The sequence below is a fragment of the Ramlibacter sp. bp-362 genome (assembly GCF_054956735.1).
Genome location: NZ_JBUDXE010000007.1, coordinates 215,446 through 270,911 on the forward strand (window position 1 = coordinate 215,446; position 55,466 = coordinate 270,911).

The following is a 55,466-nucleotide window of genomic DNA, read 5'->3' on the forward strand; positions in this document are numbered from 1 at the left end:
ACCTGTCGCCCTCGCGCACGCTCAAGGGCCCGCGCGTGGACGCGCCGCCGGAAGCCGGGCGCATCCAGGTGCGGGTGGAGTACCGGATCGACCCGGCGCGCACCAACGCCTTCCTCGCGGTGATGCAGGAGAGCCGGCGCAGCCGCCTGCGCCAGGGCGCGCTGGACTGGCAGCTGCTGCACGACATCTACGACCCGGCGCGCTACGTCGAGCAGATCATCGACGCCTCGTGGACGGAGCACCTGCGCCGCTTCGACCGCATCACGGCCGACGACGCGAAGCTGCGCGACCGGCGCCTGTCCTTCCACACCGGCGAAGCGCCGCCGGTGGTGACGCGCTTCGTGATCGCGGAGGAGTGATCCGGCCTCAGGCCTTCTTCGCCCCCAGCCGCGATTCCTTGCCCTGCAGCAGGCGCTGGATGTTGGCGCGATGGCGCCAGGCGAGCAGCAGGGCCATCACGAACAGCGCCAGGGCGACCGGCTTCTCGGCGTACCACTGCAGGCGGTCGCCCAGCAGGTAGTACACGGGCGCGAACACCGCCGCGACCAGCGACGCCAGCGACGAGTAGCGGAAGAAGAAGGCGATGATCAGCCAGGTGAGGCCGGTGGCGACGCCCAGCACCCAGTGGATGCCGAACACCACGCCGATGAAGGTGGCCACGCCCTTGCCGCCCTGGAAGCGGAAGAACACGGGATAGAGATGGCCCAGGAAGGCGGCCAGGCCCACCATGGCCATGGTGCCCTCCTCCATCCCGTAGGGCCGGCCGAACAGCTTGACCAGCAGCACCGGCACGAAGCCCTTCAGCGCGTCGAGCAGCAGCGTGACGACGGCGGCGGGCTTGCTCCCCGAACGCAGCACGTTGGTCGCGCCCGGGTTCCTGCTGCCGAAGGTGCGCGGGTCCGACAGGCCCATCACCTTGCTCACGATCACCGCGAAGGCCAGCGACCCGAGCAGGTAGGCCGCCAGCGCGGCCAGCAGGGGGTTGATCGCTTCCATCGCCGGGCTCCTCCTCTCGTTGTCTCCGGCGCTATTCTGCCAGCGCGCAGTGCACCGGCTTCGCGTCCAGCAGCTGCACGCAGACCTGCGGGGCTATGCCGACCAGGTAGCCGCGGCGGCCGCCATTGAGCACGATGCGGGGGAGCGCGAGGATGCTCTCCTCGATGTACACCGGCATCGCCTTGCGCGTGCCGAAGGGCGAGGTGCCGCCCACGAGATAGCCGCTGTGGCGGTTGGCGACCTCGGGCTTGCAGGGCTCCACCGACTTCGCGCCGATCTGGCGCGCGAGGTTCTTGGTGGAGACCTTGCGGTTGCCGTGCATCAGCACGATCAGCGGGCGCGCCTTCTCGTCCTCCATCACGAGCGTCTTGACGACGGTGAACGGGTCGAAGCCCAGGACCTGCGCGCTGTGCTGCGCGCCGCCATGCTCCAGGTACTCGTAGGGGTGCTCGGTGAAGGCGACGCCGTGCGCCTTGAGGAAGGCGGTGGCGGGGGTTTCGCTGACGTGGTCTTTCTTCGCCATGGTGTGTGTTGCTGGGGTTCGCTGCGCTCACCACCAGCCTACGAATATTGCGAAACTTGGCGGTGGGGTTCGCTGCGCTCACCACCACCCTACGAATCGTCGGTCGGGGGTACGTAGGCTGGTGGTGAGCGCCAGCGAACCCCAGCACCTCAAGCCGCCGGGTCGCGCAGTTCCCAGCGCACCTTGTCGATCTCCGCCAGCAGCTCCGGCGACAGCTTCGTGCCCCAGGCGTCGAGGTCCTCGTCCAGCTGCGCGAGCGAGGTCACGCCGATGATCGTGCTGGCGACGCGCCAGTTGCCGTAGCACCAGGCGAGCGCCATGCGCGTGGGCGTGAGGCCGTGCTGGCGCGCCAGCGCGTTGTAGCGGCGCGCCGCGGCCAGGGCTTCGGGGCGGCCCCAGCGCTGCGCCCGCACGCTGTCGTACTTCGCGATGCGCCCCTGCTTCGGCGCGGCCGGGCCTTCGGTGCCGCTCTCGTCGTACTTGCCGGTCAGGAGGCCGAAGCCGAGCGGCGAATACGCGAGCAGCGAGACACCGAGGCGGTACATCGTCTCGTCCAGCGCGTTGTCGACCCCGCGGCTCACCAGGCAGTACGGGTTCTGCACGGTGGCGATGCGCGGCAGGCCGTGCTGCTCGGCGAGCCGCACGAATTCGTGGACGCCGTAGGGCGTCTCGTTGGACAGGCCGATGTGGCGGACCTTGCCCTGGCGCACCAGCTTCTGCATCGCCTCCAGCTGTTCGTGGATGCCGGTCTGCGTGCGCTCCTTCGCCGGGTCGTAGTAGATCTGGCCGAAGGCGGGCACGTTGCGCTCGGGCCAGTGGATCTGGTACAGGTCGATCACCTCCGTCCGCAGCCGCCGCAGCGACCCTTCGCACGAAGCGACGATGTCGTCGGCCGTCATGCCCAGGCCGGCGCGCACCCAGGGCATGCCACGGGAAGGCCCCGCGACCTTGGTCGCCAGCACGATCCTGCCGCGCACGCCGGGGCGGGCGGCGAGCCAGCGCCCGATGATGGATTCGGTGGCGCCATAGGTGGCCTCGCGCGCCGGCACCGAGTACATCTCCGCGGTGTCGAGGAAGTTCACGCCGCGCGCGAGGGCGCGGTCCAGGATCGCGTGGGCGTCCGCTTCGTTCACCTGCTCGCCGAAGGTCATGGTGCCGAGGCACACGGGCGTGACGTGCAGGTCGCTCTGGCCGAGCTGGATGGTTTGCATGGAGTTACAGAGAGCTCGTGAATGGATTCCGGTCGCCGATATTAGCGGCATGCCCGAAGGCCCCAGCATCGTCATCCTGAAGGAACAGGCCACTCCCTTCCTCGGGCAGACGATCCGGCGGGTGGCGGGCAACACCACCATCGAGAAGGAGCGGCTGCTGGACCAGCGCATCGAGTCCTTCCGCAGCTGGGGCAAGCACTTCCTCGTGGAGCTGCCGGACTTCAGCCTGCGCGTGCACTTCATGCTGTTCGGGAGCTACCGCATCAACGAGGACAAGCCCTGGGCGGTGCCGCGCCTGCACCTGGGCTTCGACATCGGCGAGATCAACTTCTACGCCTGCTCGGTGCGCTTCATCGAGGAGCCGATCGACCTGGTGTACGACTGGTGGGCCGACGTCATGTCGCCGCACTGGGACGAGAAGCTGGCGCTCGCGCGGCTGCGCGCGCAGCCCGGCACGCTCGTGTGCGACGCGCTGCTGGACCAGGACCTCTTCGCCGGCGTCGGCAACATCATCAAGAACGAGGTGCTGTTCCGCATCCGCGTGCACCCGCTGTCCACGGTGGGAGGATTGCCGGCCAGGAAGCTGCGCGAGCTGGTGCGCGAGGCGCGGCAGTACAGCTTCGACTTCTACGAGTGGAAGAAGCAGTACGTGCTGAAGAAGCACTGGCTGGCGCACACGAAGCGGACCTGCCCGCGCTGCAACCTGCCGCTGAAGAAGGAATACCTGGGGCGGACCCAGCGGCGCAGCTTTTTCTGCGAGAACTGCCAGGTGCTCTACTGAGGTTCGGCGACGCCGGCCGAACCCTCCGCTGTGGGCGCGGCCGTGTCGGCGGGCGCTCCCATGAAGGCGGCGGGCGGCGGCGGCTCGGGCGCCTGCGCCTCGACGGGCGCGGACTCCGGCTCGGGCTCCACTTGCGGACGCGGCCGGCGCTCGCGCTTCTTCTCGGCGGACGCTTCCGCCACGGGCTTCTTCCCGGTGGGCGCTTCGGCAACGGCCTTCTTCTCCGCCGGCGGCTTGGCGGCCTGCTTCTTCTCCGCGGCGGGCTTTGCCGGCGCGGGCTCCGGCGCCTTCGCCTCCTGCACCGGCTCGGCTGCGGGCGTCGACGCCGGCGCCTCCACGACCGGCGCGGCCGGTGCCGGTGAAGGCGCAGGTTCCGGCGCCGCCTTCGCGACCGGGGCTTGCCCGGTGTGGCCGGTCGCCACGCGCACGGTCTCCAGCCCCTGCTGCGCGAACTTCGTCTTCTCGCTGTCCGGGCCGTAGCGGCCGGTGTAGGCGGCCAGGCTCGCCTCGTACAGGCGCTCGGCGCGCTCGTACAGCGCCTGCGGCTTCTTCGCGCCCAGGGCCGCCGCATTGGCGTACAGGCGCGCCAGCTGGTACATCGCGTCGGCCAGCGCGATCGCGTCGTCGCCCTGCAGCTGCACCGCGTTGCGGCAGGCGTTGAGGAAGGACACTTCGGCGTCGCGCTGCCGCCCGGATGCGGCCGCTTCCTTGCCGGTGCGGATCAGCGACGCAACCTCGTCGGCGCTCGCGCCGGCCGGCTTGGCCTGCAGGCGCTCCTGGCCGTCGTCCTCATCCTTGCGGGCGAGCAGCGGGCTTTCCTTGCAGGCCGGGGCCGCCTCGGCCACCGCCGCGGACGCGGGAATCGCGGGTGCGCTGGCAGCCGGGGCCGGCGGCCCGCCCATGCTGCGCGCGATCGGCATCGCCGCGTCGCCCTGCCAGCTGATCACCGCCCAGCCGACCAGCACGGCCGCGAACAACACCGCGATGACCCAGAGCGCGCCTTTTCGCCAGTCCTTCGCCATGGACCGAACTTACCGGGCCGTCCCGGCCCAGCAGGAGGGACGGAGGGGACGCGCGCGGCCAGAGGCGTCCTACGTCGCGCGGCGGGAGCGGGCCCGCTCCTCCTCCTGCAGGCGCAGCACGCGGCGCTGCACCTTGCCGGTGGTGGTCATCGGCAAGGCCTCGATGAACTCGATCTCCTTCGGGTATTCGTACGGCGCCAGCTTGCCCTTCACGTGCAGCTGCAGTTCGGCGATCAGCCCGGCGTCGAAGTCCTGCTGCTCGCGCACCGCGATGCGCTGCTGCGCGACGCCCGGCGCCAGCACGACGTAGGCCTTGACCAGGGCGCCGCGCTCGGCGTCCGGCTTGGGCACCACCGCGGCATTCACCACGGCGGGGTGCTTCACCAGGCAGTTCTCGATCTCGCTCGGGCCGATGCGGTAGCCGGCGGCCTTGAAGACGTCGTCGGCGCGGCCCTGGTACCACAGGTAGCCGTCCTCGTCGCGCGTGGCGAGGTCGCCGGTGCGGCACCAGTCGCCGGTGTACTTGCGAGCCGTCGCGTCCTCGTTGCGCCAGTAGCCGAGGAAGAAGATCGGGTCGGGGTCGCCGTGCACGTCGTAGCGGTTCACCGCCACGTCGCCCGGCACGCCCGGCGGGACCTCGTTGCCGTCGTCGTCGATCAGCGCCACGCGGTGGCCCGGGTAGGGCCGCCCCATGCTGCCCGGCCGCGCGGGCCAGCCGATGCCGCCATCGGTGGCGCCGTTCATGGCGCAGTTGCCCACCACGTAGTTGATCTCGGTCTGGCCGAACATCTCGTTGACGACCACGCCCAGCTGCTCGCGGCAGTAGGCGAACACGGCGTCGCCCACGGCCTCGCCCGCGCTCATGATGGCCTGCAGCCGCAGGCGGAACTGCGCGCGCGGTTGCGGGTAGGCCTTCATCATCGCCTTCAGCGCCGTGGGGAACAGGAAGGTGTGGGTCACGCCGTGCTCCTGCATCAGCGCGAAGGCAGTCTCGGGGCTGAAGCGGCCGTTGTAGGCGACGATGGGACGGCCGAAGTAGAGGCTGGGGAGAAGCGCATCCATGAGGCCACCCGTCCACGCCCAGTCTGCGGGCGACCAGAATACGCTTCGCGATTCTGTTGCCGGCAGACCGGGCTCTTGCCCGTCTATGCCCGCCCCCTCCCCAGCCCTCCCCCTCACGGGGGAGGGAGCAGCCGCGTTCGGTGAAGGTGCGAAGCCGAACCAGTTCTGGCTGCACACGAACCCCGGCAGATTGCCGATCAGCGCGCGGTGCGGGATCAGCGCGCCCTTGGGCGGGCCCGTGGTGCCGCTGGTGTAGATCAGCACGGCGCCTTCGTCGGCGCCCGTCTCCACCGGCGTGAATTCGGGCGCGAGCGCGGCGCGCCGCTCTTCCCACGCGACGTCCGCCCGCGCCGCCGCGCCGCCGACGCCCACCAGCGTGCGCAGCTGCCCGCACTGCGGGCGCACGGCGCACAGGTTGGCGATCGAGCTCTCGTCGCAGATCGCCACCACGGCTTCGCTGTCCTGCAGGCGGTACTCCAGGGCCTCGGGGCCGAACAGCATCGACAGCGGCATCGCCACGGCGCCCAGCTGGAACACCGCCATGTACGCGATGGCCGTCTCGAAGCGCTGCGGCATCACGATGGCGACGCGGTCGCCGCGCCGCACGCCCAGCTCGGCGAGCAGGCGGCTCATGGCGTTCGCCTCGCGCTGCAGCTGCGCGAACGAGAGGCTCGCGGCGCCCGGCGAGGCATGCGCGAGGATCGCCACCCGCTGCGCCGCGCCGGCGCGCTGCGCCCAGCGGCCGCAGCACGCCTGCGCGATGTTGAAGCGCTCCGGCACGCTCCATCCGAAGCCGCGGTGCATCGCCGCCCAGTTGTCCCTGCCTTGACTGCCGCCCATGCCGCGCTCTCCTATCATCGCCCGAATGTACCAACCGAAGCGCGCCTGCCACAGCGAGTTTGTCCCCATACGGAACCTGCGCTACCACGTGCGCACCTGGGGCGCGCCGCGGGCCGGCCAGGCGCCGCTGGTGATGGTCCATGGCTGGATGGACGTCGGCGCCTCGTGGCAGTTCGTCGTCGACGCCTTTTCCGAGGACCGCTTCGTGGTGGCGCCGGACTGGCGGGGCTACGGCCTGACCGAGGTGCCGCACACCGACAACTACTGGTTCCCCGACTACCTGGCGGACCTGGACTTCCTGCTCGATCACTACGCGGCGCAAGGCCCCGTGGACCTCGTGGGCCACAGCATGGGCGGCAACATCGCCATGCTCTATTCCGGCGTGCGCCCCGAGCGCATCCGCCGGCTGGTGAACCTGGAAGGCTTCGGCATGCCGGCCTCGCGCCCCGCGCAGGCGCCCGGCCGCTACGGCAAGTGGATCGATGCCCTCAAGTCCCTGCACCGCGGCGAGCTGGCCCTCAAGCGCTACGACGGCGCCGAGGGCGTGGCGCAGCGCCTGATGAAGACCAACCGCCGCCTCACGCCCGACAAGGCGCAGTGGCTCGCGCAGCACTGGGCGCGGGAGGACGCCGACGGCAAGTGGCGCATCCTCGGCGACCCCGCCCACAAGATCGTCAACGCCAACCTCTACCGCGTGGACGAGGTGCTGGAGATCTACCGCGCGATCCGCGCGCCCGTGCTGTCGGTCGAGGCCAGCGACGACAGCCTCGGCCAGTGGTGGCAGGGCCGCTACACCCTCGCGGAGTACCACGAACGTCTGAAGGCGGTGTCCGACCTGCGGCTGGGCAAGGTGGACGACGCCGGCCACATGCTGCACCACGACCAGCCGCTGCAGGTGGCCCGGCTCATCGAGGACTTCCTGCGAGAAGCAATACCGGCTCCCGCCCCCTGACCCGCCCCGTGGCCCGAAAAACGTGAAATTTTGCGGCTGCCGGGCCACGTGCAAGCAGATGTAGGAAAGTCCCCTTGTCGTAGGAGAGCGCCTACTCCATAGTCGGCTTTCTTCGATAGGGGGTAGCTCATGTGGAAGTCGGGTGTGACCGCCTTGCTGGCGGCTGCAGTCATCAGTCCGGTGCTCGCCCAGGTTGATGAGTTCGACCAGGGCATGGCGACGATGTGGGAAGTTCTGTGGCACCAGAGCGGCACGCCCACGCGCCTGGTCCGCTGGGAGCAGGACATCAAGGTCCGCATCTACGGCATCAACCTCGCCACCCACAAGCAGCACACCCTGCAGGCCCTGACCGAAGTCGCGGGCGAGGCCGGCATCCGCGTCGTCGACGTGAGCGACCGGCCCGATGCCGCGCAGGTCGCCAACGTCAGCATCGAGATCACGCCCGACAACATGCTGGAAGACAACCAGCCCTGCGTGACCTACCTGAATTTCCAGACCGAGACCAAGATCGACTCGGCCGCCATGCAGATGCGCAACCGCGATGCCTGGCGCTGCGCCTACCACGAGTCCATGCACGTCATGGGCGTGCGCGGCCACCCGGCCGGCAAGACGGTCCTGAGCTACTTCCCCACCAAGGTCGACGGCCTGATGCCGCTCGACCGGGTGATGCTGCACGCCTGGTATTCCCCGCGCATCCGCGGCGGCATGACCCCCTTCGAGGTGCTGCCGGTGCTGGCCGACGAACTGGTCGCCACCATGCCCGACAAGGAGAAGGCCATGGCGTCGCGCGACCGCTTCTTCCTGAACACCATCGAGCAGATGCAGGCCTTCGCCGACGGCCGCGGCGACATCCCCATGATCGTCAAGCGCTCCGGCAAGTCCACGGAGGAAGGGATCCGCTTCGGCCGCATGGAAATGAGCTACTTCCTCGGCATCGCCTACCTGGAAGGCGGCATGGTCTCGCAGGACCCGACCCAGGCCGTGCGCTGGCTGCAGCGCGCCGCCAACCTGGGCAGCCGCACGGCGCAGGCGCGCCTGGGCGCGGCCACGGCGCGCTGAGCGCGCGCTGAACGGCCGGGCTGGCGCGGCCGGCCCGGCCGCCCGCCCACGGCAGAGTGGAATGCGGGCACACTCGGCGGTTGCCTTGCCGCCGACGCCATGCCCTCTTCGCTGCCCGATCCCTCCGCCGCTTTCCGCCGCATCCTCAACCGCAACCTCGTCCTGCCGCTGGCGCTGGGCGCGGCGTGCGTGCTGGTGTTCCTGGCACTGCTGTCGTATCTCGCCACGGCGATCGGCGAGATCCAGCGCACCGATGCCGTCACGACGCGCGGCTCGCTCGCGCAGCGGCTGGACCTGGACATGGAGTCGGGCGTGCGCGGCTTCCTGCTCAATGCGGACGAGCGCTACCTCACCCAGTACCGCGAGGCGGCGAGCCAGCTCGCCCCGGAGATGGAGCAGCTGGCGGCCGAGGCCGCCGGCAACCCCGAGCAACGGGACCGCATCCGGCGCATCCGCGACCTGCAGGCGCAGTGGGCCGAATACGCGCGTGACCGCATCGCGCAGAAGCGGCGCGATCCCTACGGCGCCATCAGCGCCGCCACCGGCCGCGAGCTGAAGGACCAGATCCGGCAGCAGTTCGACGCTTTCTTCGCGGCCGAGCGCAGCGCCCGCGCCGACCGCATCGCCAACGTCAGCCGCAACACCATGCTGCTGGCGGTGGCCTTCGTCCTCCTGATGCTGGGAACCGCGATCGCCCTCGCCTGGCGCGGGCGCAGGGACCTCGTGGGCCTGTCCGCCAGCTACGACGCCGCCCTGCAGGAGCAGCAGCACCAGGCGGAGACGCTGCAGGCCCAGGCCTGGCTGCGCGAGGGGCAGTCGCTGCTGTCCGAGCGGCTCGGGCGCGAGCAGGAGCTGTCCGCCGTCGGCCATGCGGCGCTGGAGTTCCTCTCGCAGTACCTGGGCATCGTCGTCGGCGCGGTGCACGTGCCCGATGCGGGCGGTTTCCAGTGCGTCGCCACCTGGGGCTGGGCGACCCAGGAGAAGGGCGCGGGCGAGCGCACGCCGCCCGACCGGACGCTCGTGGCCGAGTGCGCGGCGCAGCGCCGGCAGATCACGCTGGACCCGGTGCCCGAAGGCTACCTGCGGGTCAGTTCCTCGCTGGGCGAAGCGACCGCGCGCGCGGTGGTCATCGCACCCATGGTGCACGAGGGCCGGCTTGCCGCCGTCCTCGAGGTCGGGCTGCTGCGGCCCGTCGAGCCGCGCGACACCGAGCTGCTCTCCTATGCCGGCAGCATCCTCGGCGCCTCGCTGGAAGGCGCGCAGTACCGCCGCCGGCTGCAGGACGCGCTGGAGGAGACGCAGCAGCTGAACGAGGAACTGCAGGTGCAGCAGGAGGAACTGCGCACGGCCAACGAGGAACTGGAGGAGCAGTCGCGCGCGCTCAAGGAGTCGCAGGCCCACCTGGAAAGCCAGCAGGCGGAGCTGGAGCAGACCAACGTGCAGCTGGGCGAACAGGCCGAGCGCCTGGAGCGGCAGCGCGACGAACTGCGCGAGGCGCAGGCGGCGCTGGAGGAACGCGCGGTGGAACTGCAGCGCGCGAGCCAGTACAAGTCCGAGTTCCTCGCCAACATGTCGCACGAGCTGCGCACGCCGCTGAACAGCTCGCTGATCCTCGCGCGGCTGCTGGCCGACAACCCGCAGGGCAACCTGACCGAGGAGCAGGTGCGCTTCGCCGACGCGATCTACAGCGCCGGCAACGACCTGCTCACGCTGATCAACGACATCCTCGACATCGCCAAGGTGGAAGCCGGCAAGCTGGAGATCCGGCCGGAGGTCACGCCCCTCGCCGCGCTCGCCCAGGGCCTGGAGTCCATGTTCGCGCCGCTGGCGCAGCGCAAGGGGCTGGCGCTGGAGGTGCAGGTGGCCGAGGGCGCGCCCGAGTCGCTCTACACCGACCGCCACCGGCTCGAGCAGATCCTGCGCAACCTGCTGGCCAACGCCGTCAAGTTCACCGACCGCGGCAGCGTGGCGCTGCACGTGGCGCCGGGCGCGGACGGCGAGGTGGTCTTCGAGGTGCGCGACAGCGGCATCGGCATCGCGCCCTCGCAGCAGGAACTGATCTTCGAGGCCTTCCGCCAGGCCGACGGCACCAGCAGCCGCAAGTACGCGGGCACGGGCCTGGGCCTGTCGATCTCGCGCGACCTCGCCCGGCTGCTGGGCGGCGACATCTCCGTGCGCAGCGCGCCGGGCCAGGGCAGCACCTTCACGCTGCGCCTGCCGGCGGAGTACCGCGCGGCCCTCGCGCAGGAACCGGTCGCCATGGCGCCGCCCGCCGCCGCACCCGCGCCGCAGGCGATGGCGCCCGCGCCCAGCGCACCGCCCGCCGCCAAGCCGCGGGCCCGCTCCAGCTTCGCCGACGACCGCGAGCAGCCCGCGGACGGCCGCCGCACCGTGCTGGTGGTGGAGGACGACGAGCGCTTCGCCGCCATCCTGTTCGACCTGGCCCACGAGCTGGGCTACCGCTGCCTGGTGGCGCTGGACGCCCAGGAGGCCTGCGAGCTCGCGCCGGCGCAGCGGCCCGACGCCGTGCTGCTGGACATCCTGCTGCCGGACGAGACCGGCCTCGCCGTGCTGCAGCGCCTCAAGGAAGATCCGCGCACGCGCCACATCCCGGTGCACGCGCTTTCCTCGGAGGACCGCTCCGAGCCGGCGCTGCAGATGGGCGCGATCGGCTACGCGCGCAAGCCCGCCTCGCGCGAGGAGCTGCAGGCGGTGTTCCGCCGGCTGGAAGACAAGCTGAGCCAGAAGCTCAAGCGCGTGCTGCTGGTGGAGGACGACGCCCGCCAGCGCGAGAGCGTGCGCGCGCTGATCGGCGACGGCGACGTCGAGATCGTCGCGGTGGCCGAAGGCGGCCAGGCGCTCCAGGCGCTGTCGGAGTCGGTGTTCGACTGCATGATCATCGACCTGGCGCTGCCCGACATGACCGGCCAGGAACTGCTGCGGCGCATGGCCGGCGGCGAGAGCCGCTCCTTCCCACCGGTGATCGTCTACACGGGCCGCAACCTCACCCGCGACGAGGAGGCGGAGCTGCTGCGCTATTCGCGCTCCATCATCATCAAGGGGGCGCGCTCGCCGGAGCGCCTACTGGACGAGGTGACGCTGTTCCTGCACAAGGTGGAGACGCAGCTGTCCTCGGACCGCCAGAAGATGCTGCGCGCCGCCCGCAGCCGCGACAAGGCCTTCGAGGCGCGCCGCATCCTGCTGGTGGACGACGACATGCGCAACATCTTCGCGCTCACGAGCGCCCTGGAGCACAAGGGCGCGCAGGTGGAGGTGGCGCGCAACGGCATCGAGGCGCTCGACAAGCTCAAGCAGAACCCGGCCGGCGTCGACATGGTGCTGATGGACACGATGATGCCGGAGATGGACGGCCTGACCGCCACCCGCGAGATCCGCCGCGACCCGCGCTGGCAGAAGCTGCCCATCATTGCCGTCACCGCCAAGGCCATGAAGGAAGACCAGGAGAAGTCGCTCGCCGCCGGCGCCAACGACTACCTCGCCAAGCCGATCGAGCTGGAGCGGCTGTTCTCGCTGATGCGCGTGTGGATGCCCAAGATGGAGCGGCTGCCTTGAACCCGGGCGTGCACGACATCGAGGTGCGCCTGCTGGTGGAGGCGATCTACCTGCGCTACGGCCACGACTTCCGCGAGTACGCGCTCGCGTCGCTCAAGCGGCGCGTGCTGCAGGCCTGCGAGCGCATGAACGCCGCCTCGATCTCCGCGCTGCAGGAGCGGGTGCTGCACGACGACGCCGCCTTCTCCGAGCTGCTGCAGTACCTCACGGTGCCGGTCAGCGAGATGTTCCGCGACCCGGCCTACTTCCTCGCGCTGCGCCGCCACGTGGTGCCGGTGCTGCGCACGTATCCCTCGCTCAAGGTCTGGGTGGCCGGCTGCAGCACCGGCGAGGAGCCCTATTCGCTGGCCATCCTGCTGCAGGAGGAGGCGCTGCTCGCGCGCACCATCCTCTATGCGACCGACATCAACACGGCCTCGCTGGAGAAGGCGCGCCAGGGCATCTTCCCGCTCGACGCCATGCAGGCCTTCACCCGCAACTACCAGCGCGCCGGCGGCCAGCGCAGCTTCAGCGACTACTACACGGCGGCCTACGGCGGCGCGCTGTTCGACAAGCGCCTGCGCGAGAGCATCACCTTCGCCGACCACAGCCTGGCCACCGACGCCGTGTTCTCGGAAACGCACCTGGTGTCGTGCCGCAACGTGCTGATCTACTTCAAGCGCAGCCTGCAGGACCGCGCGCTCGGGCTGTTCCACGAGTCGCTGGCGCATCGCGGCTTCCTCGGGCTGGGCAGCAAGGAGACGCTGGAGTTCTCCTCCTACGCCGGCCGCTTCGAGGTCGTGAGCCGGCCCGACCGCGTCTACCGCAAGCTGCCGGAGGCCTCATGATGCATGCGCTGCCCGCGGGCTTCCGCTTCGAGGCCGACGCCGTCGCGATCGGCGCGTCGGCCGGCGGCATCGACGCGCTGTTCGCGCTGCTGGACGGCCTGCTGCCGCCGCTGGATGCCGCGGTCGTGATCGTGCTGCACCTGCCCGAGCAGCACGAGAGCCTGCTGCCGCAGCTGTTCGCGCAGCGCACGGAACTCGCCGTGCAGGAGGCCCAGGCGAACGCGCCGGTGCAGGCGGGCACGGTCTACGTCGCGCCGCCGGGCTACCACCTGCTGGTGGAGGCGGAGCGCAGCTTCGCGCTCAGCTGCGACGCGCCCGAACTGTTCTCGCGCCCCTCCATCGACGTGCTGTTCGAGTCCTGCGCCGACGTGTATGGCGAGCGCCTGGCCGGCATCGTGCTCACCGGCGCCAACGAGGACGGCGCCCGCGGCCTGGCCACCATCAAGCGCAGGGGCGGACTGACGGCCGTGCAGGATCCGCAAGAGGCCGCCCATGCGGCCATGCCCCTGGCCGCGATCGAGCGCGCCGCGCCCGATTTCGTCCTTCCGCTGGCCGGGCTGGGCGCCCTGCTGCACACTGTGTGCCATCGATGACCGATCCATCCCCCGACGTCAATGTGCTGCTGGTCGACGACCTGCAGGAGAACCTGGTCGCGCTGGAGGCGCTGATCCGCCAGCCAGGGCGGCGCGTTTTCCAGTGCCGCTCGGGCGAGGAAGCGCTGTCCCTCATGCTGGAGCACACCTTCGCCCTGGCGATCCTCGACGTGCAGATGCCGGAGATGAACGGCTTCGAGCTCGCCGAGCTGATGCGCGGCGCCGAGCGCACGCGCTCCATTCCCATCGTGTTCGTCACGGCCGCCGGCCGCGAGCTGAACTACGCCTTCCGCGGCTACGAGTCGGGCGCCGTGGACTTCCTCTACAAGCCCCTCGACCCCCATGCGGTGCGCGGCAAGGTCAACGTCTTCGTGGAGCTGTTCCGGCAGCGCCAGCAGCTGCAGCTGGCGCAGGCGGAGCTGCAGCGCGCCGTGGCGGTGCGCGACGACTTCATGTCGATGATCGCGCACGAGCTGCGCAACCCGCTGAATTCCGTCTACCTGCAGGCGCAGCTGCGCCGCAAGATGCTGGCCGAAGGCCGCACGCCCGACGCGAAGGCCTTCCTCAAGATGGTGGAGCGCGACGAGCGCCAGATCCGCAGCATGGTGCGCCTGCTGGACGACATGCTCGACGTCTCGCGCGCCCGCACCGGCCGGCTGACCATCGTCCCCGCCCCGTTCGACCTGGCGGATTCGGTGCGCTCCGTCGTCGAGGCCATCGCCGACCAGGCCAGCGCCGCCGGCGTGGCGCTGGAGCTGGCGGCGCCGGACACGCTGCCCTGCGTGGGCGACGAGTTCCGCATCGAGCAGGTGGTGACCAACCTGCTGACGAACGCGCTGCGCTATGGCCAGGGCCGGCCGGTCACCGTCACCGTCGGGACGAGCGGCACCGAGGCGCTGGTGTCCGTGCGCGACCAGGGCATGGGCATCTCGCCGGAGGACCAGGAGCGCATCTTCCGGCAGTTCGAGCGCGCGGCGGGCGTGACGCAGGTGCCGGGCCTCGGCCTGGGCCTGTACATCGCCCGCGAGATCGCGCAGGCGCACAGCGGCCAGCTGGCCGTGCGCAGCGAGCCGGGCGCCGGCGCCGAGTTCATCCTCTCGCTGCCCCTGCCCGCCGCGCCGGGCTGATGCGCCCGGAGGGGCGCCGGACTTTGCGACAATCGCAGGTCGTTGAAGGAAGCAAGCAAAATGGAAGCAGAACGCATCAACCTGATCGGTACCACCCTGGAAGACCTGCAGGCCCGCACCCTCGAACTCCGGGGGTATCTTTGACTTCGATGCCAAGTCGGAGCGCCTGAGGACGGTCAACGCCGCCCTGGAAGATCCCGCGGTCTGGAACGACCCGAAGAAGGCCCAGGAGCTGGGCAAGGAAAAGAAGCAGCTCGACGACGTCGTGCTGACGCTGCAGACGCTGGAACGCGAGCTGTCGGACAACCTCGAGCTCTACGAGATGAGCAAGGAGGAAGGCGACGAGGCCGGGCTGGCGACCATCGAGGCCGAAGCCGCCAAGCTGGAGCAGACCGTCAAGGACCTCGAGTTCCGCCGCATGTTCAACCAGCCGGCCGACCCGAGCAACTGCTTCCTGGACCTGCAGGCCGGCGCCGGCGGCACGGAGGCCTGCGACTGGGCCGGGATGCTGATGCGCCAGTACATCAAGTACGCCGAGCGCAAGGGCTTCAAGTACACGGTGGAAGACGAGACGCCCGGCGACGTGGCGGGCATCAAGGGCGCGACGCTCAAGATCGAGGGCGACTACGCCTTCGGCCTGCTGCGCACCGAGACCGGCGTGCACCGCCTGGTGCGCAAGTCGCCGTTCGATTCCTCGGGCGGCCGGCACACGAGCTTCGCCAGCGTGTTCGTCTATCCCGAGATCGACGATTCGATCGAGATCGACATCAACCCGGCGGACGTGCGCGTGGACACCTTCCGCGCCTCGGGTGCGGGCGGCCAGCACATCAACAAGACCGATTCGGCGGTGCGCCTGACGCACATCCCCACGGGCATCGTGGTGCAATGCCAGGACAGCCGCTCGCAGCACAGCAACCGCGACGTCGCCTGGCGGCGCCTGCGCTCGCGCCTGTACGACTTCGAGATGCGCAAGCGCATGGAGGCACAGCAGAAGCTGGAGGACTCCAAGACCGACGTCGGCTGGGGCCACCAGATCCGCAGCTACGTGCTGGACAACAGCCGCATCAAGGACCTGCGCACGGGCGTGGAGATCTCCAACACGCAGAAGGTTCTGGACGGCGACCTGGACGCCTTCATCGAGGCGTCCCTCAAGCAGGGCGTATGACGGCGGTAGCGACGCTGGTGTTCGACATGGACGGCACCCTGGTCGACTCCATGCCGGCGCATGCCAGGGCCTGGGAGGTCTTCACGCGCCGCCACGGCATCGACCTCCCGGTCGATGAAGTCCTGCGCCGCACCACCGGCCGCACCGGCGTCGAATGCATCCGCGTGCTGATGGGCGACGACGTCCCCGACGCGCGCGCGCTGGAACTCATAGGCGAAAAGGAAGCGCTCTACCGTGACTTCTTCGCGCGGGACTTCCGGCCCGTCGCCGGCATCCGCGAGTTCGTCGCGCAGGCGCACGCGCGCGGCCTCAAGTTCGCCGTGGCCACGGCCGGCGACCGCGAGAACTTCGAGTTCGCCCTCGGCCGCCTGCAGCTCGCCCACGCGCCCGACGCCGTGGTGCGCGGCGACGAAGGCATCGCCGGCAAGCCGCAGCCCGACCTGTTCCTGGAAGCGGCGCGCCGCACCGGCACGCCGCCGGCGCAGTGCATCGTCTTCGAGGACGCGCCCTTCGGCATCGAGGCAGCGGGGCGCGCCGGCATGCGCGCGGTCGCGCTCTGCACCACCCACACGGAAGAAGAACTCGCCGGCGCGCACGTCGTCGCCCACGCGCGCGACTTCCGAGAACTCATGAACCAACACTTCCTGGAGAGCCTGCATGCGTGAAGGAACATCCAAGGTGATCCACCGGGCGGACTACCAGCCGCCGGCCTTCTGGATCGACACGGTCGAACTGGTGTTCGACCTCGACCCGGCCAAGACCCGCGTGCTCAACCGCATGCGCCTGCGCCGCAATCCGGAGGTGGTGCCGCAGCCCCTGCGCCTGGACGGCGAGGAGCTGAACCTGGCCCGCGTGCTCGTGGGCGGCCAGGGCACCTCGTTCAAGATGGAGGAAGGCCAGCTGGTGCTGGAGAACCTGCCGGAGGGCAACGAGCCCTTCGACCTGGAGATCTTCACCACCTGCGCGCCGGCGAAGAACACCAAGCTGATGGGCCTGTACGTCAGCAACGATTCCTTCTTCACCCAGTGCGAGGCCGAGGGCTTCCGCCGCATCACCTACTTCCTGGACCGGCCCGACGTGATGGCCAGCTACACGGTCACGCTGCGCGCGGACAAGCGCAAGTACCCCGTGCTGCTGTCCAACGGCAACCTGGTCGAACAGGGCGAGCTGGACGACGGGCGCCACTACGCGAAGTGGGTGGACCCGCACCGCAAGCCCAGCTACCTGTTCGCGCTGGTCGCCGGCGAGCTGGTGTGCCGCGAGCAGCGCATCGCGTCGCGCCTGGGCAAGGACCACCTGCTGCAGGTCTACGTGCGCCCCGGCGACCTGGACAAGACCGAACACGCGATGAATTCGCTGATGGCCTCGGTGGCCTGGGACGAGGCGCGCTTCGGCCTGTCGCTGGACCTCGAGCGCTTCATGATCGTCGCCACCAGCGACTTCAACATGGGCGCGATGGAGAACAAGGGCCTGAACGTCTTCAACACGAAGTACGTGCTGGCCAGCCAGGCGACGGCCACCGACACCGACTTCGCCAACATCGAGTCGGTGGTCGGCCACGAGTACTTCCACAACTGGACCGGCAACCGCGTGACCTGCCGCGACTGGTTCCAGCTGTCGCTGAAGGAAGGCCTCACGGTCTTCCGCGACCAGGAGTTCAGCCAGGATCTCGCGGGCGACGCCTCGGCGCGCGCCGTCAAGCGCATCGAGGACGTGCGCGTGCTGCGCACGGCGCAGTTCCCCGAGGACGCCGGCCCGATGGCGCACCCGGTGCGGCCCGACCAGTACCTGGAGATCAACAACTTCTACACCGTGACGGTGTACGAGAAGGGCGCCGAGGTCGTGCGCATGATGCAGACCCTGGTGGGCCGTGAAGGCTTCGCCCGCGGGCTGACCCTGTACTTCCAGCGGCACGACGGTCATGCCGTCACCTGCGACGATTTCGCCCAGGCGATCGCCGACGCCAACCCCGGCTCGCCGCTGGCGCAGCGCCTGGAGCAGTTCAAGCGCTGGTACAGCCAGGCCGGCACGCCGCGCGTGCGGGTGCAGACGAACTTCGACGCCGTCTCCGGCATCTACACCGTGGCGCTCTCGCAGTCCTGCCCGCCGACGCCGGGACAGGAGCAGAAGGAGCCCTTCGTGATCCCGATCGCGCTGGGCATGCTGGACGCCGAGGGCCGCGAGCTCACGAGCGGCATGCACGTGCTGACGCAGGAAAGCGAGACGCTCACCTTCCCCGGCTACGCCGCCGAGCCCGTGCCTTCGCTGCTGCGCGGCTTCAGCGCGCCGGTGATCCTGGAATACGACTACACGGACACCCAGCTGCTCACGCTGCTGGCGCACGACAGCGACCCGTTCAACCGCTGGGAGGCGGCGCAGCGGCTCGCGACGGCGCGCGCCCTCGCCTGCATCCGCGGCGAGACCGAGGTGCAGCTGGACGCGCCCTACGTCGAGGCCATGCGCACCGTGCTGCGCCACCCGGCGCTGGACGCCGCCTTCAAGGACCTGGTGCTGACGCTCCCGGCCGAGACCTACATCGCCGAGCAGCTGGACGTGGTGGATCCGCAGCGCGTGCACGCGGTGCGCGAGGCGATGCGCGCGCAGCTGGCGCAGGCGCTGTTCGCCGACTGGGAATGGGCCTACGAGGCGCACCGCGAGAACGGCGCCTACCGCCCCGACCCGGTGTCGAGCGGCCGCCGCGCCCTGGCCGGCCTGGCGCTCACGCACCTGTGCCTGGCCGCGCGCACCTCGGGCGACGCCGTCTGGCCCGGCAAGGCCTACCAGCGGTTCAAGGACGCCGGCAACATGACGGACCGCTTCAACGCGCTGGCGGCCCTGGTCACCAGCGGCCACGAGCTGGCGGCCCCGGCCCTGCAGCGCTTCCACGCGCTGTTCAAGAACGAGGCGCTGGTGCTGGACAAGTGGTTCGCGCTGCAGGCGGGCGCGCCCGACCGCGGCGGCAACATCCTGCCCCTCGTGAAGCAGCTGATGCGGCACCCGGACTTCAACATCCGCAACCCGAACCGGGCGCGCAGCGTGATCTTCAGCTACTGCAGCGGCAACCCGGGCGGCTTCCACCGCGCCGACGCGGCCGGCTACCAGTTCTGGAGCGAGCGCGTCATGGAGCTCGACGGCATCAACCCGCAGGTGGCGGCCCGCCTGGCGCGCGCCCTGGACCGCTGGAAGAAGCTGGCGGAGCCCCAGCGCAGCGCCGCGCGCGAGGCGATCGCCCGGGTGGCCGCCAAGCCGGATTTGAGCAATGATGTCAGGGAGGTGGTCTCCCGCGCGCTCGCGGACTGAGGCCGCCGCCCAAGGAGGCGTGCGATGGCGGGGAAGAAGAACGCGTTCTATGCCCAGTCCGGCGGGGTCACCGCGGTCATCAACGCCTCGGCCTGCGGCGTCATCGAGGCCGCGCGCGCCCACGCCGACCGCATCGGCACGGTCTACGCGGGGCGCAACGGCATCATCGGCGCGCTCACCGAGGACCTGATCGACACGGGCCGCGAGAGCGCGTCGGCCATCGCGCTGCTGCGCACGACGCCCGCGGGCGCCTTCGGCTCCTGCCGCTACAAGCTCAAGTCGCTGGAGGCCAACCGGCGCGAGTACGAGCGGCTGATCGAGGTCTTCAAGGCCCACGACATCGGCTACTTCTTCTACAACGGTGGCGGCGACTCCGCGGACACCTGCTTCAAGGTGAGCCAGCTGTCCGAGGCCATGGGCTATCCGATCCAGGCGATCCACGTCCCCAAGACCGTCGACAACGACCTGCCGGTCACCGACTGCTGCCCCGGCTTCGGCTCGGTGGCCAAGTACGTGGCGGTCTCCACGCTCGAGGCATCCTTCGACGTGCGCTCGATGGCCAAGACCTCCACCAAGGTCTTCGTGCTGGAGGTGATGGGCCGGCACGCCGGCTGGATCGCCGCGGCCGGCGGGCTGGTGGAGGACCAGGGCATCCCGGTGGTCGTGCTGTTCCCCGAAGTCCCGTTCGACCAGCAGAAGTTCCTCGCGCGCGTCGATGCGCTGGTGAAGAAGCACGGCTTCTGCACGATCGTGGTGTCCGAGGGCGCCCACCACCCGGACGGCACCTTCCTCGCCGAACAGGGCACGCGCGACGCCTTCGGCCACGCGCAGCTCGGTGGCGCCGCGCCCGTGGTGGCCGGCATGGTGAAGCAGGCCCTGGGCACCAAGTTCCACTGGGCCGTCGCGGACTACCTGCAGCGCGCCGCCCGCCACATCGCGTCGAAGACGGACGCGCAGCAGGCCTACGAGGTGGGCGCGGCCGCCGTGCAGCTGGCGCTGGATGGGCGCAACGCCGTGATGCCCACGATCGAGCGGCTGGCCGACGCGCCCTACCGCTACCGCATCGGCACGGCGCCGCTGGCGGAAGTGGCCAACCGCGAGAAGTTCATGCCCCGCGACTTCATCAGCGACGACGGCTTCGGCATCACCGAGGCCTGCAAGCGCTACCTGCGCCCGCTGATCGAGGGCGAGGACTACCCGCGCTTCGAGGGCGGCCTGCCGGTGTACGCGACGCTGGAGAACGTGGCGGTGGCGAAGAAGCTGCCGGCCTTCGATCTGCACGGGGCCGCATGACACAATGGCGGCAATGACCGCCAAGATCTCCCTCACCCGCTACCTGGTCGAAAAGCAGCACGCCGGCGACCGCGTCCCCGCCCAATTGCGCCTCCTGATCGAAGTGGTGGCGCGCGCCTGCAAGGGCATCAGCCACGCCGTGAACAAGGGTGCCCTGGGCGGCGTCCTGGGCACCGCCGGCAGCGAGAACGTGCAGGGCGAGGTGCAGAAGAAGCTGGACATCATCGCCAACGAGGTGCTGATCGAGGCCAACGAATGGGGCGGCCACCTGGCCGCCATGGCGAGCGAGGAGATGGAAGGCATCTTCGTCGTGCCGCACCGCTATCCGCAGGGCGAATACCTGCTGCTGTTCGACCCGCTGGACGGCTCGTCCAACATCGACGTCAACGTGAGCATCGGCACGATCTTCAGCGTGCTGAAGAAACCCGAGAACGGCCACGGCCAGGCCGTGACCGAGCAGGACTTCCTGCAGCCCGGAACGCAGCAGGTGGCGGCCGGCTACTGCATCTATGGCCCGCAGACCACGCTGGTGCTGACGCTGGGCGACGGCGTCGCCATGTTCACGCTGGACCGCGAGCAGGGCAGCTTCGTGCTGACGCAGGAAGGCGTGAAGATCCCCGAGGACACGAAGGAATTCGCGATCAACATGTCGAACATGCGCCACTGGGACGCCCCGGTGCGCCGCTACATCGACGAATGCCTGGCCGGCAAGGAAGGCCCCCGCGGCAAGGACTTCAACATGCGCTGGATCGCCTCCATGGTCGCCGACGTCCACCGCATCCTCACCCGCGGCGGCATCTTCATGTACCCCTGGGACAAGCGCGAGCCCGGCAAGCCGGGCAAGCTGCGCCTGATGTACGAGGCCAACCCGATGAGCTGGCTGGTCGAACAGGCCGGCGGCTCCGCCACCAACGGGCGGGAGCGGATCCTGGGGATCCAGCCGAAGCAGCTGCACGAGCGGGTGTCGGTGATCCTGGGGTCGAAGAACGAAGTGGAGCGGGTGACGGCCTACCATGCCAGCTGAGCCGCTATAATTGCGGGCTTCGCCGGAGTAGCTCAGTCGGTAGAGCAGCTCATTCGTAATGAGAAGGTCGGGGGTTCGATTCCTCTCTCCGGCACCACAATGAAAAACGGGGGTGGCTGTCACGGTCACCCCCGTTTCCACGTAGCCGTTTCGTAACCGCTACCCATTATCTCCAGGTCGAGCAGGCCCAGGCAAGCCCTGCACTCGCCCGCCCTGCCCTGCGACCCGTCCCCGCTGCATCGGTCGCGCCAGTCGGCCTTACGGCCTTGCCGCTTCGCTCTGGCACGCCCGCTGCCCGTCGCGGGGACTCCCTCCGGAAAAAGCCGGCTCGCCGCCAGACCTCGAAGACTCCCCCGTTGACCCCGCACGCGAGTGAGGGGCGCAACGGGGGAGTCTTTTTTTCGAGGTCCGGCAGCAAGCCGGCTTTTTCTTGACGCGCCACCAACCCACTCCCCCCCGCCCCTCGCCCTGCGAGGGGAGCGAGGAAGCGGCTGCTGAAGGAGCCGTCTGATGATCGCCAAGAACTTCCTGCGCTTCCCCTCTGCCATGGCACTCCAGCTGCCGCTGCCGTTCGGGACCACGCTCAAATGGGCCACCAAACGGCCCGGCTCGCGCGTGCTTCGTGCCATCCGTGCAGCCCGTGCGCGCGCCTTCAAGGCGGCCGGTCGCATCCGCCCCATCACCAAGCCCGTGACCCCGCAGTGGTGGCAGGACAGCGGCCGACGCGCCCGAGAACTCGCGGACCACGTGAAAGCGAATCTCATGGAGTTCGCTCACGTTGCGGGATTTGCGCATGCGAAACGACCGGGGTAGCGCGTGCGCCCAACAGCGCATCCAAGCGCGCCGCCGCAAGCTGCAATCCTTCCGGCGCAACATGCGCATAGCGCTCCACCATTGATTGCGTCTTCCAGCCTCCGAGCCGCTGAAGCTCATGGGTCGGCGTGCCCGCCTCCCGGTGCCAAGTGGCGAAGGTATGCCGCAGGTCATGCCAGCGGAAATCCTCGATGCCCGCGCGCTTGAGCGCATTGCGCCAAGCCTTCGTGTTCACCTGGACAATCGGCTTGCCTTCGTAGCTGAACACGTGGGTCGGGTGATCGCCCGCCCGCCGTAGCAGCACCTCCATGGCCATGTCGTTCAGCGGCACGCCGTGCGGCTGCCCGTTCTTGTGCTGGTCCGCTGAAATCCAAAGGTGCCGGCGCTCCAGGCTGACTTGCTTCCATTGCAGCTTCGTCACATTGCCCTGCCGCAGGCCGGTCGCCACCGAGAACACCGCCATGTCGCGCAAGTGCTCCGGCAGCTCTCCCACCAGCCGCGCGAACTCGTCCCGATTCAGCGCCCGAATCCGCCCGCCGCGATCGCGCATCATGCCGACTTTAGGCACATGGTCCAGCCATTCCCACTCGTAGCAAGCCCGGCGCAGGATCGCTCGCACCAGGGCCATGTAGCGGTTCACCGTTCCAGGCGTTACGCCCTTTGCGCGCTTCCCCCTGACTTCATCGAGCAGGGCCCGGTTAATGTCTGCCAGGGCTTTCCCCCCTAGGTGCGGGTGGAACCACCGCAGCATGGACTTGTCCCAGGCTTGCGTGCGCTTGTGCGAAGTCTCGGCCAGAAAGCGCTCGGCCGCCTCGTCCCAGGTCTTGCGAGGCTTCGCGCCAAGGTGGTTCTGCTCCCAGCGCTCCCTCTGCATCTTGTCGTGCAGCTGCTGCGCCTGCCGCTTGTTACCCGTTCCAGTGCTGAAAACCAGAGGTTTCAGCTCTCCCTTGATCGCCGGCAGCTTCGCCCACCAGTAGGGCGAGTCCTTCCGCTTGTAGAGGCTCATGCCGGCGCTCCCCGCTGCTGCCAGTCCAGCATTCCCGGATTGCGCTGCACGTGGTAGCTGTAGGGGTCGATACGAGCCGGAATGCCAGGGCGCTTCAACCGGTTGACGACCTCGGCATAGTCGCCGCCGACAACCTCCAGCAGCAGGTTCACCAGCTTGCCTGCGTGCTGCTTGGCGGTCTCCACCGCCTTATCGAATGCCACCTGAGCACTCTTCGTCACGGTCTTGATGACCGACTGGACCTCGCTCACGAACGCCAGACACGGATAGGCTCCGGCCAGGTAGTGCCCTGGGCGCGTGAGGATGTCATAGGGAATGTGGCGGTCCTGAGCGCGCCATTCGACCTCGACGCGCGTCCACTTGCTCACCGCGTCGCCGAGCTGCTTGCCCTTTTCGTAGATGCGCGCGTACTTGCCGCTGGCGCGATTGCCAATGGCCAGTGTGCGGCCCTTCGTTGACTGGTCACCATCCAACCAGTCGCCATAGAGCGAGTGCGACGGTTTGCGCCCGCCAGCGTTGAACCCGCCTTGCCTGTACTGCTGCTCTGCCCAGGCGATGCTGACAGCCCTGCCCTCAAAGTCGTCATACGCGGCATCGGCGCGCTTCAACACGGCCCGATGCTTCTCCAGCCACGCCTGAAGGCCGGCCCAATCGCTGACCAGGGCACACCCTTTGCCCATCAGGCTGAAATACACCCGGCCGCGCTGCGAGTCTCCACCCCATGCGACCAATCCTGCACCATCACCGAAGCCCGCAGACGAAGCGAAGCCAAAGAGGCCGCGCCGCATCTCCAGGCGCTCGATGGGCAAGAACCGCTGCATCTGCTGGAGCAACCACGTATAGGAAAGCTCCGCAGGTGGGATGACCGAAAAGGCAACGGCGTCAATGAACGCGCCTTCACGCGGCGCAGCTTCGACAGTGGAAAGATGCCGCACGGCAGTCACCCGCCGCCCCGCTGCGACGATCTGCACATCCTCGCCGGTGTCCTGGTCGACTCCCCACCACGCAGCCCCTGCGGCTTTGGCGTTCTTTCTCCCCGTGGTTACTACACGGGGTTCGTGCGGCGCGGCGCGTGCGGCGCTGCGCTGGCCCGGCCGCGCCGCGCCACCCTCGGCAAGTCCAAATGAAAGCATGCGAACTCCAATCGAATGGGGTTCGCTGTCGGAAGTGGTGAGACACGCCGCAGCGAACCCGGGTTAAGGGAGGTTCGCAACAGCATTCGGTTCTGATGCCGCGCCTCAGCCCACTTGGAGGCTCGCGAGGATTCACGGCGGGCGTTTTCGTGACCGGGACGCCATACCCGTGAGTTGCAGGCCGAATGCTACCGCGACCTACTCACTCAGCGCAAGCAAATCCAGCCGGCATCCACGCCATCTGGCGAAACATCGTCCACTGCCCGGAATGAGAAAACGATTTTTCGCATCGGCGCATCGAAGCGCACCAACACCCGGAAGCCCTCGCCCAACAGTCGGTCGAGGCCCTGCTCGCGCGCCATGCGCTCGCCTTCGCGCAACAGCTCCATACGAACGCGCGCCGGAAGTCGAGGCGGCTTCATTGCGCGCCCTCAGACCGCCGCATCCCACGGAACTCGGTTCCCACCGCCTCAACGGCGCGTGCCAGGCGCTTGGATGCCTCCAACCATACGAGAGCGTCACCGCGCCCTGCATCACACGACAACGACGCCAAGGCCTGAATTTCTTCGGCCAGCGCCTCCAGCTCAATCAACGATTCCATACGTAGCTCCGACGTAGCTTCTGACAGCTCATCGGCTACGAAACGGGGCATCGCCTTCGAGAGAGAGGTCTTCCCGGTGGCCTTCGTAATGAGAAGGTCGGGGGTTCGATTCCTCTCTCCGGCACCAGGACCACAAGGAAAGCCCGCCACGACGCTCGTGGCGGGCTTTTTGTTTCCCGAGCCCGGGCCAGAATGGGGCCATGCACCGACGGCTCCTGACCTTCGCGATCGCCGCCTGGCCCGCCGTGCGCTCGTTCGCCCAGCCGCAGGCGCCGCGACCGCATCGCAAGATCCCGGCTTCGCAGCTGTTCGAGGCGCTGTCTGCCCGCTTTCCCCTGCGCCTCACCGCGCCTGGCCTGCTGCAGCTCGAACTCAGCGCCCCGGCCCTTCTGCTGGCCCCGACGCGCAACAAGATCGGCGCCGCCTTGCAACTGGAGCTCGCGGGCCCTGCCCTGCGCGACCGGGTGCGCGGGCAGGCGGACCTGCTCTTCGCCTTGCGCTACGAAGCGTCGGATCGCACGCTGCGGGGAACGGACCCGGAGGTGGACAGCGTGCGGCTGCCGGGACTTGCGCCGGACGTCGCCGATGCCATCGAGAGCATGGCGCGGCCCCTGCTCGCCGGCATCCCCGGCGAGGTAGTCCTGCACCGCTTCACGCAACGCGAACTCGCATTGCCCGACACGATGGGACTGGAGCCCGGCACGCTGACCGTGCTCGAGGACGGCGTCGAGATCGAATTCCGCCAGAAGCTACGGCCCTGAGGCCGCGCGCCTCAGCCGGCCTTCGCCGCCAGCCGGATCAGCGGCTTCTCTTCGTCCGCCATGGCCAGCGGCCGCAGCTGGCCGAGGATGGTGGCCCCCTGCTGCATCTCCAGGGCCGCGTACTGGACGTCGCCCTCGATCCTGGCGCGGGACTGCAGTTCCAGCACTTCGCGCGCCTCCACGGGGCCGTTGACCGTGCCGTTGATGATGACGTGGTCGGCCTTGAGGCCGCCCTGCACCACGGCGCCCTCGGAGATCACCAGCAGGCTGCCGCCGCCGCCCTTGCCGTGGATGGCGCCGAGCACCTCGCCGTCGACCCGCAGGCCGTCTTCGAAGCTCATGTCGCCTTCCACGCGCGTGCCTTGCGCGATCAGGCTCTTGATGGCGGTATGGTCTTTCTTGCCGAACATTGCGGATGACTCCTTCAGGTGGGGTCCGCCGAGGCGGAGCAATGAAGAGCATCCTGCGCCGCCGGCAAGCGGCATGGAGTCAGCCATGGCGGAACCTGGCGTCGGACAGCGGCTGAACGTGCTCTGCCGCGGGGCCTGGCAGGGCCCAGCCCTGCTTCACGCCTGCTCGACGGGCAGGAGGTCGCTGGCCCACCAGCCGTCCGTGGCCGGGACCACGAAGAGCCGGGCGTTCCGGCCGGCGGCGGCCACGGCCTCCTTCGCTCGCGCGCCCACTTCGGCGGACCGGAGCTCGGCATCCAGGATGTACGTCCCTTCGGGCAGCCACCGCTCGCCCGAAGAGGTCCACGGGCACGAGCGCGCGAAACCCCGATCCTGCATCTGCCTGTGCAGCTCTTCGTCGATGGGACGGGCGTCTGCGCTCGGGGGGTCGATGAGTTCGACCCGGACGACGAACTTGGTCACGGTAGCTCCAGCGAATGGCGGCCGGCCAGCTTAGGGCCTGCGTGCCGTGCGGTCCCGTCGATCCCGCGATGTCCGGACGCCAGGGGACAAATCCGCGCATCTCGGACGCCAGGCACCCCGCAACTAGGTCGCCGCCGGCCCAGGCACGAACACGTCGCTGAAGAAGTGATGCGGGTCCAGGCCCCGTTCCTCCACGCACACCTTGCGCACGGCCGCCACCATCACGGGCGAGCCGCAGCAATAGACCTCGTGCCCGGCCAGCGAGTCCGGGGCCTGCGCACGCAGCGCGGCGTCGACCCGTCCATGAAATCCGCCCAGCGCCTGCGCATCCGCGGCGTCCTCCACCACGGGCACGAAGCTGAACTGCGGCCACAGCTTCTTCCAGCGCTCCACCGCCGCCGGCAGGTAGATGCCGTCGCGGTTGCGGCCACCCCAGAGCAGCGTCACCGGCCGGCGGACGCCCTTCTTCACCATGTCGTCCAGCAGCGACTTCACCGGGGCGAAGCCCGTGCCGCCCACCACGCACAGCATGGGTGCCGTGGACTCCTCGCGCAGCTCGAAATTGCCGAAGGGCAGCTCGAGCTGGAGCGTGTCGCCGCTCTTCAGGCGGGGAACGATCTGCGTGAACTGCCCGCCGGGCACGTGGCGGATGTGCAGCTGGATCGTGTCGCTCTCGTGCGGCGGGTTCGCCATCGAGTAGGAGCGGCGGCTGCCGTCAGGCAGCGCCACCTGCAGGTACTGGCCCGCCTTGAACTTGGCGCGCTGCCCCGCGGGCAGGCGCAGCTGCAGCACGCTCACGTCGGGCGCCGCCAGCGTGTTGCGGAACACCTTGGCGGTGAAGGTCTTGCGTGCCGCGGGGTCGAAGCGGTGCCAGGCCTCGGGCACGATCTCCAGGTCGCCTTGCGGCACGCACTGGCAGTAAAGGACCTGGCCGGCCGGCGTCGCCTCGCTGGGCGGGCACTGCACCTCGCCCGCGCGCACGCCGCCGGCGCAGTTGCCGCAGACGCCCTTGCGGCAGGAGTACGGCATCTCGATGCCCGCCTTCAGGGCGGCGTCGAGGATGTTCTGCCCGGGGTCGCAGGCAAAGCGGACGTCGCTGTCCGCGATGTGGATGTCGAAAGCCATCGTGTTCTCAGGAGATGCCGCCGACGAGGCGCAGGCTGCGCAGCAGCGCGTCGGGGCGCGCCGTGCCGGTGCCGGCGATGTCCATCGCGCTGCCGTGGCCCGTGCTGGCCAGCAGCACGTCGGCGCCGATCGACATCGCGCTGGCCGCCTGCGGCGCCAGCAGTTTCACGGGGATGTGGCCCTGATCGTGCAGCATGGCCACGTACAGGTCGTGCCCGCGGTCGGCCAGCAGCACGTCGGCGCCCTGCGGGCCGGTGACGTCGAGGCCGGCTTCGTGCAGCACGCGCACGGCCGGAACCACGCGTTCGGCGTCCTCCGGTCCGAACAGCGTACCCTCGGACGCGTGGGGATTGATGCCGAACAGCGCCACGCGCGGCTGCGCCAGGCCCATCATGCGGCAGCCGCGCACGCCCGCCTGCGTCGCCGCGGCGACCAGCTCGGGGGTGATGCGCGCCAGTGCGGTGGCCACGCTCTCGTGCAGCGTCACGTGCACGATGCGCAGGCCTCCGCCGACCAGCAGCAGGAAGACGCTGTGTTCCGGCTGGCCGCAGACGCGCGCCACCAGCGAGGGGTAGCCGCTGAAGGGAATGCCGGCCCGGTGGATGGCCGTCTCGTGGTGCGGGCCCGCGACCACCGCGTCGAATTCGCCGGCGCGGCAGGCTTCTATCGCCGCCGTCGCCGCCGCCACCGCGCTCGCGCCCGCCTCGGCGTTCACTTCGCCGAAGCGCCTGGCGCCCGCCGGCAAGGCACCGGCCGGACGCAGGTCGATCGCACGCAGCACGTCCTGCGTGCCGGTCGCGGCGGCCGCCGCCTCCAGCACCTCCGGCGGACCGAAGACGGAGATGCGCAGGCTGTCCTCGCCGCGCAGTTCGCGCAGCGCCTTCAGCACGATCTCCGGCCCGATGCCGTTCGGATCGCCGGTGGACAGCGCGATGCGGCGGACGGGCGGGGTCACAGCGGAAGGGCCAGCAGCGTGTCGGTGACGTTGCTGTCGCAGATCGCGACGCGTTCGGCCAGCAGCAGCTTGCCGCCCTCCTTCACGAAGCGGTCGCTGTATTCGCCCGTCGCGAACAGCATGGTCTCGCCGGTGGCCATGATGCGCGCCACCATGAAGGGCGTGCGCGCGGTCGCCCCCTTGTCATCGGCGGACTCCACCAGCGGGATGCCCAGCAGGTGGCGGTAGCGGTGGCGCTCGTAGATGTTCGCCTCGCGCAGCGCGGCGACGCGGTCTTCCAGCATGGCGCGGGAGTCCGCGTAGACGATGCCCGCGGGCAGGCCTTCGCGTTCGTTCTCCACGTTGGTGATGCGGTAGCGGCAGTCCGCGGCGAAGAAGGCCGGCCATTGCTCCAGCGCATCGGTGTCGATCGCGCGCGCATAGGCGGCGTTGAAGGCGCACAGCGCCAGGGTGTCGATCATGCTCAGGCTCCCATGTGCGCGCGGTAGGCCTTCCAGAAGCCGCGCACCGAAGTCTCGGTGGCACGCCCTTCGCTGGACTCCACGCCGTCGCCGCCCATCTCGATCACCGCCTCCAGCCCCTGCGCGCCGGCGATGCCGCGCTGCACGAAGCCGCCGACGGCGCCGTCCTCCATGGAGATGAAGCCGGCCGGCCCCACCAGGTTCAGCTGCTTCAGGCGGATGGCACGCTGCTCGGGCGTGTCGTCGGCATAGCCGATGTAGGTCCAGTTCAGCTCGGTGCGGTCCAGGTCCTTGGGCAGCACCTGGCGCACGGCCAGGCAGTTCTGGATCTGCTGCAGCACGAAGCCGGGGAAGACCGAGAGGATCTGCAGCGTGACGCCGTCACCGAACTCCTCGAAGCCAGCCAGCAGGCTCGGATCCTTCAGCCGGTAGTTCTCGGTGTCGGTGCGCAGGCCCTGTTCCTTGTACGAGGCGTCGGCCGCGGCCGGATCGATCATCGAGAAGCTGACGTGGTGGCCGCCGCTCTCGTCGACGATCACGCCGCCCTTCTGGGAGAGCCGGTTGAGCTCGAAGGTCGTGAAGAACAGGTGCAGCAGGCTCGCGTGGTAGCTGTCCCTGACGTTCTCCACGTACAGCTTCCAGTTGTTCGGCAGCGCCTGCGTGAAGCGGCCGATCACCTGCACCGGCTTGTGCAGCACGCGCTCGATGCGGGTGCAGATCTCGTCGCCGAGGTATTCCTCGATCGAGGGCACGTCGTCGCTGAAGCTGCCGAACACCAGGCCGCAATACACCGCCACGCGCAGCTTGCGCGGGCCGTGTTCTTCCTTGCAGAAGCTGGCGGGCATGCCGCCCTTGCCCTTGACGCCCTTCTCGAAGGCCACGCCGGTCAGGTCGCCCTGCAGGTTGTAGCTCCAGGCGTGGTAGACGCACTGGAAGTTGTCCGCCCTGCCCGACTTCTCCAGCGCGATCAGCGCGCCGCGGTGGGCGCAACGGTTCTCGAAGGCGTAGATCTCGCCGTCGACGTCCTTGACCACCACCACCGGGGTCTCGCCGACGAAGGTCGTGCGGTAGCTGCCCGCCTCGGGCAGTTCCGCGTCGAGGCACAGGTAGTTCCAGGTCGCGCCGCGGAAAACGCGCTCCTGCTCCTGGCGCGCGACGTCGCCGTCCGTGTACAAATCGAAGGGAACGCGGGTGAGTTCCGGCCCGCGCCAATGGATCGTCTGTTCCTGCATGCTCATCCCACAGTCACGTTCGCCGTCTTGATGACGCGGGCCCACTTGGCCGATTCGCCGCGGATGAACTCCGCCGTCTTCTCGGGCGCCCAGCCGCCGGGCGTGGCCCCCTGCTCCGCGAACTTCTGCCGCACGTCCGGCGCCTGCAGGGCGGCGGCGAAATTCCTGTACGCGTAGTCCACGGCTTCCTTCGGCGTGCCGGGCGGCGCGACGATGGAGAAGAAGGTCACGGCGACCATGCCGGGGATCTTCGATTCGACGAAGGTCGGCACGTCCGGCAGCAGGTGCGAACGCTGCTCGTCGGCCACGGCGAGGATCTTCACCTTGCCGCCCAGGTGGAACTGCGCCGACGAGGCGATGTTGTCGAAGAAGACGTCGACGTTGCCGCCCACCAGGTCCACCAGCGCCGGCGCGGTGCCCTTGTACGGCACGTGGAGCATCTGCGTGCCCGTCAGCTGCATGAACATCGAAGCCGTCAGGTGCGACGTCGAACCGTTGCCCTGCGAGGCATAGCTCACCTTGCCCGGATTGGCCTTGAGGTAGGCGACGAACTCCGTGACGTTGCTGACCGGCAGCCCCTTGCGCACGGCCAGCACGTTCGGCACGGTGGCGATGACGGTCACCGGGACCCACTTGACCGGGTCGAAGCTGAGCGACTTGTAGAGGTGCTGGTTGATGGCGATCGGGCCGGGCGGCGACGCGAGCAGCGTGGTGCCATCGGGGTCCGCGTGGGCGACGAACTCCGCGCCGATGTTGCCGCCGGCGCCGGACTTGTTCTCCACCACGATGCCCGCGGGATAGGCGCTGCGGATCTTCTCCACCAGCACGCGGGGCAGGATGTCGGCGGTGCCGCCGGCGGGATACGGCACGACGATCCTCACGAGCTTGGCCGGTTGCTGCGCGAAGGAAGCCGTGGTGGCGGCGCCGCCCGCCATGGCGGCGGCGTAGGCGAGCACGGTGCGGCGCGAAACGGAATGGGTCATGGAATATCTCCTGGGCAGGTCGATTTCTGCGGGACACCCCAGTGTGCGTGCGCTGGGCCCGCGAGACCAGCGAGAATTGCGCGATGCGCAAAAATGGAATCCAGCAGACGGACGGGCCGGCGGCGGCCGGGGACAAGGATTTCGTCACGGCGCTGCACAAGGGCCTGCAGGTGCTGACCTGCTTTGGCCACCGCGCGAGCAAGCTGACGCTGTCCGAAGTGGCCCGGCTGACCGGAAGCTCACCCGCATCGGCGCGGCGATCGCTGCACACGCTGCTGGCGATCGGCTACCTCGAGAGCGACGGCAAGCGCTTCTGGGTGGGGCCGCGGGCGCTGCTGGTCGCGCATGCCTACCTGTCCTCCCGGCCGACGCCGCAGATCGCCCAGCCGCTGCTGGACGCCCTGTCCGAGCGCACGCGCGAGTCGGCATCGCTGGGCAAGCTGCTGGACGACGACGCGATCATCATCGCCCGCTCCACGGCGCGCAGGAGCCTCTCGACCGGGATGGGGATCGGCACGCGGCTACCCGCCTACTGCTCGGCGATCGGGCGCGTGCTGCTGGCGAGCCTGCCGCCCGAGGAAGCGGCGCGCCGGGTGCGCGCGATGCGTCGGGTCCCGCTGACCCCGCGCACCGTCTACGCGGCCGATGAGGTGCTGGCCCGCGTGCGCCAGTGCCGCGAATCGGGCTGGGCGGGCAACGACGGCGAGCTGGAGATGGGCGTGCGCTCCATGGCCGTGCCGGTCATCGACCGCGACGGCAAGACGGTCGCGGGGCTCAGCATCTCGGTGCGCGCGGAGCGCATGAGCTTCAGCGAGTTCCGCACGGCGATGCTGCCCACGCTGATGAACGCGCGGGACAACCTGGCATCACGCCTCGTGCGGGAGTAGCCCTGCTGGCTATTCCGCCTTGATGTTCGCCGCCTTGACGATGCTCGCGTTCGCGGCGTACTCCTTCGCGATGGTCGCGGCGAACTGCTGCGGCGTGCCCGTGCTCACGACGTTGTCGAGCTTGCGCAGCTGCTCGCGCACGTCCTTGTCCGCGAGGACCTGGTTGACGGCCGCATTGAAGCGCTGCACGTGCTCCGCCGGCATCGAGGACGGCGCGTAGAAGCCGAAGTGGGAGGTGAGGTTCGCCTCCGGATAGCCCAGCTCCGCGAGCGTGGGCACCTTCGGCATCGCGGGCAGGCGGCGCGGGCCGGTGACGGCCAGGACGCGCAGCTTGCCTTCGGCGATCAGGTTGTTGATGGGCGCGAAGGGGTTGGCGACGAACAGGTCGAACTGGCCGCCCGCCGCATCGGTGATCAGCTGGCTGCCGCCGTTGTACGGCACGTGCGTCAGGTCGGCCCCCGACTTGCGCCGGATCTGCTCGATCATCACGTGGCCCAGGGTGCCGTAGCCGGAGCTCGCGATGCTCACCTTGCCCGGCGCGGCCTTGGCCATCGCGATGGCGTCGCGGAAGCTCGCGCCCTTGAACCGGGGCGTCGCCATCACGTACACGGGCGAGTACATCACCGACGCCACCGCCACGAAGTCCTTCAGCGGGTCGTACTGCACCTTCATCACGTGCGGGTTCAGCGTGAGCGGGCTGACCGCCGCGAAGGCGAGCGTGTGGCCGTCGTCCGCCTTCGCCACCGCATCCATGCCGATGGTTCCGCCGGCGCCGGCGCGGTTGTCCACCACGATGGCTTGCCCGAGCAGCGGGCGCAGGTGTTCGCCCAGCATGCGCGTCACCACGTCGTTCACGCCGCCGGCCGGATAGGGCACGATGATCTTCAACGGCCGCGTCGGCCACGGTGCCTGCGCACGGGCCGCCTGCGGCAGCACCATGGCCGCGATGGAACCCAGGCCCAGCTGCAGGGCCGCTCGGCGGGATGTCATGGGGGATCCTCCCTTCGGATGTTGTCGTCGCTCTCGAACCAGCGCCGCACGAGCAGCTGCCAGAAAGCCGCGCCGGGCGCGAGGATGTCGTCGTTGAAGTCGTAGGCCGGGCTGTGGAGATGGACGACGGGCTGGCCGGCCGTGCCGTTGCCGATGAACCCGTAGGCCCCCGGCACCCGCTCCAGCATGAAGCCGAAATCCTCGGCCGTCATCGCGGGCGCCACGTCGGCGTGCGCGTTGGCCGCGCCGACCGCCTCGGCCATGACCCGCGCCATGAACCTTGCCTCGTGGGGATGGTTCACGGTCGCCGGATAACCCGGCTTGATGATCACCTGCGCGGTGGCGCGATGCGCCTGCGCCATGAAGGTGCTGATGCGCTCCAGGCCTTCGACCAGCAACTGCTGCGTCTCCGGGCGCAGCGCGCGGCAGGTCCCGTAGATGACGGCCTCGTCGGGAATGACGTTCTCCACCGAGCCGGACTCGACCTTGGCGACCGTGAGCACCGCGCTGTCCAGCGGATCGACGGCGCGCGAGACCAGCGTCTGCAGTTCGCCGACCAGGGCGCAGGCGACGGGAATCGGATCGACGGTGGTATGCGGCTGCGCGGCATGTCCGCCCCGGCCGCGGACGCGGATCTCGAAGCGGAAGGTCGCGGCCATGATGGGGCCGACCCGCACGCCCATCTGCCCGGCGGGCAGCATCGGCCAGTTGTGCAGGGCGAACACGGCGCGCATGGGGAAGCGCTCGAGAAGCCCGTCCTCCATCATCCTGCGCGCCCCGGCGCCGCCCTCCTCGCCGGGCTGGAAGATGAAGTGCACGGTGCCGTTGAAGTCCGGCTGGCTGGCCAGCAGCGTTGCCGCGCCGAGCAGCATCGCGGTGTGGCCGTCATGGCCGCAGGCGTGCATGCGGCCGGGATGCGCGCTGGCGTGCCCGAAGGTGTTCGCTTCCTGCATCGGCAGCGCATCCATGTCGGCGCGCAGCCCGATGGCGCGCGCGGGGTCGTCCGCATCGGGTCCGTCCCCGCGCAGCGTCGCGACCAGCCCGGTGCCGCCGAGGCCGCGCTCCACGGGGAGGCCGAGCGCCTGCAGCCAGGCCGCCACCTCCCTGGCCGTGCGGTTCTCCTCGAACTTCAGCTCGGGATGCGCGTGGAGGTCACGACGCAGGCGAACGAGCTGGCCGATGGTGGGCGAGAGCGGGGAGATCATCCTGCGGGACGCCGGCTCATGCCATGTGCTTCGTGGCGCGGCCCTGGCTGTGCACCGACAGGATATCAAACACGGCGCGATTGCATGGCGTGGCGATGCCCAGTTCGCGGCCGCGGCGCACCACGTCGCCGCTCAGCCATTCGACTTCCAGCGGATTGTGCCGCTCGAGGTCGCCATGCATCGACGAGCTCATGCTCGCAGGCAAGGTGTCCACGAATGCGAGCCGCTTGTCGGCGAAATCCGGTGCCAGGTCCACGCCCTGGGCCCGTCCGACCTGCACGACTTCGTGCATGAGGTCGTGCAGGAACGCGCGTGCGCGGGGATGGTCGCGAACGGGACCGATGGGCGTGCGCGCCAGGCTGGTGGCGCCGGAAAGGCCCACCAGGAACACGTACTTCTCCCAGATGGTGCGCCGGATGGAGGCGTCCACGGCCGCATCGATCTTCGCGGCCAGGCAGGCTTCCAGGAAGGCGCTCGTGCGCGTGCTCGGCCTGCCGTCGTATTCGCCGAAGATGAGCTTCTGCATGGTGCCCGTGTGGCGGATCAGGCCGGGCTCGGCGATGGTCGCCGCGATGTAGCAGACGCCCCCGATCACGTGCCCGGGACCCAGGATGTCCGTGAGGATGTCGTCCTTCACCACGCCGTTCTGGAAGGAGACGACGGCCGTGTCCTCGCGCAGCACCGGGCGCAGCATGCGCCCGGCCTCCTGCGTGTCCCAGAGCTTCACGCCGAACAGCACGAGGTCGACGGGACCGAAGTCGGCCGGGTCGCTGGAGACCTGGACATGCGGAAGATGGATCTCTCCGAGGAGGCTCTCGACCCGCAGGCCCGTCGAGCGCATGGCTTCCAGGTGGCGGCCGCGTGCCACGAAGGAGACGTCGCAACCCGAGCGCGCCAGGCGCGCCCCGAAATAGCCGCCGACGCCGCCACTGCCCATCACCAGAATCCGCATCGTCATCTCCTTCGCGGACGACTGTACGGCGGCCCCTGTGTCCGGGCGTCCGGATCAAGTGTCCGGTTGTCGCGCCATGGTCGACGAGCGCCGCGGGCCTGGCGCAGGAGCGAAGCCGCGCGCTACATTGGGCCGATGCGAAAGACACCGGGGCCACGGCATGCAGCCTGAAAAGTGGGACGCGATCGTCATCGGGGCCGGCCAGGCCGGGCCCGCCCTCGCGGCGCGCCTGGCGAAGGCCGGCCAGCGCGTGGCCCTGGTCGAACGCCACCGGCTGGGCGGCACCTGCGTCAACACCGGTTGCACGCCGAGCAAGACGCTCATCGCCAGTGCCTCGGTGGCGCACCTGGTCGCGCGGGCGCGCGAGTTCGGAATCGGTGCCCCGACGGTTGCCACGGCGGATTTCCGGGCGGTGCAGGAACGGGTCCACGCCATCGCGGACGAATCGCGCGCGAGCCTGTCCGCGTGGCTGGCCGGCATCGATGGCCTTTCCGTCATCCACGGGCATGCACGTTTCGTGGACGCGCGGACCGTTGCGGTGGGTGAGCGCCAGTTGCGCGCGCCGCGCATCTTCCTGAACGTGGGCTGCCGGCCGGTGGAGCCATCCTGGGCGCGCGAAGCGGGCGTGCCCTTCCTCACCACCGACTCCTTCTTCGACCTGCGGGAACTGCCGTCCGACCTGCTGGTCGTGGGCGGTGGCCCGGTCGGGCTGGAACTCGGACAGGCGCTGCAGAGGCTGGGCAGCCAGGTCACCATCGTCGAGCGCGCGGCGCGGCTTCTTCCGCGCGAGGACGAGGACGTCGCCCAGGTCATCCAGGATGCCCTGGTGGACGACGGCGTGCGCTTCTTCCTTTCCGCCGATTGCTTCCGTCTCGAACAGGGTTCGTCCGGCCCTCGCCTGACATTCGAGCGGGACGGAGAACGTGTCGCGGTCGACGGAAGCCACGTGCTCGTGGCGGTCGGCCGCCAGCCGAACACGGAGGACCTCGGCCTGGAGCATGCGGGCGTGGCGGTCGACGAGCGCGGCTTCATCCGCACGGATGGCCAGTTGCGGACGACGCAAGCCGGCATCTGGGCGCTGGGCGACGTGAACGGCCGGGGCGCGTTCACGCACACCTCGTGGAACGACTACGAGATCGTCGCCGGCACGTTGCTGGACGGCGAAGAGCGCAGCGTGGAAGGCCGGTCCGTGCGCTACGCGGTGTTCACCGATCCGCCGCTCGCGCGCATCGGCGCATCGATGCAGGACGTCTCGGGCAAGCGCGAGGGCGTCCTCGTCGGGACCATGCCCATGACCCGCGTGCGGCGCGCCGTGGAACGCGGCGAGACCCGCGGCTTCATGCGCGTCCTCGCCGATGCGTCGACCGACCAGGTCCTGGGCGCCAGCTTCGTCTGCGCCTCGGCCGACGAAGTGATCCATCCCCTGGTCCATGCGATGGGCGCGGGCGCGACGGTGAAGCAGCTCGCGGCCACGCCGGCCATCCACCCGACCATCAGCGAACTCGTGCCGACGCTGCTGCAACAGCTCGAACCCCTTGCACCCCCACCCTCTCCCGCCTGAGCCGGCCGCCGCGCCCGGCAACTTCCTTCGCCAGGCAGTCGAACGCGATATCGCGGCCGGCACCTGGTCGTCGCGCCACTGGGGTGGCGGTCCCGGCGACGCGCGCCATCATGCGGACGGCGCGCCGGACTGGGCACGCATCCGCACCCGCTTCCCGCCGGAGCCCAATGGCTACCTGCACATCGGCCACGCCAAGAGCATCGTCCTGAATTTCGGGCTGGCGCGCGACTACGGCGGCGCCTGCCACCTGCGCTTCGACGACACGAATCCCGAGAAGGAAGATCCCGAGTACGTCGAGAGCATCAAGGATGCGGTGCGGTGGCTGGGATTCGACTGGAAGGCAGGCGGCACCAGCCATCTGTACCAGGCCAGCGACTACTTCGATTTCATGTATCGCGCCGCCGAATACCTCATCGAGGCCGGCCTCGCGTACGTGGACGAACAAAGCGCGGAGCAGTTGCGCATCCAGCGCGGGGATTTCGCGCGCCCGGGCATCGCCAGCCCCTTCCGCGACCGCAGCCCGGCGGAGAACCTGCAGCGCTTCCGGGACATGCGCGACGGCAAGCTGCCGGAGGGCGCCGCCATCCTGCGGGCCCGGATCGACATGGCGAGCCCCAACATCAACCTGCGCGATCCGGCCCTCTACCGCATCCGGTACGCCATCCACCACAACACCGGCGACCGGTGGTGCATCTACCCGATGTACGCCTTCGCGCATCCGATCGAGGACGCGCTGGAGAACATCACCCACAGCATCGCCACGCTGGAGTTCGAGGACCAGCGGCCGTTCTACGACTGGGTCCTCTCGCACCTGGCCCAAGGCGGCCTCGTCAACACGCCGCCCCCGCGGCAGTACGAGTTCGCCCGGCTGAACCTCACGCACGTGGTGACCAGCAAGCGCAAGCTCCGACAGCTGGTCGACGAAGGTCACGTCGCGGGCTGGGACGACCCCCGGATGCCGACGATCGTGGGTTTGCGGCGCCGCGGCTACACGCCGGGCGCGCTGCGGCTGTTCGCCGAACGCATCGGGGTCAGCAAGGCGGACAGCTGGATAGCCCATGCCGTCCTCGAAGGCGCCTTGCGCGATGACCTGGAACCGGCGGCCGCGCGCGCCATGGCCGTCATCGATCCCGTTCGCCTGACCATCACGAACTGGGACGCGCTGATGGGCGCGGGCCACCTGGAGCCGTGCACGGCACCGCTCCACCCCCACGCGCCGGAGCGGGGGGAGCGCAGCTTTTCCTTCGGGCGGGACCTGTGGGTCGAACGCGCGGACTACGCCGAGACGCCCGGGCCGGGTTTCTTCCGCCTCTTTCCCGGCAATGTGGTGCGGCTGAAGTACGGGTACGTGGTGCGGTGCACCGGCGCGGTCAGGAGCAGCACCGGCGAGTTGGCCGAGATCCACGCGGAAGTCCTGCCCGAAACGAAGAGCGGCACGCCCGGTGCGGCGGCCGTCAAGGTCAAGGGGACCATCACGTGGGTGGGCGCCGCCGATGCTGCGCAGGCCGAAGTGCGCCTCTATGACCGGCTGTTCACCGTTGCGCAGCCCGGCGCGGGCGACACGTCTTTCCTGAGCGAGCTCAACCCCGCGAGCGTGCAGGTGGTGAAGGCCTTTGTGGAGCGTTCGGTTCGCGATGCGCAGCCCGACACCCGCTTCCAGTTCGAGCGCCTGGGCTACTTCGTGGCCGACCGGGAAGACCATCGCCCGCAGGATGGCAGGCTCGTCTTCAACCGGATCACCTCCCTGAAGGAGACGTCCACCCGCCGCTGACCGGCGCCAGGCCGTCCGGCACCCCGCCCGGCTGCGGGTCGCGCGCGCCCGCCAGGGTGAACAGGGTGGCGAGGAGGGCGAATCCGCCGTAGCCGAAAGCGATCTGCGGCAACGAGAAGCTCTCGGACAGCCGGCCCGAAATGAGACTGGGAAACGCGGCGCCGCTGTAGCAAAGCAGGTAGATCGCGCTGAAGATCGGCGCGCGCTCGGCGAGTGCGCCGCCGTGCAGCAGGCCACGGGTCGCGGCGCTGATGGCGATGCCCTGGCCCGCGCCCGCGGCGATGGTTCCGATGATGAACAGCGCGAGCGTGCCGGCTTCGATCGCCGTGATGATGCCGACCATTCCCGCCAGGAAGACGATCATCCCGATGCGTTGCGCCGCCGCGGACGTGAACCGGCCGCCGATGGGAGCGCCCAGAACGCTCGGGGTCATGTAGGCGGCGAACACGAGCCCGAGGACGAGCGGGCTGCGCGTGTGGAGCTGCTCTTCCACCAGCGCGGGGACGAACGCCTGGTAGAAGGCTCCCGTCGCCCAGGTGGCGAGGAACACCGCCGCCGCGACGGGAAGCAAGGGCTTCACGCGGGCCGGCACGCGGAACCGGGGCACGAGCGATCGCCAGACGCCCGGCATCGGCGGGGCGGTTTCCGGGCTGAAGACGATGAGCGCGGCGGACAGCAACAGCAAGCCGACGCAAACCAGGTAGATGAGTTCGCGCGGCCACGGACCGAACTGGACCAGCGCGCCGGACGCGATGGCGCCGACGGTGAGGCCGAGCATCGGTCCCTGGCTGGAGGCGACGGTGGCCAGCCATTCCGGCTTGCCGGGCGCCGCGTCGACGATGTAGGCGCTCAGGCTGCTGCTGGCCAATCCCGTCCCGACACCCACGAAAACGCGCCCGGCCAGCAACATCCCGATGGCGTGCACGTCCAGCAGCAGCAGCAGGCAACCCACGAGCACCAGGGCGAGGCTCGCGATCGCCGTGCGCCGGCGGCCCAGGTGATTGGACAGGCGACCCAGCACCAGCAGCGCGGCGATCGTGCCTGCGGCGTACGCGACGACGGCCAGCGAGATGCCTGCGTTGGTGAAGCCGTCCTCCGCCCGGTAGACGTTGTACAGCGGGATCGGCGCGGCCGCCGCGGCGAACGCGACCACCAGGGAAACGACCGCGGACAGGAAGGCCCGCCGAAGCGGCGTCACGAACGCACGCGGATGATCGTCTTGCCCGAGCGCCGCTCCTTCGAATTGAAGGCGGCGACGGCCTCGGCGAGGGGCGCCACGATGCCGATGTTCGTCCGCAGCCTTCCGTCGCGCACGCGCTGGACGATTTCGCCCAGTTGGGCGCGGTCGGCCTCGACGACGAAGTCGACGGCCAGGCCTTCGGCCGGCCGCACCTCCACGGGTCCGACGATGGAAACCAGCGTCCCTCCGGGTCGAACGAGGCGTGCCGAGCGTCTTCCGACTTCGCCGCCGATGAGGTCGAACACCAGGTCGACGCGGCCGACGTCCTCCAGCGACTCGTTGTCGAGATCGACGAACTCGTGCGCGCCGAAGTCGAGGGCCTTCTCGCGGTCGGCGGCGCGTCCGGTGCCGATGACGTGAGCGCCGGCCAGGCGCGCGAGCTGCGCCACCATGGACCCGACCGCGCCGGCCGCGCCGTGCGCGATGACGCTCTGGCCCGCGCGCAGCCGGCCGTGATCGAACAGTCCCTGCCACGCCGTCAGCCCCGAGATCGGCAGGCTGGCGCCCACCGTGAAGTCCACGTCGCCCGGCAGCGGCGCGAGGTTGCGCGCCTCGACGGCGGCGACCTCGGCGAGGCTGCCGTCACGGTACCAGTCCGTGATGCCGAACACGCGCTGCCCGATCGACAAACCGGTCGTGCCGTAGCCGAGGGCCGTGACCACGCCGGCCACCTCGTGCCCGGGGATCGTCGGCGTCCGCGCACCGCCCGCGCGGTTGGCCCAGGTCGAAGGCCAGCCCAGTTCGGTGCCCACGAAGCCCGATGCATGCACGCGGACGACCACGTCGTTGATGGCCGCTTTCGGCTCCGGCCGTTCCACCAGCTTCATGCCGGCCGTTCCCGCGGCCTCGTCGGTCACAACGATGGCTTTCATCGCGCGCTCTCCTTCTTCGGCAGCACCCAGTCCGGGCGGATGTAGTGGCAGGTGTAGCCATCGGGCAGCCGCTCCAGGTAGTCCTGGTGCTCGGGCTCCGCCTCCCAGAAGTCCCCCGCCGGCACGACCTCGGTCACGACCTTGCCCGGCCACAGGCCGCTGGCGTCGACATCCGCGATGGTCTCTTCCGCGATGCGCTTCTGCTCTTCGCTCGTGTAGAAGATCGCCGAGCGATAGCTCGTGCCGACGTCGTTGCCCTGCCGGTTCTTCGTCGATGGATCGTGGAGCTGGAAGAAGAATTCCAGCAGCTCGCGGAATCGGAGGCGATCGGAATCGAAGATGACTTCGATGGCTTCGGCGTGGGTGCCATGGTTGCGGTACGTCGCGTTCGGGACGTCGCCGCCCGAATAGCCCACGCGCGTGGAGATCACGCCATCACGGCGGCGGAACAGTTGCTGCATTCCCCAGAAGCAGCCACCGGCAAGAATCACGCGTTCCTTTGTCATCGTCGGAATGCTACGCGCCGCCGGAGGCTTCGGCGATGCGCGGAATGAATTTCAACCAGGCAGATCCTGAATCAATGCCGGGGTCTCCAGCGGGTCCCTCGCGAGTCGGTCGAGCAGGAATTCGGTCAGCGCGCGCGCGGCAGGCTTGGCCTGGCGGCCGAGCGCATAGACGGCGTGGAGGTCCACGTCACCCAGGTCCCAATCCTCGAGCAGGCGCACCAGGCTGCCGTCCGCCAGCTCCCGCGCGCAATTCACCGAAGGGGACATCACGATGCCCATGCCCGCCACCGCCGCGGCGATGCGGCCCTCGTCCGTCGACGCGCCCATGCGGCTGTCGACCTTCACCGAAACGACCTGGCCGTCCTTGCGAAGCGTAACCCCGCCCGCGCTGTTCGCGGGGCCGGCGAAGACCTCGAAGCTGGCGAGATCAGCCGGACAGCGGGGGACGCCCGCGCTGGCCACGTAGGAGGGCGCCGCGGCGGCGATCCTCGGCCAGGTGTGCAGCCTGCGCGCCACCGCGCAGGAGTCCTCCAGCGCGCCGAAGCGCAGGGCCACGTCGATGCCCTGTGTCACGAGATCCTGCCGATGGTCGTCGAGCAGCAGGCTGACGCGCAGCCGGGGATGCGCGGCCATGAAGGCCGGCAGGGCGGGAATCAGCACACGCTGGCCAAAACTCGAGCAGGTCGCGATGCGCAGGGTCCCGCTCAGCACCCCTGATCCGCGCACCACTTCCGTTGCTTCGTCCAGGGCGTTGAGCACGCTCTCGACACGGGCGAAGTAGTCGGCACCGGCTTCGGTCAGCACGACGGCCCGGGGATTGCGCGCGAACAGCGCGACGCCCAGTTCCTTCTCGAGCCCGGCGATCGCGCGGGAGACCGTGGGTTGGGAAATGCCGCGCTCCCTTGCGGCGACCGAGAAGCTGCGCGTGCGGGCCACCCGGATGAACAGGCTGATCGCTTCGATGCGGTCGGTCATCTACAACACGGGCGCGACGGCGTCGCGCGCCAGGCGCAGCCCGCTGAACTGCCACCGGCTCGCGGGAGGAAAGAAGTTGCGATAGGTGATGCGCGTGTGGCCCCGCGGGGTGGCCAGGCTGCCTCCGCGCAGGACCATCTGCCCCACCATGAACTTCCCGTTGTATTCGCTGACGGCTCCCGGCCAGGGCCGGAAACCGGGATACGGATCGAACGACGACCGGGTCCATTGCCAGGCCTGTCCCGTCAGCTGCCGGATGCCGGGAAGGCCTGCGGCCGACTCCCACTCGGCTTCCGTGGGCAGCCGCGCGCCGGCCCATAGCGCGAAGGCGGCCGCTTCGTAGAAGCTCAGGTGGCTCACCGGCGCCCCCGGATCCATGGCCTGGACGCCGTCCAGGCCGAACACCTGCCGCCGTTCGGCGGGTGCCCGGGCATCACCCGGCGCGATCCAGTAGGCCGGCGCCCGCCAGCCCTGTGACTGGACGAGAGCCCACCCTTCGGACAGCCACAGCGACGGCGTCTCGTAGCCGCCGTCCGCGATGAAGTCCGCGTACTCTCCACAGGTGACCAGGCGGTCCGCGACCTGGAAGGGCGCCAGCCAGCGGCGATGCCTCGGGCCTTCGTTGTCGAACGCGAAGCTTCCGCCCGCATGGCCGATCTCGACCAGGCCGCTGGGGCCGTCCAGCCAACGGACCGGTGGCGGCGGCTGGACGCGCAGCGGCCCTTCTCCGGCGTTGCGGTAGGCGGGGAGCAGCGGATTGCACGACAGCAGGTGCAGCGCATCCGTGACGATGAGCTCCTGGTGCTGCTGCTCGTGCTGCAGGCCCAGGACGACCAAGGATCCCGCGGACTGCAGCGTGTCCCTGTCGGCCTCCGCGATGAGCCGCAGCACGGCGGCATCGACGTGCTCGCGATACCGGCGCACTTCCGCCAGCGCCGGGCGGGTGAGCAAGCCCCTTTGCGCCCGCGGATGGCGGCTGCCCAGGGACTCGTAGTACGAGTTGAACAGGTGCGACCAGGAGGCAGCGAAGGGTTCGCAGGCCGTGTGGGGCCTCAGAACGACGGCCTCGAAGAACCAGGTCGTATGCGCCAGGTGCCACTTGGTCGGGCTTGCATCCGCCATGGACTGCACGCACTGGTCCTCGGCGCTCAGGGGACGGGCCAGCGCCACGCTGGCGGCGCGCACCTGCGCGTACTGCGCCGCGAGCGCCTCGCGGTCCCGCGGATCCGGAGCGAAAAGCTCCGCGGGCGGCTGCGTACAGGAGGTGTTCAACGATTTCAGTAGTCGGGTCCCGCCCGGGTGGGGCGTTCTCCAACTCTAAGAGGGGGCCGGTGTTCCGGCGTCCCGAAAAAGTCGCAGAGCGTCGCGCGGCCCGCGCCGGCGGGCACTTGCTGCTTACGATCCGGATCCGGCACTCTCTCCCCAACCGAAACAGGAGCTCGCTCATGGCCACCAGAGGCTTCATCGGCCGCCGCGTCGATCCCGCAACCGCGGCACGCCTGCCGCCCGGCCAGCATGTGACGCAGGACTTTCCGGTGCTGTCGGCGACACCCACGCCGCGCATCGCTGCGGCCGACTGGAAGTTCACGCTGAGGCAGGGTTCGCGGCCGATCGCCAGCTGGTCGTGGCTGGAGTTCAACCAGCTGCCGCGGACGACGTGGAAGGGCGACATCCACTGCGTGACCTCCTGGTCCAAGTTCGACACCGCGTGGGAGGGCGTTTCCATCGACGACCTGCTGGCCGCCGCCGGCGTGGGCGAACTGACGCCCTTCGTCCTGGCCGAGTGCCATGGCGGCTACACCACCAATGTTCCAACCGCGGACCTGCTGGGAGGCAAGGCGATGGTGGCAACCATGTACGGAGGGCAGCCCTTGTTACCGGAGCACGGCGGTCCCGCACGGCTGCTGGTTCCGCACCTGTACTTCTGGAAGAGCGCGAAGTGGTGCAAGGGCCTGAAGTTCACCGAACGCGACGAAGCAGGCTTCTGGGAACTGCGCGGCTACCACATGCGCGGCGACCCCTGGGGCGAGCAACGCTATTCCGGCGACCGTTGAAGCGATGAAGCGGATCGAGTGGTCGTCGGCGAAGGTGCGGTCCAAGCGCCTGCTCACGCCGAATGCGACCAGCCTGCTGCTGGAGAACACCATCGGCGACTACGTGGCCGGCCAGCACGTCGACGTGCGCCTGGTCGCCGAGGACGGGTACGAAGCGCGGCGCAGCTATTCGATCGCGTCGGCCCCGGGCAGCGCCGAACTGGAGCTCCTGGTCGAGCGCCTCCCGGATGGGGAAGTGTCGCCCTTCATCGCGGACGAACTCCAGCCTGGGGACACCCTGGAGATCCGCGGCCCGATCGGCGGCCATTTCACGTGGGCGCCTTCGGAGCGGCGCCCGGTCGTCCTGGTCGCCGGCGGCTCCGGCATCGCGCCGCTGATGTCCATGATCAGGCATCGCTCGCTCACCTCGGAGCGCGCGGGTCCTGCCCTGCTTCTCTACAGCGCCCGGACCTGGCTGCACATGGCTTTCGCCGGCGAACTGGAGAGCCTGGCCGCGCGGGACGCGCGTTTCTCCTTCGTCGCGACCACGACGAGGGAGCCGGCGCGCCGCATCGGCGACTTCGACCGGCGCCTCGATCCGGAAATGCTGCGCGAGGTGCTCGCGCCACTGGGCCCGCCAAGCGAGATCGCGTGCTTCGTTTGCGGGGCGACCGACTTCGTGGAAACGGCGGCCACGGCGCTGGTCGACCTGGGCGTGCCGGCCGATTCGGTGAAGACGGAGCGGTACGGAGGTGCGTAGGTCCTCTTCCTGCGCGGACCGCGGCTCAGGCGACGGCTTGGATCTTCCAGGTCCGTCCGCGGAATTCGACGTCGTCGCCCGCCATGGCGCCTTCCAGCGCGCCGTAGATCGGAGCCTCGGTGGAGATCCCCATGTACGTCTGGCCGTCGCACACGAACGCCTGCGTGGCGACGCCGACCACGTACCAGCGGTCATCCACCTGCACCGCGGCGCCCTCTTCCACGCGCGACTTCGGCCCGAAATCGATGGATTGCAGGCGCTTGAGCGCCGCCTCGTGCGTCCGGGTCGGCCCCTCGAAGTATTCCGCCAGTTCGGCGTTGCCGAATTCCTGGGAGGCCTGGTCCTGGTCGACAGGCTCGCTGCGGTCGCGCCTCGCGCCGGCGAGATAGGAAGCATAAGCCTCGCGCGACTGCCGCAACTGGGCTTCCTGGAGGTGACGGATGGTGTTCTGCAGCGAAGTCTTGCTCAGCATGATCGGCTTTCCTTGGGGAGTTCTGTTTCGAAGTCGGGGAGCGGAAGGTCGCCAGGAACCAGTGCCTGGCTTCGGTAGTCGCGCGGATCCATGCCGTAGGCCTTGCGGAAGGCCCGGACGAAGCCGCTGTTGTTCGCGTAGCCGGCGGCCTGGCCGATCTGCCCGATGGAGACGCCCGTGACGCGCAGCTGCCGTGCGGCCTGCCGCATGCGCAGGTCCCTGAGCACGCTCATGGGAGACCGCCCCACCAGCTCGCAGAAGCGTGCCATGAAGCTCGACCTGCTCAGGCAGGCCGTGCGCGCCAGGCCCTCGACCGTGTGCGCGGCGCCGGGCTTGGCCACCATCGCCGCGAAGGCCCTGGCGATGCGATGGTCCCTCAGGATGGCGAAGCGCTCGACCCAGGGGCTCGGCGAAGTCAGGGAACGGCGCAGCAGCAGCACGATCGCCTGCTTCAGGAGCAGCGAAGTCATCGCCGCGCTGCCGGGCTGCCGCCCCTGGAACTCGGCGAACGCGAGTCTCAACCTGGCCTGGAGGTCATCCCCCTCGGCAAAGCGCTCGACGATGGGCAGGGAGAGGCCGTCGAACATGTCCACGACGCCGCCGAACGCGGCATGGAAGCGGCCGCACAGGATACGCCCGTTCCCGGCCAGCGTCGCGAGGCCTTCGCGCGTCGACGCCGCCACCGGCGGCACGACCACCAGGGTGTGCGGCGCGATGGCCATGGACAGGCCGTCCGCGATCGTGAGCGACGCGGAGCCGCAGATCCCGCAATACAGCCGCGTCATCGCGTCATGGCCACGCTCGAACCGGCGCTCGTTGCGAAGCACGCACTCCTCGAGTTCGGCCCTGCGCACCTCCAAGGCGCCGATGAGGACATCCAGTTCGGCCGCGGGGATCCTCAGGATGGGGCGATCGAGCGGGGCGACGACGCGCGCATCGCCTCTTCGGGAACACATGGATAGGGGACCGTCGAACATCATTCCTGGGTGACCCCGGGGCGGGGGATCCGTCCCGGGGGCCCGGATGCTCCCAGATTCCCGGCCGGCGAACATCCACCGCGGGAACATAGAAGCTATTCAGCGGACGCATGAGTTCCATGGCTAGGATGGCCTGACGCGCCGTCCGATGACAGATTCCGTCACCCTCCACGCCATCGCGCCGATGGTCCTCATCCTGTCGCTCGGCCTGGCAGCGGCCACCGCCAGCAAGCGGCTGGGGCTGAGCCCCATCGTGGGCTACATCGCGCTCGGCATCGCGTTGAAGGCCTTCCATCTCGAGAAGATGTTCGACGCGTCCGTCATCCACCTGCTCTCGGAGCTGGGGGTGATGTTCCTGCTCTTCGACCTGGGCCTGCGGTTCTCGCCGGGGCGGGCGAGGCGCGACGCGGCGAACATCTTCGGCCTCGGCCCGCTGCAGGTGGCCGTGGCGACGGCCGTCTTCTCCGGCATCTCCCTGCTCCTGGGGTTCGCGCCGTCGCAGGCGCTGCTCATCGGCCTGGCGCTGGCGCTGTCGTCGACCGTGGTGGTCGAGCGTCTCATCGCGGAGCGCCAGCAGGTCCATTGCCCGGTGGGCGTGGCGGCGAGCTCGGTCCTGGTCTTCCAGGATCTCGCCGGCATGTTCGTCCTCATCGTGCTGCAGGCGCAGCAGGCGGGCGAGCCGCTGCTGCGCGTCGCGGGACAGACGATCGCCAAGGCGCTGCTGGCCATGGCCCTGGCACTCGTCGCTGCGCGGTGCCTGGTCCGACCGGTCCTCGGCGCCATCGCGCGGCACCACAACGAGGAAGCATTCACCACCACCGCCCTCCTGTTCGCGCTCGCGGCCGGATGGGCGACGGGCCTGGGCGGCCTCTCCCTGAATTTCGGCGCCTTCCTGGGGGGCGTCGCGCTGGCCGACTCGCCGTATCGCCCGTTGATCGCGGCGGAGATCCGGCCTTTCCGCGGACTGCTGCTGGGATTCTTCCTCGTGAGCACCGGCTTGTCCCTCGACGTGCAGACGCTCGGCGACTCGTTCCCGGATATCGTGCTGGTCACGCTGGCCATCCTGGCTGCGAAGACGCTGGCCAACATCGTGGCCAGCCGGCTGTTCGCGTGGTCGGTTGCGGGTTCCACGCAACTGGGATTCCTCCTGGGCCAGGGCTCCGAGTTCGCCCTCGTCATCCTGGCCCTGCCTCCGGTTCGCGAAGGCATCGGCAGCGACAAGGCTTCCCTGCTCATCGTCGCCGTCTCGGTGACCATCGCGGCAGCGCCCAATTTTGCGGAGCTGGGACGTTTCATGGCGGGGCGCTTGCGATTGCGGGCGACGCTGGCGCGACAGGCCGAGCTCCAGCCGCTCGTGCGCGCCGCCCCCGTGGTCATCGTCGGGATGGGGAACGTCGGACGCGGGCTGGCCGACGCCCTGCGGACCTTCCACATACCGTATTTCGCGCTGGAGCGCGACCCGCAGCGCCTTCGTCTCGCGCTGGCGGACGGTTACGAGGTCTCGTACGGGGATGGGTTCGACGTGCGTCTCTGGGAGTCCATCGACCTGCACGAGCGGAAGCTGAGCGTGCTCACGGCACCGAACTTCTGCGCCTTGAGCCAGACGGCAATGCTGATCCGCCAGAAGTACCCTGCCCTCCGGCGATACGCGGTGGTCAACAACGACCGGGAGGCGAACCTCTTCCGTTCGCTCGGAATGTTTCCGCTGCGCGACCAGGACCCCATCCCAGGTCTGGACGTCGCGGTCGTGGTGCTCAAGGAGTTGGGCGTGTCCCGGACGGCGCTGGCGGCATGGGTGGATTCCCACAGGCGCATCGCGCCGAAAGTCCTCGAACCCACCCAGGCCGCCTGAGCCGAACCGCCTCCGCCGGATTCCAGGAAGCCGGGACACATCCGGCGGATTGCCGGGCGCGGGGAACGCCGTACCTTTGGGCGCTTTCCAGGAGGTATTCCATGTCACCCCAACCTGCCGACATCGCCCAACGTCGCCGCGCCTTCCGCGCGCTGCACCAGTCCGGGTGCTTCGTCATGCCGAATCCCTGGGACCGCGGCAGCGCGCGCTACCTGCAAGGCCTGGGGTTCAAGGCCCTGGGAACGACCAGCGCCGGCGCGGCCTGGTCGCGCGCGCGCGCGGACGGGGACCTGTCGCTCCACGACGTGCTGGAGCACCTGCAGGACATCGTCGAAGCGACCGCCATTCCCGTCAATGCGGACTTCGAGTCCGGCTTCGCGCAAAGCGCGGCGGGGATCGCGGACAACGTCCGCCGGGCCGTGGACACCGGCGTCGCCGGCATCTCGCTCGAGGATGCCAGCGGCATCGCTTCGAATCCCGTCAGGGACATCGGCTCCTCCGTCGCGCGGCTGCGAGTGGCGCGGGCCGTGCTCGACGAATACGGCCCCGATGCGCCGCTCCTGGTGGGGCGCGCCGAGAACTACGCGGTCGGCCATCCCGACCTGGAGGACACCATCGCACGCCTGCGGGCCTATGCGGACGCGGGCGCCGACGTCCTCTACGCGCCCGGGGTCGCCACGCGCGAGGAGATCGCCGCGCTGGTGGACGCGGTCCACCCGAAGCCGCTGAACGTGCTCGTCGGGCCGGACACGGTCCTGACCCTGGACGAAATCGCCGCCCTGGGAGTGCGCCGCATCAGCGTGGGCCCGGCGCTCGCCCGCAGTGCCTGGGGCGGCTTCATGCGCGCCGCGCGCTCCATCGTGGAAGGCGGCCGTTTCGATTTCGGCACGCCGGCGAGCGGCAGGGAGCTGGACTCCTTCTTCCGGCTCAGCACCGAGGCGCCCTCCAAGGTGACGGCGAACATCGTCGGGCGTGTCGAATACCGGCTGGGAGAAGGGCCGCTGCTCGAAATCCGGCAGGGCTGGGTCGAGATCACGTTCTCCCCCGGTGACGCCGTGTTCGCCTGGTCGGAGGGCAACTGGCGCGAGGAGGCGGTCATGCCCTTCGCCAACTTCTGCCGCTACGTTTCCGCCGGCGCCATCGTCATGGCGGAGGCCTGACGGAAGAAAGGTACCGGATCACCGCGTCACGGTCGGTGGCCGTCGCCAGGGAGAACGCCATCTTCGTGCCCGGCGCGACGGACTGCGGATCCCGCAGCCATGCCTGCAGGCGGCGCGCATCCCAGCGGCCGCCGACACGCTTGAGGGCATCGGAGTAGTCGTACCCGGCGACGGAAGCGACCTTGCGCCCCACGACGCCGCGCAGCATGGGGCCGACGCGATTCGCGTCGAGGGAGTGACAGGCCGCGCACCTGGACGCGAACAAGCTCGCGCCGCCGCTTGTGCCTGGGACGCCTTGCGCCCCGGCCGGCAGCGGCAGGGCGCAAAGGCTGGCCAGGAGCACGGGGATGCCGGCCGCCGGCGAATGACCGCGTCGCATGCGGGTCACCCGAACAGGTAGGCCTTGGAGCGGATCTCCAGCCCTTGCGCGTTGTTCAGCGTCGCCCAGTGGACCGCTTCGTCGGCGGCGAGATTGGCGAACAGCTGCGCCAGCTTCGGGTCGCCCAGCGCGCGGACCTGGCCGACGTACGCGCTCGCCGCTCCCTGCTCGAGCCGCGTCGCGAGCGCCACCACGTCGCCTTCGGTCTTGAGCGTGCCCAGGTCGAGCGCCTTGACGTACTGGGCGTCCGACTGCGGCTGGACCGGCTTGCCGCCCGCCTTGGCGACGAGCGAGGCCAGCGAGTCCCGGTGCTGCTCGTGATGGCCCTTGAACACGTTCGCGATCCTGAGCGTGCCGGGCTTGAGCAGCCCGCTGGCGCCGGCGAGCCGGTAGGCGGCGATGCCCTCGTGCTCCAGGGCGAGCGCCACCTGCAGGACCGAAACGTCCCGGGATGCGTCCTTCGCCTGGGCGCCTGCGAGCGCGGGTGTGGAAGCGGCGACGAGGCCGAGCCCCGCCAGGCCGAGGAAGATCCGCCGCGGTTCCTGCCCGATCCGCTGGTTCACGTTGGAAGACATGTCTGGCACTCCTTGGATGAATGGATGTCCGCATCGCACGCGTGCGCCGGATGCGCACCCGCCTGCCAGTGCAGGTTAGCGGCCATGGTTCGTCCTTGGACGAACCATCGCGTGGAAACGGATGCGGGAGTGCATTTGCAGGACTCCAGCGCGACCGGTGTCAGTCGGCGCCGTCGCCCTGGAAGCGGTCGCCCGTGATGCGCCCGGCGCAGATCACGGCGAAATAGCCGTCCGGGTCCGACCACAGCGCGGTCGTATCCCATCCTCCGGCCCTGAGCAGCAGCCCGATGTCCCGGGCGGTGTACTTGTAGCTGTTCTCGGTGTGGATGGTCTCGCCCTCCTTCATCGAGAAGCGGCGATCGGCCACGCGGAATCGCACATCCTGACGCGCGAGCAGGTGCATCTCGATCCGGCTGAGCCCTTCGTTCCATCGCGCCTGGTGCTGGAAGGCCGGCACCGGGATGTCTCCGGCGAGTTCCCGGTTGATGCGATGCAACAGGTTGAGGTTGAACCTGGCGGTGACGCCCTGCGGGTCGTCATACGCCGGCAGGAGGATCGCCGGGTCTTTCAGCAGGTCGACGCCGAGGAGCAGGATGGCTTCGGGGCCGAGCGCGTCCGCGAAGCTCCTGAGAAGGTCGACTGCCGCCGCCTCGCTCAGGTTGCCGAGCGTGGAACCGGGAAAGAAGCCGACGGCGCCCCGCTGCCGCACCGTGCCCGGCAAGCGCATCGGGCGCAGGAAATCCGCCTCGACAGGCCGCATCGGGATGCGCGGGAACCGCGCCTGAAGGGATGCGATGGATTCGCGCAGGAACGCGCCGGAGATGTCGATGGCGATGTATTCCGACAGCGCCGCTTGGGCGAGCAGCTCGGAGGTCTTGGTGGCGGATCCGGCGCCGAACTCGACGAGCACCCGTCCCTGCCCCAGGAGGTCCGCGATCTCGCGGATGTGCGTCGCCAGGATCTGGCGCTCGCAGCGCGTGGGGTAGTACTGCGGCAGCCGGGTGATGTCCTCGAACAGCCGGGATCCCTCGTGGTCGTAGAACCATCGCGGCGGAATGGCCTTCTGGCCGCTCGCCAGGCCCCTGAGTACGTCGCGCAGGAATTCGTCGGGTGCGTTCAGCGCGGAGACGCCCGCGAGCACCGGGAAGGAGGGATTTCGCATCGGAGGGCATCGATTGTTCCCGGCGCGCGCCGCACCGGTCAACGCGCCATGTGCTCGCCCGTCCGGCAAATGCATCCCGGAGACCGGAATTTCGTACCATCGGGGTTCCGGACGCGCTGCTGCAGCCGTCCCCTGGAGCCGCCAGCTTGAACGAACACCCGGTCCTGCGCATTTCTCCCGCCGATCTCGAGAGCCTGCTGGGAACGCTGGAGGTGAACTTCGTTGCGCTCACCGAGTGCCTGGTCGACATGGGCTACAGCCTGGAGCTGGGCGGCGTGAACGCGCCGGGCATCCACTACAACCTGGTCGGCCACGGCCGCGCGATCGTGGACGACGGGGACCCCATTCCCCTGGAGCCGCACACGCTGATCGTCGTTCCGGCGAAGTCGCTGTTCCGCATCGAGGTCGAGGGGCGCAACGGCTATTCGGGCCTGCTCACCATCAATGGCCGGACCCCGAACCGGTCGCCGGACACGGTGCGCAGGGTCACGGCAGGCGATGGCGAGCCGTCGCTCGTCCTCGTGTGCGGCTACTTCCACGCGACCTATGGCGCGTGCGCGGACCTCTTCGCCGGCTTGACCGAGCCGATCCACGAGCAGTTCAGCCCCGAGGACCACGTCGACACCAAGCTGCAGGCGGCGCTCGCCGAACTCATGGCGCAGGAGATCGGAAGCGGCGCGATGAGTGCCGCCTTGTTGAAGCAGGTGGTCGTGCAGCTGCTGCGCAGGTCGCTCGTTTCGATGAATGCGTGGGTGGAGCGCCTCTCCGTCCTCGGTGACCCCCTGGTCGCGCGCGCCTTCGCCGCGATGGCGATGCACCCGGGCGACGACCACTCCCTGGAGAGCCTGGCCCAGCTGGCTTGTCTCAGCCGCTCCGCTTTCGTGGCGCGCTTCACCGGGTCCGTCGGCAAGCCGCCGATGCAGGTGCTGCGGGAACTCCGGCTGCGGCAGGCGATGTCGCAGCTGAAGGCGGGCAACCAGGCCATCGAAATCATCGCCCGCGACGCCGGCTATGCGAGCCGCAGCAGCTTCATCAAGGCGTTCCGGAAGATGTACGGCATGGAGCCTTCCGAGGTGCGACGGAGCGTGCAGGCGCAGGCTTGAGCCTTCAGCCCGCGCCTCGCGGCACCACCGACACCCCATGCCCCGCCAGCGCAAGCCCGACGGTCTCGCCCGGCGCATGCCGGACCGACAGGTCGGGAGACACCACGAACAGCTCCCCCAGCGGCGTGTTCACCACGTACTCGATCACGCTGCCCAGGTAAGCCGATTTCACCACGGTCGCCGCGAGCGCCGCGCCATCCGGCGGCTTGATCAGCCAGGCCTCCGGCCGCACGGCCACCTTCACGGCGCCTGGCGCGAAGCGGCTGCCCGGCGACACGACCAGGGGACCCAGGCGCACGCTGCCGTCGGCGTGCGCGGTCGCGTCGAACAGCATGGCCTCGCCCATGAAGCCCGCCACGAACTCGGTGGCCGGGCGCTCGTAGAGTTCCTCCGGCGTGCCGCGCTGCGCGATCACGCCGTGGTCCATCACGATGATCTGGTCGCTGACGGCCAGCGCCTCGCTCTGGTCGTGCGTGACGTAGGCGACCGTGAGCCGCAGGCGCTGCTGCAGCGCGCGGATCTCCTCGCGCATCTCGCGGCGCAGGCGCGCATCGAGGTTGGACAGCGGCTCGTCGAACAGCAGCACCGCGGGCTCCAGCACCAGCGCGCGGGCGAGCGCGACGCGCTGCTGCTGGCCTCCCGACAGTTCGCCGGGCGAGCGTTCGTCCAGGCCCACCAGGCCGACGTTCGCGAGCGCCTCGCGCGCCCGCTGTGCGGCGCGGGCCCGGGGCACGCCCGACATGCGCAGGCCGTAGCCGACGTTCTCGAGCACGCTCATGTGGGGAAAAAGCGCGTAGCTCTGGAACATCATGCTCACGTTGCGCTCGGCCGGGCCCAGCGTGGTGACGTCGCGGCCCGCGATGAAGATGCTGCCCGCCGTGGGCGACTCGAGCCCGGCGATCATGCGCAAGGTGGTGGTCTTGCCGCAGCCGGAGGGACCGAGGATCGTGGTGAGCGTGCCTTCGGGCACCTCGAAGCTGATGTCCTTCACGGCGAGCGGCCCGGCCGGGTCGCTGCCGTAGCGCTTGGCGACGTTGCGGAATTCGATGCCGTTCATGCGAGGGCCTCGCGGACGACGGGAACCTTGCGCCGGCCGAGCCGCCGCTCGCCCACGGCCAGCTGGATCAGCGCGATCGCGATCGACATGAGCACGATCAGCACGGTGCAGTAGGCGAGCGCCACGCCGTAGTCGCCGTTGCCGACGCGGCTGATGATGTAGGTGGTGGCCAGGTCGTTCTCCGCCGTCACGAGGAAGATCACCGCCGAGACCGTGGTCATCGCGCGCACGAAGCTGTAGATCAGGGCCGCGACCAGCGCGGGCTTCAGCAGCGGCAGCACCACGTGCCGGAGCGTCTGCACCGTGGAGGCGCGCAGCATCACCGAGGCCTCGTCGAGCGCCCGATCCAGCTGCCGGAAGGCCGCCGTGCCGGCGCGCACGCCGACCGGCAGGTTGCGGAACAGGAAGCACAGCACGATGATCAGCCCGGTGCCCGTCAGCTCGAAGGGCGGCACGTTGAAGGCCAGGATGTAGCTCACGCCCAGCACCGTCCCCGGGATCGCGAAGGCGAGCAGCGCCGCGAACTCGAACAGGCCCTGGCCGCGGAACTGCGTGCGCGCCAGCACCCACGCGATCAGCAGTCCCAGGCCGGCCGTGAGCGGCGCCGAGATCGCGGCGAGCTTCAGGGTGGTGAAGAGCGAGTTCCAGGCGGTCCCCGCCCACACGATGCCGTACGCGCCCCACTCCAGCGCGAACGCCCGGCCGAAGTGGGCGAGCGTGGGCGTGTAGTTGCGGCCCCAGGTCTGCACCAGGCCGCCCAGGAAGGCGAAGAGGTAGATCACCACCGTGAACGCCAGCCAGGGCACGGCGATCGCATGCACGGCGCGCCGCACGCCGTCGGGCAGCGGCATGGGCAGGCCCGAGTCGCCCTTGCCGCTGACCGTAGTGAAGGACGTGCGCCCGAGCAGCGCGCGCTGCAGCGCGAACACCGCGAGCGCGAACAGGGTGAGCACCCAGGCGAGCGATGCGGCGCGGCCCTGGTCGTTCTGCGCGCCCACGATGGCGAAGAAGATGTCGGTGGAGAGCACCGCGTACTGGCCGCCCACGACGACGGGGTTGCCGAAGTCGGCGATGCTCTCGATGAAGCCCACCAGGAAGGCGTTGGCCAGGCCGGGCTTCAGCAGCGGCAGGGTCACCGTGAAGAAGGTCCGGGTACGGTCCGCGCGCAGCGTCTGCGCCGCCTCTTCCAGGCTGGGCGCCACCCCCTGCACCACGCCGCGCATGATCATGAAGGCGATGGGCGTGAACGCGAACAGTTGCGCGAGCCAGAGACCCAGGAGGCCGTAGAACCAGCGCGTGGGCTCGATGCCGAAGGCCCACTCGAGCAGCTGGTTCACGATGCCCGCGCGGCCGAACAGCAGGATCAGCCCCAGGCCCACCACGAAGGGCGGCGTGATGATGGGCAGCAGCGCCAGCACGCGTAGCGGCCCCTGCGCCCTGGGCGGCCCGCGCTCGGCCAGCAGCGCCAGCAGCGTTCCCAGCACGGTCGTGCCGGCCGCCGTGAGCAGCGCGAGGAACAGCGTGTGCCAGGCCACGCCGCAGCGCACGCCACCGGACAGGCAGGCGAGGCCCCACACGCGTTCGTTGCCGATGCGGTCGTACAGCGCGAGCAGCGACCAGTGGCCCTGCTCGTCGAAGAAGGCGGCGGAGAGCGCGCGCGCCACCGGATAGGCGATGAACAGCAGCA

52 protein-coding genes, 1 tRNA gene and 1 pseudogene (2 of these 54 only partly in view) are annotated in these 55,466 nt (G+C 69.6%); 24 read left to right on the plus strand and 30 right to left on the minus strand.

Annotation, left to right across the window (positions count from 1 at the left end; genetic code table 11):
- Window positions 1–359 carry the end of an MFS transporter gene (locus tag ACY0MJ_RS12205; protein WP_462638823.1) on the plus strand. 1,165 nt of this gene lie to the left of the window's left edge, so only the last 359 of its 1,524 coding nucleotides appear in the window; the start codon falls outside the window, past its left edge; it ends in the stop codon at window positions 357–359.
- A 7-nt stretch (window positions 360–366) separates the two neighbouring features.
- Here the strand turns inward: ACY0MJ_RS12205 and plsY are convergent, their stop codons facing one another.
- From plsY to ACY0MJ_RS12220, 3 genes are all read right to left on the minus strand, one after another.
- Entirely contained in the window at window positions 367–996 is a 630-nt protein-coding gene (gene plsY, locus ACY0MJ_RS12210) for a glycerol-3-phosphate 1-O-acyltransferase PlsY (protein WP_462638732.1), read from the minus strand.
- 31 nt (window positions 997–1,027) lie between these two features.
- Window positions 1,028–1,519 carry an aminoacyl-tRNA deacylase gene (locus ACY0MJ_RS12215; protein WP_462638733.1) on the minus strand — a complete coding sequence of 164 codons (492 nt, stop codon included), beginning with the start codon at window positions 1,517–1,519 and terminating at the stop codon, window positions 1,028–1,030.
- Between the two features lie 149 nt (window positions 1,520–1,668).
- Window positions 1,669–2,730 carry an aldo/keto reductase gene (locus ACY0MJ_RS12220; RefSeq protein WP_462638734.1) on the minus strand — a complete coding sequence of 354 codons (1,062 nt, stop codon included), beginning with the start codon at window positions 2,728–2,730 and terminating at the stop codon, window positions 1,669–1,671.
- 49 nt (window positions 2,731–2,779) lie between these two features.
- On the opposite strand from ACY0MJ_RS12220, the gene ACY0MJ_RS12225 reads away from it, so the two are divergent.
- Window positions 2,780–3,511 carry a DNA-formamidopyrimidine glycosylase family protein gene (locus tag ACY0MJ_RS12225; RefSeq protein WP_462638735.1) on the plus strand — a complete coding sequence of 244 codons (732 nt, stop codon included), beginning with the start codon at window positions 2,780–2,782 and terminating at the stop codon, window positions 3,509–3,511.
- On the opposite strand, the gene ACY0MJ_RS12230 is transcribed toward ACY0MJ_RS12225, so the two are convergent.
- Both ACY0MJ_RS12230 and ACY0MJ_RS12235 read right to left on the minus strand, forming a co-directional pair.
- The gene (locus tag ACY0MJ_RS12230; RefSeq protein WP_462638736.1) at window positions 3,505–4,533 is read right to left on the minus strand and encodes a hypothetical protein; all 1,029 of its coding nucleotides are present in this window, start codon (window positions 4,531–4,533) and stop codon (window positions 3,505–3,507) included. The two genes, ACY0MJ_RS12225 and ACY0MJ_RS12230, sit on opposite strands and share 7 nt — an antisense overlap.
- A gap of 69 nt (window positions 4,534–4,602) precedes the next feature.
- Window positions 4,603–6,435 (minus strand): acyl-CoA synthetase, encoded by a 1,833-nt coding sequence (locus ACY0MJ_RS12235; protein ID WP_462638737.1) that lies wholly within the window; start codon window positions 6,433–6,435, stop codon window positions 4,603–4,605.
- Between the two features lie 25 nt (window positions 6,436–6,460).
- Here ACY0MJ_RS12235 and ACY0MJ_RS12240 point away from each other — a divergent pair, with 25 nt between their 5' ends.
- The 13 genes from ACY0MJ_RS12240 (at window position 6,461) to ACY0MJ_RS12300 (ending at window position 22,161) form a co-directional block, all read left to right on the plus strand.
- The gene (locus ACY0MJ_RS12240; protein WP_462638738.1) at window positions 6,461–7,387 is read left to right on the plus strand and encodes an alpha/beta fold hydrolase; all 927 of its coding nucleotides are present in this window, start codon (window positions 6,461–6,463) and stop codon (window positions 7,385–7,387) included.
- Window positions 7,388–7,516: 129 nt separating this feature from the next.
- Complete coding sequence (locus ACY0MJ_RS12245) at window positions 7,517–8,446, plus strand: hypothetical protein (RefSeq protein ID WP_462638739.1); 930 nt, start codon at window positions 7,517–7,519, stop codon at window positions 8,444–8,446.
- Between the two features lie 99 nt (window positions 8,447–8,545).
- A complete protein-coding gene (locus ACY0MJ_RS12250; RefSeq protein ID WP_462638740.1) occupies window positions 8,546–12,019 on the plus strand; it encodes a response regulator in 3,474 nt (1,157 codons plus the stop codon).
- The gene (locus ACY0MJ_RS12255) at window positions 12,016–12,846 is read left to right on the plus strand and encodes a CheR family methyltransferase (protein WP_462638741.1); all 831 of its coding nucleotides are present in this window, start codon (window positions 12,016–12,018) and stop codon (window positions 12,844–12,846) included. Before ACY0MJ_RS12250 ends, ACY0MJ_RS12255 begins: the two co-directional genes overlap by 4 nt.
- The gene (locus ACY0MJ_RS12260; RefSeq protein ID WP_462638742.1) at window positions 12,843–13,439 is read left to right on the plus strand and encodes a chemotaxis protein CheB; all 597 of its coding nucleotides are present in this window, start codon (window positions 12,843–12,845) and stop codon (window positions 13,437–13,439) included. Before ACY0MJ_RS12255 ends, ACY0MJ_RS12260 begins: the two co-directional genes overlap by 4 nt.
- The gene (locus ACY0MJ_RS12265) at window positions 13,436–14,566 is read left to right on the plus strand and encodes a hybrid sensor histidine kinase/response regulator (RefSeq protein ID WP_462638743.1); all 1,131 of its coding nucleotides are present in this window, start codon (window positions 13,436–13,438) and stop codon (window positions 14,564–14,566) included. Before ACY0MJ_RS12260 ends, ACY0MJ_RS12265 begins: the two co-directional genes overlap by 4 nt.
- A gap of 60 nt (window positions 14,567–14,626) precedes the next feature.
- Window positions 14,627–15,731, plus strand: a protein-coding gene (gene prfB, locus ACY0MJ_RS12270) for a peptide chain release factor 2 (protein WP_462638744.1) whose coding sequence is annotated in 2 segments (ribosomal slippage) — window positions 14,627–14,707 and window positions 14,709–15,731 — 1,104 coding nt in all. Because the reading frame shifts where the segments join, the coding sequence is not laid out codon by codon here.
- On the plus strand, window positions 15,728–16,396 hold the full coding sequence (locus ACY0MJ_RS12275) for an HAD family hydrolase (protein ID WP_462638745.1): 669 nt from the start codon (window positions 15,728–15,730) through the stop codon (window positions 16,394–16,396). The genes prfB and ACY0MJ_RS12275 overlap by 4 nt, the downstream gene beginning before the upstream one ends.
- Entirely contained in the window at window positions 16,389–19,031 is a 2,643-nt protein-coding gene (pepN, locus tag ACY0MJ_RS12280) for an aminopeptidase N (protein WP_462638746.1), read from the plus strand. The genes ACY0MJ_RS12275 and pepN overlap by 8 nt, the downstream gene beginning before the upstream one ends.
- 24 nt (window positions 19,032–19,055) lie before the next feature.
- Entirely contained in the window at window positions 19,056–20,324 is a 1,269-nt protein-coding gene (locus ACY0MJ_RS12285; RefSeq protein WP_462638747.1) for a 6-phosphofructokinase, read from the plus strand.
- A 13-nt stretch (window positions 20,325–20,337) separates the two neighbouring features.
- Window positions 20,338–21,348, plus strand: a complete 1,011-nt coding sequence (locus ACY0MJ_RS12290; protein ID WP_462638748.1) for a class 1 fructose-bisphosphatase — start codon at window positions 20,338–20,340, stop codon at window positions 21,346–21,348.
- A 21-nt stretch (window positions 21,349–21,369) separates the two neighbouring features.
- Window positions 21,370–21,445: transfer RNA gene (locus ACY0MJ_RS12295), tRNA-Thr, on the plus strand.
- Window positions 21,446–21,858: 413 nt separating this feature from the next.
- Entirely contained in the window at window positions 21,859–22,161 is a 303-nt protein-coding gene (locus tag ACY0MJ_RS12300) for a hypothetical protein (protein ID WP_462638749.1), read from the plus strand.
- On the opposite strand, the gene ACY0MJ_RS12305 is transcribed toward ACY0MJ_RS12300, so the two are convergent.
- The 3 genes from ACY0MJ_RS12305 to ACY0MJ_RS12315 form a co-directional block, all read right to left on the minus strand.
- A complete protein-coding gene (locus tag ACY0MJ_RS12305; protein WP_462638750.1) occupies window positions 22,109–23,167 on the minus strand; it encodes a tyrosine-type recombinase/integrase in 1,059 nt (352 codons plus the stop codon). The genes ACY0MJ_RS12300 and ACY0MJ_RS12305 overlap by 53 nt on opposite strands.
- Window positions 23,164–24,300: a replication initiation factor domain-containing protein gene (locus tag ACY0MJ_RS12310; RefSeq protein ID WP_462638751.1), complete on the minus strand. Its 1,137-nt coding sequence runs from the start codon at window positions 24,298–24,300 to the stop codon at window positions 23,164–23,166. Before ACY0MJ_RS12310 ends, ACY0MJ_RS12305 begins: the two co-directional genes overlap by 4 nt.
- A gap of 206 nt (window positions 24,301–24,506) precedes the next feature.
- Window positions 24,507–24,722, minus strand: coding sequence for a hypothetical protein (locus tag ACY0MJ_RS12315; RefSeq protein ID WP_462638752.1), 216 nt, complete (start codon window positions 24,720–24,722; stop codon window positions 24,507–24,509).
- A gap of 379 nt (window positions 24,723–25,101) precedes the next feature.
- Here ACY0MJ_RS12315 and ACY0MJ_RS12320 point away from each other — a divergent pair, with 379 nt between their 5' ends.
- On the plus strand, window positions 25,102–25,662 hold the full coding sequence (locus ACY0MJ_RS12320) for a DUF1439 domain-containing protein (RefSeq protein ID WP_462638753.1): 561 nt from the start codon (window positions 25,102–25,104) through the stop codon (window positions 25,660–25,662).
- A gap of 11 nt (window positions 25,663–25,673) precedes the next feature.
- Here the strand turns inward: ACY0MJ_RS12320 and ACY0MJ_RS12325 are convergent, their stop codons facing one another.
- The 7 genes from ACY0MJ_RS12325 to ACY0MJ_RS12355 all read right to left on the minus strand — a co-directional run bounded on the left by ACY0MJ_RS12325 (window position 25,674) and on the right by ACY0MJ_RS12355 (window position 31,290).
- Complete coding sequence (locus ACY0MJ_RS12325; protein WP_462638754.1) at window positions 25,674–26,072, minus strand: bactofilin family protein; 399 nt, start codon at window positions 26,070–26,072, stop codon at window positions 25,674–25,676.
- A 156-nt stretch (window positions 26,073–26,228) separates the two neighbouring features.
- Window positions 26,229–26,534 (minus strand): hypothetical protein, encoded by a 306-nt coding sequence (locus tag ACY0MJ_RS12330; protein ID WP_462638755.1) that lies wholly within the window; start codon window positions 26,532–26,534, stop codon window positions 26,229–26,231.
- A 123-nt stretch (window positions 26,535–26,657) separates the two neighbouring features.
- Complete coding sequence (locus tag ACY0MJ_RS12335) at window positions 26,658–27,659, minus strand: FAD-binding oxidoreductase (RefSeq protein WP_462638756.1); 1,002 nt, start codon at window positions 27,657–27,659, stop codon at window positions 26,658–26,660.
- Between the two features lie 7 nt (window positions 27,660–27,666).
- A complete protein-coding gene (locus tag ACY0MJ_RS12340) occupies window positions 27,667–28,614 on the minus strand; it encodes a PdxA family dehydrogenase (protein WP_462638757.1) in 948 nt (315 codons plus the stop codon).
- On the minus strand, window positions 28,611–29,075 hold the full coding sequence (locus ACY0MJ_RS12345; RefSeq protein WP_462638758.1) for an aromatic-ring-hydroxylating dioxygenase subunit beta: 465 nt from the start codon (window positions 29,073–29,075) through the stop codon (window positions 28,611–28,613). Before ACY0MJ_RS12345 ends, ACY0MJ_RS12340 begins: the two co-directional genes overlap by 4 nt.
- A gap of 2 nt (window positions 29,076–29,077) precedes the next feature.
- Complete coding sequence (locus tag ACY0MJ_RS12350; protein WP_462638824.1) at window positions 29,078–30,307, minus strand: Rieske 2Fe-2S domain-containing protein; 1,230 nt, start codon at window positions 30,305–30,307, stop codon at window positions 29,078–29,080.
- Window positions 30,308–30,309: 2 nt separating this feature from the next.
- Window positions 30,310–31,290, minus strand: coding sequence for a Bug family tripartite tricarboxylate transporter substrate binding protein (locus ACY0MJ_RS12355; RefSeq protein WP_462638759.1), 981 nt, complete (start codon window positions 31,288–31,290; stop codon window positions 30,310–30,312).
- A gap of 83 nt (window positions 31,291–31,373) precedes the next feature.
- Between ACY0MJ_RS12355 and ACY0MJ_RS12360 the strand changes: the two genes are divergently transcribed.
- On the plus strand, window positions 31,374–32,177 hold the full coding sequence (locus tag ACY0MJ_RS12360) for an IclR family transcriptional regulator domain-containing protein (RefSeq protein ID WP_462638760.1): 804 nt from the start codon (window positions 31,374–31,376) through the stop codon (window positions 32,175–32,177).
- A 9-nt stretch (window positions 32,178–32,186) separates the two neighbouring features.
- On the opposite strand, the gene ACY0MJ_RS12365 is transcribed toward ACY0MJ_RS12360, so the two are convergent.
- Genes ACY0MJ_RS12365 through ACY0MJ_RS12375 form a run of 3 tightly spaced genes read right to left on the minus strand, consistent with a single transcriptional unit; the run spans window position 32,187 to window position 35,330 of the window.
- Entirely contained in the window at window positions 32,187–33,167 is a 981-nt protein-coding gene (locus ACY0MJ_RS12365) for a Bug family tripartite tricarboxylate transporter substrate binding protein (RefSeq protein ID WP_462638761.1), read from the minus strand.
- Window positions 33,164–34,372, minus strand: a complete 1,209-nt coding sequence (locus tag ACY0MJ_RS12370) for a M20 aminoacylase family protein (protein ID WP_462638762.1) — start codon at window positions 34,370–34,372, stop codon at window positions 33,164–33,166. The genes ACY0MJ_RS12365 and ACY0MJ_RS12370 overlap by 4 nt, the downstream gene beginning before the upstream one ends.
- A 16-nt stretch (window positions 34,373–34,388) precedes the next feature.
- Window positions 34,389–35,330 carry a ketopantoate reductase family protein gene (locus ACY0MJ_RS12375; RefSeq protein WP_462638763.1) on the minus strand — a complete coding sequence of 314 codons (942 nt, stop codon included), beginning with the start codon at window positions 35,328–35,330 and terminating at the stop codon, window positions 34,389–34,391.
- Between the two features lie 154 nt (window positions 35,331–35,484).
- On the opposite strand from ACY0MJ_RS12375, the gene ACY0MJ_RS12380 reads away from it, so the two are divergent.
- Window positions 35,485–36,885: a mercuric reductase gene (locus ACY0MJ_RS12380; protein ID WP_462638764.1), complete on the plus strand. Its 1,401-nt coding sequence runs from the start codon at window positions 35,485–35,487 to the stop codon at window positions 36,883–36,885.
- Window positions 36,860–38,656, plus strand: a complete 1,797-nt coding sequence (locus ACY0MJ_RS12385; protein ID WP_462638765.1) for a glutamine--tRNA ligase/YqeY domain fusion protein — start codon at window positions 36,860–36,862, stop codon at window positions 38,654–38,656. The genes ACY0MJ_RS12380 and ACY0MJ_RS12385 overlap by 26 nt, the downstream gene beginning before the upstream one ends.
- Here the strand turns inward: ACY0MJ_RS12385 and ACY0MJ_RS12390 are convergent.
- Genes ACY0MJ_RS12390 through egtB form a run of 5 tightly spaced genes read right to left on the minus strand, consistent with a single transcriptional unit; the run spans window position 38,622 to window position 43,521 of the window.
- The gene (locus tag ACY0MJ_RS12390) at window positions 38,622–39,854 is read right to left on the minus strand and encodes an MFS transporter (protein ID WP_462638766.1); all 1,233 of its coding nucleotides are present in this window, start codon (window positions 39,852–39,854) and stop codon (window positions 38,622–38,624) included. The genes ACY0MJ_RS12385 and ACY0MJ_RS12390 overlap by 35 nt on opposite strands.
- On the minus strand, window positions 39,851–40,768 hold the full coding sequence (locus ACY0MJ_RS12395) for an NADP-dependent oxidoreductase (protein ID WP_462638767.1): 918 nt from the start codon (window positions 40,766–40,768) through the stop codon (window positions 39,851–39,853). The genes ACY0MJ_RS12390 and ACY0MJ_RS12395 overlap by 4 nt, the downstream gene beginning before the upstream one ends.
- Window positions 40,765–41,274, minus strand: a complete 510-nt coding sequence (msrA, locus tag ACY0MJ_RS12400; RefSeq protein ID WP_462638768.1) for a peptide-methionine (S)-S-oxide reductase MsrA — start codon at window positions 41,272–41,274, stop codon at window positions 40,765–40,767. Before msrA ends, ACY0MJ_RS12395 begins: the two co-directional genes overlap by 4 nt.
- Before the next feature lie 51 nt (window positions 41,275–41,325).
- On the minus strand, window positions 41,326–42,249 hold the full coding sequence (locus tag ACY0MJ_RS12405) for a LysR substrate-binding domain-containing protein (RefSeq protein ID WP_462638769.1): 924 nt from the start codon (window positions 42,247–42,249) through the stop codon (window positions 41,326–41,328).
- Window positions 42,250–43,521: an ergothioneine biosynthesis protein EgtB gene (gene egtB, locus ACY0MJ_RS12410; RefSeq protein WP_462638770.1), complete on the minus strand. Its 1,272-nt coding sequence runs from the start codon at window positions 43,519–43,521 to the stop codon at window positions 42,250–42,252.
- 173 nt (window positions 43,522–43,694) lie between these two features.
- On the opposite strand from egtB, the gene ACY0MJ_RS12415 reads away from it, so the two are divergent.
- On the plus strand, window positions 43,695–44,303 hold the full coding sequence (locus tag ACY0MJ_RS12415) for a sulfite oxidase-like oxidoreductase (RefSeq protein WP_462638771.1): 609 nt from the start codon (window positions 43,695–43,697) through the stop codon (window positions 44,301–44,303).
- A 4-nt stretch (window positions 44,304–44,307) separates the two neighbouring features.
- Complete coding sequence (locus tag ACY0MJ_RS12420) at window positions 44,308–45,042, plus strand: FAD-binding oxidoreductase (protein ID WP_462638772.1); 735 nt, start codon at window positions 44,308–44,310, stop codon at window positions 45,040–45,042.
- A gap of 25 nt (window positions 45,043–45,067) precedes the next feature.
- Here ACY0MJ_RS12420 and ACY0MJ_RS12425 read toward each other — a convergent pair whose 3' ends face one another.
- Window positions 45,068–45,514 (minus strand): hypothetical protein, encoded by a 447-nt coding sequence (locus ACY0MJ_RS12425; protein WP_462638773.1) that lies wholly within the window; start codon window positions 45,512–45,514, stop codon window positions 45,068–45,070.
- On the minus strand, window positions 45,508–46,491 hold the full coding sequence (locus ACY0MJ_RS12430; protein WP_462638774.1) for a helix-turn-helix transcriptional regulator: 984 nt from the start codon (window positions 46,489–46,491) through the stop codon (window positions 45,508–45,510). Before ACY0MJ_RS12430 ends, ACY0MJ_RS12425 begins: the two co-directional genes overlap by 7 nt.
- 184 nt (window positions 46,492–46,675) lie before the next feature.
- On the opposite strand from ACY0MJ_RS12430, the gene ACY0MJ_RS12435 reads away from it, so the two are divergent.
- Window positions 46,676–48,343 carry a cation:proton antiporter domain-containing protein gene (locus ACY0MJ_RS12435; RefSeq protein WP_462638775.1) on the plus strand — a complete coding sequence of 556 codons (1,668 nt, stop codon included), beginning with the start codon at window positions 46,676–46,678 and terminating at the stop codon, window positions 48,341–48,343.
- 101 nt (window positions 48,344–48,444) lie between these two features.
- Window positions 48,445–49,269 (plus strand): annotated as a pseudogene (locus tag ACY0MJ_RS12440) (isocitrate lyase/PEP mutase family protein); the annotation flags it as partial.
- A 217-nt stretch (window positions 49,270–49,486) separates the two neighbouring features.
- Here ACY0MJ_RS12440 and ACY0MJ_RS12445 read toward each other — a convergent pair.
- The 3 genes from ACY0MJ_RS12445 to egtD all read right to left on the minus strand — a co-directional run bounded on the left by ACY0MJ_RS12445 (window position 49,487) and on the right by egtD (window position 51,619).
- Complete coding sequence (locus ACY0MJ_RS12445) at window positions 49,487–49,882, minus strand: c-type cytochrome (protein ID WP_462638776.1); 396 nt, start codon at window positions 49,880–49,882, stop codon at window positions 49,487–49,489.
- Between the two features lie 5 nt (window positions 49,883–49,887).
- A complete protein-coding gene (locus ACY0MJ_RS12450) occupies window positions 49,888–50,457 on the minus strand; it encodes a ferritin-like domain-containing protein (protein WP_462638777.1) in 570 nt (189 codons plus the stop codon).
- A gap of 160 nt (window positions 50,458–50,617) precedes the next feature.
- Window positions 50,618–51,619: an L-histidine N(alpha)-methyltransferase gene (gene egtD / locus ACY0MJ_RS12455; protein WP_462638778.1), complete on the minus strand. Its 1,002-nt coding sequence runs from the start codon at window positions 51,617–51,619 to the stop codon at window positions 50,618–50,620.
- Window positions 51,620–51,765: 146 nt separating this feature from the next.
- Here egtD and ACY0MJ_RS12460 point away from each other — a divergent pair, with 146 nt between their 5' ends.
- Window positions 51,766–52,722 (plus strand): helix-turn-helix domain-containing protein, encoded by a 957-nt coding sequence (locus ACY0MJ_RS12460; RefSeq protein WP_462638779.1) that lies wholly within the window; start codon window positions 51,766–51,768, stop codon window positions 52,720–52,722.
- Window positions 52,723–52,726: 4 nt separating this feature from the next.
- Here ACY0MJ_RS12460 and ACY0MJ_RS12465 read toward each other — a convergent pair whose 3' ends face one another.
- Window positions 52,727–53,779 carry an ABC transporter ATP-binding protein gene (locus ACY0MJ_RS12465; RefSeq protein WP_462638780.1) on the minus strand — a complete coding sequence of 351 codons (1,053 nt, stop codon included), beginning with the start codon at window positions 53,777–53,779 and terminating at the stop codon, window positions 52,727–52,729.
- Window positions 53,776–55,466 carry the 3' portion of an ABC transporter permease gene (locus ACY0MJ_RS12470; RefSeq protein WP_462638781.1) on the minus strand. The gene runs 511 nt beyond the window's last position, so only the last 1,691 of its 2,202 coding nucleotides appear in the window; its start codon lies beyond the right edge, outside the window; its stop codon occupies window positions 53,776–53,778. The genes ACY0MJ_RS12465 and ACY0MJ_RS12470 overlap by 4 nt, the downstream gene beginning before the upstream one ends.

Coding starts and splice junctions, on each gene's coding strand:
- ACY0MJ_RS12425 (WP_462638773.1), bottom strand. CDS start 45,514: ATGCTGAGCAAGACTTCGCTGCAGAACACCATCCGTCACCTCCAGGAA.
- ACY0MJ_RS12360 (WP_462638760.1), top strand. CDS start 31,374: ATGCGCAAAAATGGAATCCAGCAGACGGACGGGCCGGCGGCGGCCGGG.
- ACY0MJ_RS12220 (WP_462638734.1), bottom strand. CDS start 2,730: ATGCAAACCATCCAGCTCGGCCAGAGCGACCTGCACGTCACGCCCGTG.
- ACY0MJ_RS12345 (WP_462638758.1), bottom strand. CDS start 29,075: ATGATCGACACCCTGGCGCTGTGCGCCTTCAACGCCGCCTATGCGCGC.
- ACY0MJ_RS12265 (WP_462638743.1), top strand. CDS start 13,436: ATGACCGATCCATCCCCCGACGTCAATGTGCTGCTGGTCGACGACCTG.
- ACY0MJ_RS12325 (WP_462638754.1), bottom strand. CDS start 26,072: ATGTTCGGCAAGAAAGACCATACCGCCATCAAGAGCCTGATCGCGCAA.
- plsY (WP_462638732.1), bottom strand. CDS start 996: ATGGAAGCGATCAACCCCCTGCTGGCCGCGCTGGCGGCCTACCTGCTC.
- ACY0MJ_RS12365 (WP_462638761.1), bottom strand. CDS start 33,167: ATGACATCCCGCCGAGCGGCCCTGCAGCTGGGCCTGGGTTCCATCGCG.
- ACY0MJ_RS12415 (WP_462638771.1), top strand. CDS start 43,695: ATGGCCACCAGAGGCTTCATCGGCCGCCGCGTCGATCCCGCAACCGCG.
- ACY0MJ_RS12355 (WP_462638759.1), bottom strand. CDS start 31,290: ATGACCCATTCCGTTTCGCGCCGCACCGTGCTCGCCTACGCCGCCGCC.
- ACY0MJ_RS12260 (WP_462638742.1), top strand. CDS start 12,843: ATGATGCATGCGCTGCCCGCGGGCTTCCGCTTCGAGGCCGACGCCGTC.
- ACY0MJ_RS12370 (WP_462638762.1), bottom strand. CDS start 34,372: ATGATCTCCCCGCTCTCGCCCACCATCGGCCAGCTCGTTCGCCTGCGT.
- ACY0MJ_RS12320 (WP_462638753.1), top strand. CDS start 25,102: ATGCACCGACGGCTCCTGACCTTCGCGATCGCCGCCTGGCCCGCCGTG.
- ACY0MJ_RS12315 (WP_462638752.1), bottom strand. CDS start 24,722: ATGAAGCCGCCTCGACTTCCGGCGCGCGTTCGTATGGAGCTGTTGCGC.
- ACY0MJ_RS12225 (WP_462638735.1), top strand. CDS start 2,780: ATGCCCGAAGGCCCCAGCATCGTCATCCTGAAGGAACAGGCCACTCCC.
- ACY0MJ_RS12240 (WP_462638738.1), top strand. CDS start 6,461: ATGTACCAACCGAAGCGCGCCTGCCACAGCGAGTTTGTCCCCATACGG.
- ACY0MJ_RS12235 (WP_462638737.1), bottom strand. CDS start 6,435: ATGGGCGGCAGTCAAGGCAGGGACAACTGGGCGGCGATGCACCGCGGC.
- ACY0MJ_RS12430 (WP_462638774.1), bottom strand. CDS start 46,491: ATGTTCGACGGTCCCCTATCCATGTGTTCCCGAAGAGGCGATGCGCGC.
- ACY0MJ_RS12310 (WP_462638751.1), bottom strand. CDS start 24,300: ATGCTTTCATTTGGACTTGCCGAGGGTGGCGCGGCGCGGCCGGGCCAG.
- egtD (WP_462638778.1), bottom strand. CDS start 51,619: ATGCGAAATCCCTCCTTCCCGGTGCTCGCGGGCGTCTCCGCGCTGAAC.
- ACY0MJ_RS12375 (WP_462638763.1), bottom strand. CDS start 35,330: ATGACGATGCGGATTCTGGTGATGGGCAGTGGCGGCGTCGGCGGCTAT.
- msrA (WP_462638768.1), bottom strand. CDS start 41,274: ATGACAAAGGAACGCGTGATTCTTGCCGGTGGCTGCTTCTGGGGAATG.
- ACY0MJ_RS12305 (WP_462638750.1), bottom strand. CDS start 23,167: ATGAGCCTCTACAAGCGGAAGGACTCGCCCTACTGGTGGGCGAAGCTG.
- pepN (WP_462638746.1), top strand. CDS start 16,389: ATGCGTGAAGGAACATCCAAGGTGATCCACCGGGCGGACTACCAGCCG.
- ACY0MJ_RS12230 (WP_462638736.1), bottom strand. CDS start 4,533: ATGGCGAAGGACTGGCGAAAAGGCGCGCTCTGGGTCATCGCGGTGTTG.
- ACY0MJ_RS12300 (WP_462638749.1), top strand. CDS start 21,859: ATGATCGCCAAGAACTTCCTGCGCTTCCCCTCTGCCATGGCACTCCAG.
- ACY0MJ_RS12450 (WP_462638777.1), bottom strand. CDS start 50,457: ATGTCTTCCAACGTGAACCAGCGGATCGGGCAGGAACCGCGGCGGATC.
- ACY0MJ_RS12350 (WP_462638824.1), bottom strand. CDS start 30,307: ATGCAGGAACAGACGATCCATTGGCGCGGGCCGGAACTCACCCGCGTT.
- ACY0MJ_RS12290 (WP_462638748.1), top strand. CDS start 20,338: ATGACCGCCAAGATCTCCCTCACCCGCTACCTGGTCGAAAAGCAGCAC.
- ACY0MJ_RS12465 (WP_462638780.1), bottom strand. CDS start 53,779: ATGAACGGCATCGAATTCCGCAACGTCGCCAAGCGCTACGGCAGCGAC.
- ACY0MJ_RS12395 (WP_462638767.1), bottom strand. CDS start 40,768: ATGAAAGCCATCGTTGTGACCGACGAGGCCGCGGGAACGGCCGGCATG.
- ACY0MJ_RS12250 (WP_462638740.1), top strand. CDS start 8,546: ATGCCCTCTTCGCTGCCCGATCCCTCCGCCGCTTTCCGCCGCATCCTC.
- ACY0MJ_RS12275 (WP_462638745.1), top strand. CDS start 15,728: ATGACGGCGGTAGCGACGCTGGTGTTCGACATGGACGGCACCCTGGTC.
- ACY0MJ_RS12445 (WP_462638776.1), bottom strand. CDS start 49,882: ATGCGACGCGGTCATTCGCCGGCGGCCGGCATCCCCGTGCTCCTGGCC.
- ACY0MJ_RS12380 (WP_462638764.1), top strand. CDS start 35,485: ATGCAGCCTGAAAAGTGGGACGCGATCGTCATCGGGGCCGGCCAGGCC.
- ACY0MJ_RS12335 (WP_462638756.1), bottom strand. CDS start 27,659: ATGGCTTTCGACATCCACATCGCGGACAGCGACGTCCGCTTTGCCTGC.
- ACY0MJ_RS12215 (WP_462638733.1), bottom strand. CDS start 1,519: ATGGCGAAGAAAGACCACGTCAGCGAAACCCCCGCCACCGCCTTCCTC.
- ACY0MJ_RS12435 (WP_462638775.1), top strand. CDS start 46,676: ATGGTCCTCATCCTGTCGCTCGGCCTGGCAGCGGCCACCGCCAGCAAG.
- ACY0MJ_RS12245 (WP_462638739.1), top strand. CDS start 7,517: ATGTGGAAGTCGGGTGTGACCGCCTTGCTGGCGGCTGCAGTCATCAGT.
- ACY0MJ_RS12405 (WP_462638769.1), bottom strand. CDS start 42,249: ATGACCGACCGCATCGAAGCGATCAGCCTGTTCATCCGGGTGGCCCGC.
- ACY0MJ_RS12420 (WP_462638772.1), top strand. CDS start 44,308: ATGAAGCGGATCGAGTGGTCGTCGGCGAAGGTGCGGTCCAAGCGCCTG.
- ACY0MJ_RS12285 (WP_462638747.1), top strand. CDS start 19,056: ATGGCGGGGAAGAAGAACGCGTTCTATGCCCAGTCCGGCGGGGTCACC.